Origin of the sequence: Oceanobacillus halophilus (genome assembly GCF_003628505.1) — a bacterium.
Classification (GTDB): domain Bacteria; phylum Bacillota; class Bacilli; order Bacillales; family Amphibacillaceae; genus Oceanobacillus; species Oceanobacillus halophilus.
The window spans coordinates 519,042-576,712 of record NZ_RBZP01000001.1 but is presented as its reverse complement, the minus strand read 5'-3'; the positions used below and the strand labels follow the sequence as shown (position 1 = coordinate 576,712).

Sequence of the window (57,671 nt, the reverse complement as noted above, 5' to 3'; positions counted from 1 at the left end):
GGTTTTAGCTTACCCGAATTAGATGTGCCAGAAGTAGAATTGGAAAACGAATTAGATGGAATATACATTCGAAAAGAAGAACCAGAACTGCCTGAACTCAGTGAATTAGAACTCATGAGACATTATACTGGTCTTTCTAACCGAAATTATGGGGTTGATTCGGGATTCTATCCATTAGGTTCTTGTACGATGAAATATAATCCGAAAATAAATGAAGATATTGCAAGATTGGACGGTTTTAGTCATATTCACCCATATCAAGATCCAAAAACAGTCCAAGGTGCGATGGAAATGATGTTTGAATTGCAAGAGGCATTAAAAGAAATAACAGGAATGTATGAAATTTCCCTACAATCTGCGGCAGGTGCGCATGGGGAATGGACAGCATTAATGATGATTCGCCGCTTTCATGAAGCAAATGGAGATTATAATAGAACAAAAGTAATCGTCCCAGATTCAGCTCATGGTACGAACCCAGCTTCTGCAGCGGTAGCTGGTTTTGATGCAGTAACTGTCAAATCAAATGAAAATGGTCTAGTAGATCTAGAAGATTTAAAACGAGTGGTTGGTGACGATACAGCAGCACTCATGTTAACTAATCCAAACACTCTCGGATTATTTGAAAAGGAAATCCTAGAAATGGCAGATATTGTCCACGAGGCTGGAGGTAAACTATATTATGACGGGGCAAATCTTAACGCGATTATGGGATATGCACGACCAGGGGATATGGGATTTGATGCAGTTCATTTAAATCTTCATAAGACATTCACTGGTCCCCATGGGGGCGGTGGTCCAGGTTCTGGTCCTGTTGGAGTTGCTAAAGAATTGGAGCCATTCTTACCTAAACCTGTATTAACCAAGAAAGATGATCAATATATCTTTGATGATAACCGACCACAATCTATCGGCAGGATAAAACCATATTACGGAAATTTTGCTATTAATCTTCGTGCTTACTCTTATATTCGTACAATGGGAGCAGAAGGACTGAAGAAAGTAAGTGAATATGCGGTTTTAAATGCCAATTATATGATGCGGAGATTGGAAACAGCTTACGATTTGCCGTATGAACAGCATTGTAAACATGAATTTGTGCTGTCAGGGAGAAAACAAAAGAAATTGGGAGTGCGCACATTAGACATTGCAAAACGTTTGCTAGACTTCGGATATCATCCACCAACCATTTACTTCCCGCTAAATGTGGAAGAGGCGATGATGGTGGAGCCAACCGAAACAGAATCTAAAGAAACGTTAGATGGGTTTATTGATACCATGCTTGGAATTGCTAAAGAAGCAGAGGAAGATCCTGAAATCGTTCAGGAAGCACCGCATAACACAATTGTTAAGCGGATGGACGAAACAACTGCAGCACGGAAACCTATTTTACGTTATTATCCTCAAAGTTAAAACAGGAAGACCCAAGGTTATTCACAACCTTGGGTCTTCTTATTAATGTCCAGACTTAATTTTACCTGTCCATTTTTTAAATCCACCTTTTAATTGGTAGATATCTTGATATCCTTTTTTATGAAGTAATTGTGCGGCTCTAGCAGATCTGGATCCACTTTGGCAATATAGATAAACAGGTTTATCTTTGCGCATTTCTATTAATCGTTGCTTCATTTGGGTTACTGGTATGTTCCTTGCACCAAGAATATGACCTTTTTCAAATTCTTGTGGCTCTCGAACATCAATTAATTGAGCCTTCCTATACCCTTTAACAAACTCTTCTTCTGTAAGGGTTTTTAGATATGCGCGCTGGCGATAATAACGAAAAATACCAACTGCGAGAAATATTACTAGAGCGATAATTAAAATTTCCATATTTGTCCCCCGTCTTTCACAATTATACATATAATATTATATGTTTAAATTAATATTTTTAAAAGTTTTTTCTCTGTTTGTTGCCGATAAAAAAGGGATATTCTTTGTGTCAAGCAAAGTCGAAATAGCAAATCTAAAAAAAGTTAATGTAGTAAAACTAGCTAGTAATACCTTGGTTTATCTATCGTTTTTAATTGTTTTCATAGATTCCTTCAGTTGACAAAAAGCTTTAAACCCCATATATAGTATTTGGTGTAAAAAATAACACTATATATTGTTTTACTATCATTTACATGGTATTGTAATAGTATCATAAATTTATACATTATGTATACTTTTATTATTGATTAAGGGAGCGATTAAATGTCAATTGTTGTCGAAGGAAAGAATGAAATCAACATAGAGGTACTTAACGAAGATATAAAAAAATTTGATGCAGTACATCCAATAACAGACGATATGAAACTTACACATAAAGGTGTTTCTCGTTTAGTCATGCTAGACCGTTATTCATTCAAAGATACAACAAAGAAAACGCTAAAAGTTGGAGATTTTGTCGTTTTAACTGTAAAAGCGGATCCTAAATTTCCTGCAAGAGGTTTAGGATTTATAAAATCCATTGATTGGAAGAAGAAAGAAGCAGAAGTGAAAGTTGATTCAGAATATGTATCAGTACTAGATGATGTAAAGGAAGCAGAGACAGGAGTTGTCAGACGTTCTCTTGATACTATTGATAAACCTTTGGAAGTTTATTATGAACAAATTGCAAAGCGGAATGCTGCTGGGTTATCTGCAGTAGAAAAAACAGAGGGGAAAAAGTTGGAATGGAATACTAATTTCTATGACGAATTATCGAATCTGAATTTCATTCCTGCTGGACGAGTACTTTATGGAGCTGGCGCAAATACAGAAGTAACCTACTTTAACTGCTATGTGATGCCATATGTAAAGGATTCACGTGAAGGTATCTCTGATCATCGTAAAAAAGTAATGGAGATTATGAGCAGAGGTGGAGGAGTAGGAACGAATGGTTCTACACTAAGACCGAGAAACGCTCTTGCTAGAGGGGTAAACGGTAAATCATCTGGTTCTGTATCGTGGTTAGATGATATTGCGAAACTTACTCACTTGGTAGAACAGGGTGGATCAAGGCGTGGAGCTCAAATGATTATGTTAGTAGATTCTCACCCTGACATTATCGAGTTTATTATTTCTAAAATGCAAAACCCAAGAATACTACGATATTTGATCGAAAACACAGAAGATGAACAAATTAGAAAACATGCTCAAGAAAAACTGAAATTCACTCCACTAACTGAAACGGAAGAAGATCTTTACCAAGGTATTCTTAATTACCGAAGTATCCCAGGACAAGGTGGATTTACAGATGCAGCTATTCGTGAAGCAGAGGAAAAATTAACAACAGGCGGGACATATGCTGTTCATAATCCAGAATTTCTAACTGGAGCTAATATTTCTGTATGTATAACGAAGGACTTCATGGAGGCTGTTGAAAATGATGATTATTACGAACTTCGTTTTCCGGATGTAGAAAACTACACAGAACAAGAAATGAAGGAATACAATGAACAATGGCATGAAGTTGGTGATGTTCGCAAATGGGAAGAAATGGGATACGGAATACGAGTTTATCGTCACATGAAAGCAAAAGAGCTTTGGAAATTGATAAACATCTGTGCGACATACTCTGCAGAACCAGGAATTTTCTTTATTGACAATGCGAACGACATGACCAATGCTAAAAGTTATGGACAGCAGGTAGTAGCAACAAATCCATGTGGGGAACAACCTCTTGCACCTTATTCTGTCTGTAACCTTGCTGCAGTAAATTTAGCGGAAATGGCAAACAAAGAGACAAGCACAGTAAATTTCGATAAACTAAAACAAACCGTACAGACTGGTGTGCGAATGCAAGATAATGTTATCGATGCAACCCCTTATTTCTTAGAAGAGAATGAAAAGCAAGCATTAGGAGAAAGACGAATAGGTTTAGGAGTTATGGGACTTCATGACCTGTTGATTTACTGCGAAACGAAATACGGATCTAAAGAAGGAAACCAATTAGTAGATCAAATCTTTCAAACAATCGCTATTACGGCATACCAAACATCTATTGAATTAGCTAAGGAAAAAGGAAGTTTTCCATTTTTAATTGGAGAGACAGAGGAAGAAACAAAACAGTTACGTGAAGCATTTATTAATACAGGTTACATGAAGAAAATGCCTGAAGAAATTCGTCAGGGCGTTTTGGAACATGGTATACGTAACTCCCATTTATTGACTGTTGCACCAACTGGAAGCACTGGTACAATGGTCGGAGTATCTACAGGACTGGAACCATATTATTCCTTCTCTTATTTCAGAAGTGGTCGATTAGGGAAGTTTATTGAAGTAAAAGCAGATATTGTACAAGAATACTTGGATAGCCATCCAGAAATAGATCCGGATAACTTGCCAGATTGGTTTGTAACATCCATGGACTTAGCACCTGAAGATCATGCTGATACACAGTGTGTAATTCAGCGTTGGGTTGACAGTTCCATCTCTAAAACAGTAAATGCCCCTAAAGGATATTCTGTTGAACAGGTGGAAAGCGTTTATGAACGATTATATAAAGGTGGAGCTAAAGGTGGAACAGTGTATGTGGATGGAAGCCGTGATACACAAGTTCTCACACTAAAAGCAGAAGAAAATACATTTGAACAAACGGAATTATTCCCAGAAGATGAAAAGCCAAAAGTGGTACTAGTTGATACAGTTCAAGAATTGGATAAAACTAGTGTAACTATTGGTTCGGAAGTTGGAAATACGTGCCCAGTTTGCCGTGAGGGTACAGTTGAAGATATTGGCGGTTGTAACACATGTACTAGCTGTGGCGCACAATTGAAATGCGGTCTGTAAAGATTGACGAAAAGAGCTAACTTCTAAGAAGTTAGCTCTTTTTACTAGGCTGTAGTTCCTCCGTATTAAACAACGCTTCCAGTTTGTATCAATTCTGATGCAAACAACACTCATGAAAAAAGGCTTTTGCTTTAAGTACTTTACTTGTTTAAGATAATAATTTCCTGTATGCTCATAATACAGAAACAATTTTGCGTAGACTAAAAATAAGACAGAAAAGAGGGAAACTCATGCCAACTCCGAGTATGGAAGATTATATAGAAATCATATATAACCTAATGGAAACCAAAGGATATGCACGTGTCTCTGCAATTGCTAAAGCCTTATCCGTGCACCCTTCTTCCGTGACGAAAATGATCCAAAAATTAGATAAAGATGATTACTTAGATTATGAGAAGTATCAAGGATTTGTTTTGACTAAGAAAGGAAAAAAAGTTGGAGAGCGTTTAGTCTACCGACATGAATTATTAGAAGAGTTTCTTGAGATAATTGGAGTGGAAAAAGAAAACATCTATAATGATGTTGAAGGTATAGAGCATCATTTAAGCTGGAATTCCATTGACCGAATTGGCGATTTGGTGAATTACTTTAAATCGAATGATACGAGAGTAGAAGATTTGAAGAAATTTCAGAATGAAAATAATGAAGCATGAATAAACGAACTTAAAATAAAAAAGTTCTAAAATGCTCAACTTATGCTTAAAGATAATGTATACCTACATTTAGGCATAAGGGGAGAGAAGATGAAAATAGATGCCGTATTTTCTGGTGGCGGTGTAAAAGCTTTTGCCTTTGCTGGGGTTTTAGAAAGTTTTAAGGATCATGACTTAGATATTGAAAGGGTTGCAGGAACATCTGCAGGCGCAATGGTGGCATCCTTTTTAGCAGCCGGTTATAAAACGGATGAAATTCTTCACTTAATACGTCATCTTGAATTGAAGGAATTCTTAGATCCTCCAACTTTGACTAATTATATTCCATTCAGTAAATGGTTATTTTTTTATTTTCAATTGGGAATCAATAAAGGAAAAAAACTAGAAAACTGGTTATACGAGCAGCTAGCAAATAAGGGTGTTTATACTTTCAATGACATTAAAGAAGGTTATCTTAAGGTTGTAGTAAGTGATTTATCTTTGGGAAAATTAATTGTCATTCCTGATGATTTAGAAAGAGTATATGGACTTAATCCTAAATTCTTTCCAGTTTCTAAGGCAGTAAGAATGAGTGCAGGCTTTCCATATTTTTTTATGCCCAAAAAACTACCAGGAAAAACAAATAAAAAAAGTATTATTGTGGATGGTGGACTACTTAGTAATTTTCCACTTTGGTTATTTTCTGATGGAGAAGAAAAAAGAGATACAAGGCCTGTTTTAGGTGTGAAATTTACCGGTTCGATAGAGAAACAAAACTATCCTAGGGAGATTAAGAATGCTTTTGATATGTTCACTGCATTGTTTGCGACCATGAAACAAGCGCATGATACCCGTTATATTTCTAAAGCAGCTAAAAATAACATCCTATTTATTCCAATTAATGATATTGATTCAGTTGATTTTCATATTAGCCAACAAGTCAAACAAGAGTTATATGAAATAGGGAGAAACTATTCCAATGATTTCTTAAGATACTGGCCAAGATAAACGTGATTAGAATGAAAAGACCGTGCTCAATTTTAAAATGAAGCACGGTCTTTTCGTTTGGATTTATTTCCCTCAATAACTTTTAAATGTGAAGCTGTACGCTTAGTTCTCTTTTTCTTAATTAGATTGGGCTGTTTCTTAGTAAGAGGTTTTGCATTCTTGCTAGGTATGTTTGGTGCATCTTTGTGATATTTCTCTTTGGATTGACGTACTGCTTTTTTATATTTTTTCATATCGTTAGAAGGAGCTCTATTTTTCAAGAAGACAAAATAGATTAAAGCAAATATCGCTAATCCAATACCAAGAGTTGTGAAAATGCTTCTAAAAAAGCTTCCAGGTTGTGTGAAAAGTTGGGATAATAAACCAACTACTCCTAACCCGATGATCACATAAAACAACCAAGACCATTTATTGCGAGCCACTAGAATCTCCTCCTTTTCTTATATATATCTGGAATCAAAGCAGATATCTACCTCTAGATGTTGTTTCCAGATTATGTATGGTATAACAATTTTTTCATCAATAATTCAATTTTTTCCTTTTTCTTATTATTTATTCATACTTTCTTAACCTTTTTATCTATGTCACTGATTTTATTTAAGGGATTTTTAATAATTATATATATCCCCTAATACTATTTTACTAAATTGCGGCAAATATAACTAGTGTTTATTACTATATTTCTTAATAGTCAAATAAATATTATACAAAAGACTATGTGATTGGTTTTATTGTATTTGGCAATAATATAGTTGAGGTGATATTATGGCAGAAAATAATCAACTGGAACAAAACAAACGAAATGAGGATTCAATGTCTTTATTGGCTAGGTCCTTATTAACGGGATTTATCGGAGGGCTTTTTTGGAGTACCATAGCAGTAATTCTGTTTTATTTTAATTTCTCCAAGGTATCTCCTAAATCGTTCATATTAAGGTCCTGGTTAAAGACAGATTGGACAAGTAGTTGGTTAGGGGATCTAGTATCAATTGTCCTCATTGGAGTGTTGTCTATGATTATAGCCTTGATTTATTATGGCACATTGAAAAAAGTAAAATCAATGTGGGTAGGAGTGTTATATGGTATTATCCTATGGGCAATTATATTCTATTTACTTCAGCCAATATTCAATAATGTACCAGGATTATTTGATTTAGACACAAATACTATAGTGACTACTCTTTGTTTATATATATTATATGGTATTTTTATTGGATATTCGATTTCTTACGATTACCATGAAACACAAGTGAAAGAAACTTAATGGTCACCCTTCTTAAACTGTTAATAAAATACCTGCATGTTACAAATGGTTATCAAAACAGCTCCATTTATGGTAAACTAAAAAATAGTTAAATTTTAACAGCCGTTCAACTATTGTAGCAGCGGGTTAAAGAAGGGATGGAATCATGGAGAAATTAGCTAATTTAAAAGGAAAACTTGAAGAGAATGATTTAGACGGCATTTTAATTACTAGTCCTTATAATAGAAGGTATATAACTGGTTTCACAGGTACGGCAGGTGCAGCGATCATTTCTAAAGATGATTCTCGTTTTATTACCGATTTTAGATACACCGAACAGGCCACTGCTCAAGCAGAAGGATTTAAAATAATTGAACATAGTAATACACTTGAAAACGAACTGAAAATACAGCTAAAGGATATGAATATTAAACGTTTAGGTTTTGAAAAGGACCATGTAACCTATGGTGTTTATCAAGCATATAAAGATTCATTTGATGTCGAATTAATCCCTGTTAGTGGAATAATTGAAGAAATACGCTTAATCAAATCTGATGAAGAACTAGGAATATTAAAACAAGCTGCTAAAATTGTGGATGATGCTTTTGAACATATACAATCTTTTATTAAACCTGGTGTAAAAGAAATTGATATCTCAAATGAACTTGAATTCTTTATGAGGAGACAAGGTGCCACTTCTTCCAGTTTTGATACGATTGTTGCTTCCGGATACCGCTCAGCACTGCCACACGGAGTTGCATCAGATAAAGAAATCCAATCTGGTGAACTAGTAACATTGGATTTTGGAGCTCTGTATAAAGGATATTGCTCGGATACAACAAGGACTGTTGCAGTTGGTGATATATCCGATCAGTTAAAAGATATCTATTATACTGTCTTAGAAGCCAATCAACGAGGGGTTAATGGAATAAAACCCGGGCTGACTGGGAAAGAAGCGGATGCTTTAACCAGAGATTATATCGAAGACAAAGGTTACGGCAAATATTTTGGTCATTCAACAGGGCATGGAATTGGACTAGAAGTGCACGAAGGACCAGGATTATCTAAACGTTCGGATGTAAAATTAAAACCAGGTATGGTTGTTACCGTGGAACCTGGTATTTATATTGCAGGTGTTGGTGGTTGCCGAATTGAGGATGACATTGTTATTACAGAGAATGGGAACGAACGCCTGACATTTGCATCAAAAGAACTTATACAATTATAGGGATACGAAACGGAGGACACTTTAATGATTTCTGTAAATGATTTTAAAACGGGTTTAACGATCGAAGTAGATAACGATATTTGGCAGGTGATGGAGTTTCAACATGTAAAACCTGGTAAGGGGGCTGCCTTTGTACGATCTAAACTCCGTAATCTTAGAAACGGTGCTATTCAGGAAAAAACATTCCGTGCAGGAGAGAAAGTAAGCAGAGCTCACATAGAAAATAATAAAATGCAATATTTATATGCTTCAGGGAATGCCCATGCTTTTATGGATATGAATACGTACGAACAGATTGAAATCCCTGGTGAACAAATTGAGTATCAATTGAAGTTTATGAAAGAAAATATGGAAGTTAACGTAATTAGTTATGAAGGTGAAATACTAGGTGTTGACTTACCTAATAATGTCGAACTTGAAGTAACAGAAACAGAACCAGGTATTAAAGGTGATACTGCTAGTGGTGGAACAAAACCAGCAACATTAGAAACGGGTCATGTGGTACAAGTACCGTTTTTTGTAAATAAAGGTGACGTTTTGGTTGTCAACACATCAGATGGCAAATATGTTTCTAGAGCGTAAATAACATAAAAATACTAAGATTAGTGGGTAAAATCATCGACGGATGATTTACCCACTATTTTTCTTTTTAGAGTATAGGCTGGGACAAAAACTAAAGTGTTTAACTCAGAAAACGAACAATGTGCTACATAGCGAAGTATATTTCCGGAGCGGTATTTATGCACCAATCCACCAATCGTGTTCGGGTTTTCCTTTGAGAAAATACTTTTGTCTCAGCCTCTTTTTTTATTATGTCAATAAATTTCGCAATTCCTGTAAATAATAATAATGAATTTATAGGAAAGGGATTGTTAAGATGGCTAAACAATTTACTGCCTACTTTAAATCTGAAGATGATCTCTTATCTGCACATGCAAGCCTGAGAACATTGCGGACATCGAATGTAACAATAGATTCCGTACCTAGGCAAAATACAGAAGAGGGCTTTGTCCCGTTTGTAGCATTAAATAATACAACTTCCAATATGGGGTATGCAACTGTTTATCGGGAAGGTGACGAACAGAATGAGCTCTATATGCTAGAAGGTTTAGTAGATGAAACTCAATTCGACAAAGCCATGAATATTATTCAACGGAATGATGGTATACAAAAGTAGGCAGATTTATTCTAATAGACCCACTTACCCTAGATATATTCTAGGGCTTTTTTTATTTGGTGACATAGCTAATGCATACATAAAAGATAAGCTTCATTTTATACAAATATATAAAATGGAATTTTTAATCGAAACTTCTATAGTCATAATTTTTACTAGAAAACATACATTTTACTATACAACACTCAAAAAGAGAGGGTCTGCTATGGAAGAAATTATGCGATTATTTCCCAATGAAATGAGACAAGCCATACTGACCAAAATTGGAGATAGATGGGGGTCTCTGCAAGAGATTCGCATACGACTGTTTCAGCCGGTAGAGCTAATTTTTGATAGAACAATGGAATGGTTACCGATGTTAAAACCAAGTAAAGAAGAAGGAATATTTATTATCAACCAACTAAGTGAATTCTCACTGTACCGGATGACCGATGAATTGCGAGAAGGTTATATAACGATAGAAGGGGGCCATCGAGTAGGTATTGCTGGAAGAGTCAACACGTCGGATGGATCAGTAAAAGCATTGCAATATATTACTTTTTTTAATATACGCATTGCCAAACAGAAAATAGGGGCTGCCCGAAATATCCTACCATATATGTACGATAAGAGTTATATGAACACACTAATTGTCGGACCTCCTCAGACAGGTAAAACTACTCTTATTCGAGATGCTACAAGAATCATTGCAACTGGTTGGAAAAATGTCCAGGCCCATAAAGTCGGGGTCATTGATGAAAGATCGGAAATTGCTGGATCCATTAATGGGATTCCTCAACATGATTTAGGATATCGAACAGATGTAATGGATGCTTGTCCAAAGGCTGATGGAATGATGATGATGGTCAGGTCCATGTCTCCAGAAGTATTGGTAGTAGATGAAATTGGCAGTGAGAAAGATATAGCTGCGTTGATGGAAGCTATTAATACAGGGGTAACAGTCATTTGTACCATTCATGGCAAGGACTTAAATGAACTAATTAGAAGACCATCCTTACAAATGGTTTTTAAGCAGAGGGTTTTTGAACGAATTATTGTTTTAGATCGAACAAGGGAGCCCTCACAGATAAGAAACGTTTATGATCAAAATCTAAAGCAAATGATACAGAAATCGGGGTATGTCCATATATGAAGTGGATTGGGGCGATTCTATTAATTGGCACAACTACTTGGTTAGGGTTTGACTGGAGTAACCGGTTGACGAAGCGTCCAAAGCAGATACGACAATTAAAAAACGCACTGCAAATACTGGAGGCGGAGATTGTGTATAGTCAATTACCCCTAAAGGATGCATTTTTAAGTATTGCTAGGCAAATTCCAGAACCTGCAAAATCATTCTTTGACGAACTGGGAAAAAGTTTACAGAATACGAACATTGATTTTTACCGGATATGGAAAGAACAAGTTGATAACCTTGTGCAGAATTCCAGTTTAAGTTCTACTGAAAGAGAAATACTTTATCAATTTGGCAGAACATTAGGTCAGCATGATTTATATCAGCAGCAAAAGCATATTCAGCTTACCCTTACTCATTTGGAAAGGGAATTAGAGGATGCAAGAGATGAACAATACAGATACAGCAAAATGGCTAAAAGTTTAGGTGTATTGGCTGGACTGTTTATTGTGTTACTGCTTATTTAGAAGGAAAGGAGATAGTCCATGTTTACAGATGCACAGGTTTTATTCCAAATAGCTGGAATTGGAATCATTGTAGCATTAATACATACCATCTTAAAACAAATGGGGAAAGAAGAAATTGCACAATTTGCAACACTGATCGGATTTATTATTGTACTTGTTATTGTTATTAATGGACTTTCTGATTTATTTAACCAAATTAAATCAGTATTTCTTTTCTAGGGGCAGGTAGCTATGGATATTTTACAAATTGTGCTTCTTGGGATTGTTGCCAGCATCTTATATATCATTTTAAAAGATACAAATAGTTCATTTGCATTTTTTCTAATTATCGTTACCAGTATTATTATCTTTTTAGCCATCATTCATCAAATTGGAATTATTTTCGAAATGATACAAGAACTTGGTAGGAATGCTAATGTTGAAGGTTTATATATGGAGACAATTCTTAAAATAATCGGAATTGCTTATATAGCAGAGCTTGGAGCAAGTCTGACGAAAGAAGCTGGACTAGGAGCCGTTGCCAAAAACATAGAGCTTGCAGGTAAAATTTTTATTATTTTACTTGCCGTACCTATCATTACAGCTGTAATCGAAGCAATTGTAAGTTTTTTACCATCCGTTTAGAAATATCTAATGAAGGGAGAAATCATTGTGAATGAATTCAATTAATAAAATAGGAATTACCTTGTTCACATTTATTTTTCTCTTTTGCGGACAAGCATCAGTATATGCAGAAACAGACCAGGTAGATATGACGGATACGATATTAGATGAAATCTCTCTGGATGGTGTACAAGATTATTGGAATCAAATTGTTCATGAATATGGTGGCTATGTTCCAGAATTAGAAAAGACAAGTATTTATGAATTTATCAAAAATCAGGATTCTTTTTCTATTAAGTCCGTATTAATGGGGTTTGTGGAGTACTTATTCCATGAGATTATAATGAATGGAAAATTGCTGGGTACCTTACTCATGCTAACATTATTTTCCATTTTATTACAAACCATGCATACGGCATTTGAAAAATCAGCTGTGAGTAAAATTGCTTATTTTGTGGTATATATTGTTCTTATATTTTTAGCGTTAAATAGTTTTTATTTGGCTGTATCATATGTGGAAGAAGCGATAAGTACGATGAGCAGCTTTATGATTGCCTTGCTTCCGTTAGTCCTGGGATTGATGGCAACTTTCGGCAATGTAGTTTCGGTATCCTTTTTTCATCCAATTATTATTTTTCTAATTAACCTTAGTGGTGTTCTAATATCAACGTTTATTTTACCATTATTATTTTTATCAGCGCTACTTAAGATTGTTAGTAATTTAAGTGAAAATTATAAAGTAACCCATCTGGCTAATTTATTCAAAAATGTCAGTATGGGGGTTCTAGGTATTTTCTTGACTATATTCTTAGGAGTTATCTCTGTCCAAGGAACAACTAGCGCCATTCAGGATGGCGTGGCAATGAAAACTACTAAATTTATTACTGGTAACTTTATTCCTGTAGTCGGTCGAACATTTACCGATGCAACGGATACAATCTTAAGCGCATCATTACTATTAAAGAATGCAGTTGGTGTTGTTGGGCTAATCATTGTTCTATTTATTGCATTGTTTCCTGCATTGAAGGTTGCGGCAATCGCGATCATCTATAAGATTGCAGCTGCTGTATTACAGCCAATTGGCGACGGGCCAGTTATCTCGACATTAAATACTATCAGTAACTATATATTATTTATTCTTGCATGTCTTCTAGCTGTCTCCATTATGTTTTTTCTTGCTATTGTCATCATAGTTGTTGCCAGCAATCTTACCATGCTATTACGTTAGGATGATGAAAATGGATGTCTTAGTGCAATGGGTCACGCAAATTATATTATTTATTATTCTTGCTACTGTTATAGATTTGTTAATACCAGCAACAGCTATGAAAAAATATATCAAATTAGTAGTTGGTCTTATTCTTATTCTCATCTTGTTAAAACCAATTTTTTATGTCTTAGAGATTGATATAGAAACTGCATTGAATCGTTCATTTCAACACGTAAATGAGAAGAGTGGGGAAAGTGAATCTGTAGAAAATTTAATCGAATTTCAAAAAAAAGAGATAGAAAGCACACAAGATGCATATATTTTAGAACAAATGGCTGTCCAATTAATAGATATTGCAGAAGATCCTCTTAAAGAAGAATTTCAAGCGACGATATCAGATATCGCATTTCAATTCAATCAAACAGATAAATGGACTTATGAGGATCTTGAAGAAGTCATTGTTTACGTAAAGGATTTTGAAGAAGGGGAGGGAGAAGATAGAGTAGTTGAAGATGTTGTAATTAATACAGATGAATCAGTAGAAGTGAAGGAAGAGGACAGACATGATGAACAGATTACACAGCTTTTAAAAGAAACATGGGAACTGCAAGATAAAGAAATAACCCTTTTCTGGGAGGGAGGGCCATCTTGAAGAGATTCATTGAAAAATTATTTAAACCAAAAAATTCAGAACAGGAAAATAGTATAACAAATAAAGCTGGGTATGTTATTATTCTGGGTTTGGTTGGTATACTCCTGATATTTATGAGTAATCTTTTTACATCATCTAAAGAGGAAACTGAATTAGATCAGCCAATGGAGCCACCTGATAAACAACATGATATACAGGCAGCTAATGCAGAAGAAAATGAGAAAACCTCCAATGTTAATGCACTTGAAAAAAACTATGAAGAAGATTTAGAGGAAATGCTTAATAAGATCCAAGGTGTTTCCGATGCAGAGGTGATGGTTAATCTAGCATCTACTAATGTCAAAATTTATGAAAGAAACATTATTAAAGGGCAGCAATCTACCGATGAAACTGACCAAAATGGTGGCACACGAAAAGTGGAAGACCAGACAGAAGAAACTCAGGTCGTTTTTGTAAGACAGGGAGATCAAGAAGTCCCGTTATTAGTCAAAACAGAAAGGCCGGATGTAAGTGGAGTATTTGTCGTAGCTAAGGGGGCAGATCATGCAACAGTAAAAAAATGGATTATAGAAGCAGTATCTCGAGTTTTGGATGTTCCAACACATAGAGTCTCTGTAATGCCAAAAAGTGATTAAAGGGAGGAAGTAATATGTTAAAGAAACAAACAGTTTGGTTGTTAACAATGTTAAGTTTGATGATTGTGTTAAGTGTGTATTATATGATTTCACCTGATAATGATGACTTAGCTTATATCGATAATGGACAAACTGATACAGAGGAAACGGCATCAACTGAACCACAAGGAACAGATGAGAATGCAGAAGATGCAGAAGTTGATGAGATGACAAATATTGGTGGAGATGAACTACTAGCATCGATTCGCATGGAAGTGGAAGATGAAAGAAGCATGTCAAAATCTCGTTTGGAAAGTATTGTAGCATCAGGTGAAGCTAGTGCAGAAGAAAAGGATGAAGCATTAAAAGAAATTGATGAGTTAGAAGAAGCATCCAAGAAAGAGAAAATATTAGAGGATTCAATTCTTTCATCAGCAGAGTACCAGGATGTACTTGTCCGATCAGAAGATGAAAAAGTACATGTACATGTTAAAGCTGAAGAATTGTCTGAGACGGAAGCGAACAATATTATGAGAATGGTATATGATGAATTTGGTGACATCACTGTTGATGTTGTCATTCAACCAGCTGACAGTTAAAAGTAAAAAGAGAAAAATCCAGACGCTAACAAAAGTGTCTGGATTTTTTTCTTTTATGTTACTTCATTTATAAGATTGATAGAAATTCCGGATTTATTTAATAAAGAGTAGTTTAGCTCTTGCTTACACCTATGAATGTTTTGTGTTACCATTCGATCCGGCGGAATACAAAGCTTTCTGCGAGCACCGCCTCAGCCTCTTCGGAAGAAAACCACCACAGTTTATAAGAAATGAGAAATAACATTATTCTGTAAAGTTCAAATATCAAATAGAAATTAGTAATTGTACAAGATCATTGATATAATCAAAATGAAATCGTTTTATAAATATCAACTATAATAGCATGTTGAATTTTAATCTTGAAGTGATAGTCTATTTTGAAGTAAAATGATAGAAGGTGTTATTAGTATCTAATAATAATTTCATTTTAAATCACAAAATTATTTTAGTTCACAAAATTCAAAAGGGGTGCCATCATGTTAAAAGTACAAGAAATTAGAGAACTTATTAAATTGATTGACCAATCAAGTATTAATGAATTTACCTATGAGACAGACGGAGCTACTGTTTCTATGAAAAAAACAGGAAGCGAATCTGTAGTACATAAGGAGGTAGTTCAAGCACCTTCAAAAGAAACTCCAATTGTTTCTACTCCTTCAGAACCAGTAATAACAGAAGATAAAGCTGAGGATAAAACGCCAGCAGTAACGGAAGTGAAGAAAGAATCTTCTACAGACTATGATCATGAAATAGTCTCCCCAATGGTTGGAACATTTTATTCATCACCATCTCCTGAAAGTGATCCATACGTATCAAAAGGAAGTACTGTGAAAAACGATTCGGTGGTTTGCATTGTTGAAGCAATGAAACTATTTAATGAAATAGAAGCGGAAGTGTCGGGTGAAATTGTGGAAGTTTTAGTAGAGAATGGTGAATTGGTAGAGTATGGGCAACCATTATTTAGAGTGAAGACAAAGTAAGGGGTTGGAATAATTGATAAAAAAACTGCTAATCGCTAATCGAGGAGAAATTGCAGTCAGAATCATACGTGCATGTAAGGAGATGGAGATTGAGACAGTAGCGATTTATTCGGAGGCAGATAGAGATGCTTTACATGTTCAATTAGCTGATGAAGCATACTGTATCGGTCCCAAATTGAGTAAAGACAGCTACTTAAATTTCACTAATATAATGAGTGTAGCTACATTAACAGAAGTCGATGCCATCCATCCAGGTTATGGATTTTTAGCTGAAAATGCAGACTTTGCAGAGATATGTAAGGCATGTAACATTGCTTTTGTTGGTCCAACACCAGAAGCTATTCAAAAAATGGGTATAAAAGATGTTGCAAGGGAAACGATGAAAAATGCAAACGTTCCGATAGTACCCGGTTCAGATGGGATTGTTGAGAGTGAAGAAGAGGCCAAACAGGTAGCAAAACAAATAGGCTTTCCAGTTATCATAAAGGCTACTGCAGGTGGTGGTGGAAAGGGAATTCGTGTTGCTAGAACAGAAGAGGATCTTGTTAAAGGAATTCGAGTTACCCAAAAAGAAGCGGAAACGGCATTTGGTAATCCTGGCGTATATATTGAAAAGTTCATTGAGGATTTCCGCCATGTTGAGATTCAAATATTAGCTGATGCACACGGAAATGTAGTACACTTAGGTGAAAGAGATTGTTCTATCCAAAGACGACTTCAAAAATTAATAGAAGAAACTCCTTCCCCAGCACTAACACAAGAGATAAGAAATAAAATGGGGGATGCTTCCGTAAAAGCAGCAAAAGCAGTTAACTATGTTGGTGCAGGTACCATAGAATATATCTTTGATCGAAAAACAAAAGAATTCTACTTCATGGAAATGAATACAAGAATTCAAGTGGAACATCCCGTAACAGAAATGGTAACAGGTGTTGACTTAATCAAAGAACAAATAAAGATAGCAAATAACGAAGAGCTATCTATCAGTCAAGAGGATATTCAATTTGAGGGACATGCTATCGAATGCAGGATAAATGCAGAAGATCCTTTCAAGAACTTCATGCCATCTGCAGGTAACATCAATATGTATTTAGCACCAGGTGGTTTTGGAGTACGCGTAGATTCAGCAGTGTATTCGGGTTATAAGATTCCACCTTATTATGACTCCATGATTGCTAAGCTTATTACTTATGCGCCAACACGAGAGGAAGCAATTAATAGAATGAAACGTGCTTTGGATGAATTTATCATTGAAGGTGTTCATACGACTGTTCCATTTCATCGATTAATAATGGACCATAAAGTATTTGTAGAGGGAGACTTTAATACAAACTTCTTGGAAGAAAACCCTATAATTAAGAAATGAAACTAGTTCGTATGGATAATACGATTTAGGAGTGATATTCATGAGTGAACAACCGTTGTTAAAAGTAAGCGATAATTCTGCTTTAGGGAAAGTTGAAATTGCTCCGGAAGTAATTGAAGTAATTGCAGGAATTGCGGCAACTGAGGTAGAGGAACTTTATGCTATGCGAGGGAATTTTGCATCAGGTGTAGTAGAAAGGCTTGGTAAGAAAACACACAGTAAAGGCGTAAGGGTGGAGCTAACTGATACTGGCGTTGCAATTGATTTATACGTCATTCTAAACTTTGGCGTATCCATTCCACTAGCTGCTCAAAAAATCCAAACAAACATTCGCGAGTCATTAAAATATATGACAGCTTTAGAAATGGATGAAGTTAATGTACATGTAGTCGGCATTAATATGGATGACAATGAAGAAGCAGAAGAAAACTAGAATGAAGGTCAAGGTCTATCCTTGGACCTTCATTTTTCTTTCACCCATAATTAACCGATATGTAGTGATCGTATTTGTTCGTACTTTCTAGCTTTACATACACAATCATGTTATTATTTTCAAGAGAAGAATTAAAAGGAGTTAAGGGCCGATGAATCGACATACAGCAAGAGAAAAAGCATTTCAAATTCTATTCCAAATGGATATTAATCAAGTAAGTCCAACAGAAGCAATGGAAACTTTTTTAGAAGATGAAAAAGTTGATTCATTTTTAATGTCGCTTGTGAATGGTGTTTTTGATAATAAAGAAGAGATTGATTCTACAATAACGGAACATTTAGAGAATTGGACGTTAAATCGAATCGCAACTGTTGAAAGAAATATCTTGCGCATTGCTACTTATGAAATAAAATTCATGTCTGATATACCAAATAATGTAACAATTAATGAGGCAGTTGAGTTAGGAAACAAATTTGGTGATGATAAATCTGGTAGATTTATTAATGGTGTCTTATCAAAAATAATTGCATAAAAAGGGGAATGAGAGATGTCAGCTGAAGTAATTAATGGGAGAGATTTAGCACAGGAAATCCGATTAGAACTAAAAGATGAAGTTAGTAAAATGATACAGGAGGAAGGAGTAACTCCACATTTGACAGTAGTATTGGTTGGAGATAACCCAGCTTCCAAATCCTATGTAAAAGGAAAAGAAAAGGCTGCAAAAGAAGTAGGTATTTCTTCTTCTTTAGTCGAATTGCCAGAAACAACATCAGAAGAAGAATTGCTAAATCTAATACATAAATTAAACGAAGATAAGACCGTAAATGGGATATTAGTGCAATTACCTTTACCCAACCATATCAGGGAACAGAAAGTAATCGAAATGATTAATCCGAACAAAGATGTAGATGGATTCCATCCGGTCAATATTGGGCGAATGATGTTAGGAGAGGATACTTTTCTACCATGTACTCCTTATGGTATCATCACTATGCTCAAATCAAGAAATATTTCTATTGAAGGGAAACATGCAGTTGTAATAGGCCGAAGTAATATCGTCGGGAAACCAGTTGGACAACTTCTGCTAAACGAAAATGCAACAGTTACTTATTGTCATTCACGTACTGCTAATCTAAAGGAGTTTACAACAAAAGCTGATATTCTAATTGTTGCAATTGGAAAACCAAATGTCGTCACAGCAGAAGACATAAAGGATGGAGCGGTAGTTATTGATGTTGGTATTAATAGACTTGAAACAGGGAAGTTAACTGGGGATGTAGATTTTGATAGTGCTGCAGATAAAGCATCTTTTATCACTCCGGTACCAAAAGGTGTAGGTCCGATGACGATAGCCATGTTATTGAAAAATACTATTAAGGCTGCAAAAGGGTTAGAGAAAGGTGAATAATAAATATTTAACTGTAGCTGCAGTTACTAAATATATTAAACGTAAATTAGATACAGATCCCCATCTAAAAGGCATTTTTCTTAAAGGCGAAATTTCAAACTTTAAGCATCATTCTCGTGGACATATGTATATGACAATTAAAGATGACCAAGCGAAAATACAAGCGGTCATGTTTGCTGGTAATAACCGATACTTAAAATTTCGACCAGAGAACGGAATGAATGTTCTTATAAAAGGTGAAATAAGTGTTTATGAAGCGCATGGACAATATCAGCTCTACATTAGTCAAATGGAGCCAGATGGTATAGGATCATTGTACTTAGCATTTGAACAATTAAAAGAGAGATTGCATAAAAAGGGATATTTCGATAAGAGTTACAAGAAGGAAATTCCCCTATACCCAAAGCATATTGGAGTGGTTACATCGCCAACAGGTGCGGCTGTTCGTGATATTATCACAACCATAAAACGAAGATATCCGATCGTAAAAGTAACCGTAATTCCGGTTTTAGTACAGGGACCAAATGCTGCTAAATCTATTACCAATGCTATAAATAAAGCCAATAATATGGATATCTTTGATACGCTGATTGTAGGTCGTGGTGGAGGTTCAATTGAAGAACTGTGGAGTTTTAATGAGGAAATCGTTGCTGATGCGATCTTTCATTCAAGGATTCCTACAATTTCAGCTGTAGGTCATGAAACAGATGTTACAATAAGTGATTACGTAGCAGATCTCAGAGCACCTACACCTACAGGAGCTGCTGAGTTAGCAGTTCAATCTCAGTTAGAATTGAAAGAACGTATTGTTCAATTGAAACGATCGCTAAATAGGGAATTACAGCGCGAATTGTTCAATCATAAGAGTCATCTAAATCGTTTAACCCAATCTTACGCTTTCCGTTATCCAGTGCTTCAAGTTAAACAAAAGGAGCAGGAGCTGGATAGCTTAATGGAACGGATGCAAAAGGGAATGGGGCAAACAAAGAAAGAAAACCAGACATCATTGGATAATTTATGGAAGAGACTAAATGCTCAACATCCTAAAAAACAGATGGACCAAGCAAAAAAATCCTTGAAGGAAACCATCAGACTTAAGAATTATTACATGGCTAATATCTTGGATAGTAAAACACAGCAATTAACCAATACCATCGATAAATTATCATTGTTAAACCCTTTAGAAATTATGAAACGTGGTTTTGCGCTACCGTTCACGTCTAAAGGTGAGATGATAAAATCCGCAAAACAAGTACATCAAGATGATAAGATTCACGTTCAACTACGGGATGGAAGTCTTAATTGTCAAGTAATAGAAGTGGAGGAGAGTATAGATGACCAAAAATGAAGAACTGACATTTGAAGAAGCAATGAAAAGTTTAGAGGAGATTGTAAATAAATTGGAAGAAGGGGATGTTCCCTTAGAAAAAGCAATTAGTTATTATCAAGAAGGAATGAATCTTTCTAAAATTTGTAGTGACAAATTAAATAATGTTCAAGAAAAAATGACACAAATAATGAATGAACAAGGGGAATTTGAGTCGTTTGAAATTCAGGAGGAAGAATAATCGTGCCATCTAATCTGAATGAATTTTTGAAGGATTTTCGAATGATAATTGAGGAAGAGCTCAGCCAAAACCTTCAAAAATTAACTATTCCAAAACAATTAAAAGATTCCATGTTATATTCCGTAGAAGCAGGTGGGAAAAGGTTAAGACCAATCCTGTTGCTGGCTAGTTATAAGGCATATGATGAAAATTATCAAAAGGCATTGTCTTCCAGTATAGCATTAGAAATGGTACATACTTACTCACTTATCCACGATGATTTGCCTGCAATGGATGATGATAACTATAGAAGGGGAAAACTGACGAATCATAAAGCTTTCGATGAAGCGACGGCGATTTTAGCAGGAGATGCATTGCTAACATATAGTTTCGAATTAATTGGTAAGGACACGTTGCTTACAAATGATGAAAAAGTGGAAATGATTACCAATCTTTCTGCTAGCAGTGGACCAAGCGGCATGGTTGCTGGTCAGTTCCTGGATATGGATGCTGAGAATCGAACAATTACATTAGAAGAACTAGAACAAATTCACATGTTAAAGACTGGAAAGTTACTGGAATTCGCCATTTATGCAGGGGCATATCTTGCTGGTGCTACTAAACAACAATTAGAAAATCTTAAAGAATATTCCTTTTACTTAGGATTAATTTTCCAAGTACAAGATGATATTCTGGACATCACAGGCGACGAGGAGAAATTAGGAAAACCTGTTGGTAGTGATGAAGGAAACGAAAAGGGGACTTATCCAAAATTATTAGGACTTGATGGTGCAATAAATAAAAAGAAAGAATATGTAAATAAAGCTGTAGCAGCATTAGAAAAAGCAGATGCACACAATTCCCATTTAATGGCCTTAACGGAACACTTTAGCAATCGTGATCATTAGAAGATTCTAGATGTTTTATGTGAAATCTGTTATAATGATATTATATATGGAATGGTGCAGTATTCTAGTCAGTCCTCCTATCCTGAAGGCGGGGCTAAAAATCCGCTGAAGGGCACATCGATGAAGTTCCTTGTGTTGGCTTGAGGCGCCCAGCCTTGGGTTGATGCTGGGAGTTAAGGATTTTGGGCGATCCACAAAGGCATGTGGGCGTTGACCCGATTTCCGTGGAGGCCCATCTCTGTGGTGATAACTAAGCTAGTTATTACGATGGAATGGGGTATGAACCTGCAATAGATGGTATGGGACACCTAATATGCAGCGTAGCCTGTCTTGAGTGATTCTGTGGGGATTAGATTAGTGGGTATTTAATTCAGGTGGCCAATGAATTTAATACTTATGTCTATGAAACCAGATTTGCAAAAGAGACTAGGGATAGGTTAAAGACTGTGGAGGAAATCTCCTAGACTGTTCGAATGACTTTTAAAAGGGATTATAGTGCGGACTAAGTGGTAATCCAGTCTAGCTATTGGCGACAAAGCTAAGATGGAATTAAAGGGGAACCACCTTTCATGGCGACATGGGGCATCCATCTGGGAAAACCTACTGGACCTAAGCCGCAGTTTTAACCTTTTAAAAGACCATTCCACTTACATATTTTGAATTAAGAGGTTACGTATGAAATCACATTTAAAACGTTCTATTAAATTTAGTTTTTCTATCGCCGTTATCACATTTGTGTTAGCGGCTATTTTTTCAGTAGTATCCTCCTCCATATTAAGTGGAGTAGTATGGATTACAGGGCTATTTATCGTTTTACTAATTATTTTAATTGGTGTTATCTTTGATACGTTAGGTATTGCAGCAACCGCTGCAGACGAAACTCCATTCCATGCAATGGCTGCTGAAAAAGTATCTGGTGCAAAGGAAGCTGTATATATTGTGCGAAATGCCGATCGCTTTGCTAGCTTTTGTAACGACGTTATTGGGGATATATCAGGGGTCGTAAGTGGTACTGCATCAGCAATTGTTGTTCTCCAGATTGCAGCTTTAATGAATCAAAGTGAAGGTTCGCCCGGACAGTTAGCTTTATCTACGCTTATGACAAGTGTTGTTGCAGCACTTACGGTGGGTGGAAAAGCAATAGGAAAGACCGTAGCTATGAATAGTTCTACGAGTATTATATTTTTTGCAGGAAAAGTACTTTCAATCCTTCAAAATAAGTTTAAAATAAAAATAATGAAAAAAAATTAATGCTAAAGGACAGGCTAAATGAGCAAAAAACGATTGGATGAATTATTAGTAGAAAGAGAATTAGCCGAGAATATCGATAAAGCCAAACGTTTAGTTATGGCTGGTCTCGTATTCTCCAAGCAAATTCGTATGGATAAACCAGGCATGAAGGTAAAAGAAGACACACCATTAACGGTAAAAGGAAAAGAAATACCTTATGTTGGTCGTGGTGGCTTAAAGCTGGAAAAAGCTCTTTCTTGTTTTTCAGTAACAGCAAATAATAAAATAGTAATTGATATCGGCTCCTCAACGGGTGGTTTTACAGATTGTGCTCTAAAAAATGGTGCTAAACTCAGTTATGCGATTGATGTCGGGTATAATCAATTAGACTGGAAATTAAGGAATGATAATCGAGTAATTGTCATGGAACGAACTAATTTTCGATATGTTACTTCCGATATGCTCCAGAACGGATTACCAAATCTTGCGACCATTGATGTATCTTTTATCTCATTAAAACAAATGTTACCAGTTCTCCACCGTTTGATATCGAAGAATAGTGATATTATCGCTTTAATTAAACCACAATTTGAAGCCAGACGGGATCAAGTTGGTGATAAAGGGATTGTTCGCGACAAAAAAGTCCATGAAGAGGTTCTAAATGATATTATTCAATTTGCAGAAAAAGAGCATTATGAATTGTTTGATTTAACTTATTCCCCTATAACTGGTGGAGAAGGAAATATAGAATTTCTTGCTCATTTTGGCTGGAAGAAAAATCAAGGTAAAACTGAATATGTAGATATTAAAAATATTGTACAAGAAGCCCATACGAAATTCGAAATACAGTAAAGGGCAAGGAGTTGTAAGATGAGTAAAATACAGCGTCACCTAAAAATACGTGAACTTATTACAGAGGAAGAAATTGAAACACAAGATGATTTAGTTGATCGTCTAGAATCATTAGGATTCAACATTACACAGGCTACCGTTTCTAGAGATATTAAGGAATTACAACTTGTTAAAGTACCTTCGACCCATGGAAAGTATAAATACAGCCTCCCAGCTGATCAGCGATATAATCCCCATGAAAAATTAAAACGGTTGATCGTAGATGTATTTGTGAAAATAGATGCTGCTAGCCATTTTATCGTATTAAGAACTCTTCCAGGAAATGCTCATGCTATAGGTGTTCTAATTGATAATTTAGATTGGGATGAGATAATGGGCACAATCTGTGGAGATGATACATGCTTGATCATTTGCCGGAAAGAAGAAGAAGCTGAAAAGATAAAAAATCGCTTCATTAATATGCTATGAAGTCTACCCGAGGTGATTTATCGTGTTAACAGAGTTATCAATTCGCGATTTTGCTATTATTAATGAACTAGCCATTACGTTTAACGATGGGTTAACTGTGCTTACAGGTGAAACCGGTGCTGGTAAATCGATTATCATTGATGCAATTCAATTATTGGCAGGTGGCAGAGGATCTAAAGAATTCGTTCGTCATGGAACGAAAAAATCTGAGATAGAAGGATTATTTACTATTGACAGCCATAATCACACGATTTACAAGGTTGCAAAGCAGTTTGGCGTCGACATACAAGATGGACAAGTTGTTCTTGAAAGAACGATTACGTCTTCAGGAAAAAGTATATGTAGAGTGAACAGTAAGTTAGTCACTTTAGCCATTTTAAGGGAGTTTGGGAAGACCTTAATTGATATACATAGTCAGCATGAAACTCAGGTATTAATGAACCCTGAAAATCACTTAGAATTTCTTGATATGTATGAACCGCATAAATTGGTTAAGGCAAAAGAAGAATATACATATCTATATGAAAGATTAACTACTCTAAAGAAAAGGTATAAACAGCTTAACGAGAATGAACAAGAGATGGCCCATCGTTTAGATTTGTTGGAGTTTCAAAAAAATGAAATTGAACAGGCGAACTTATCACCAGCTGAAGATGAACTATTGGAAGAGGAGAGAAAATCTCTAGCTAATTATGAGCGAATATATACATCTTTAACGGATGCCTATAACGCCCTTTACGGTGAAAATAAAGGACTCGAATGGTTAAATAAAGCAATGTTATCTATGGAAGAAAATACGGAAGTTGACTCATTTCTTGAAAAAAAATCAGAGGAACTAGCTAATCATTACTACAGTTTGGAAGATTTAACATACAACATAAGAAACCAAGTAGAAAGCCTCCAATATAATCCAGAACGATTAAACGAAATTGAAGATAGACTAAATGAAATTAATCGATTAAAAAAGAAATATGGTCCAACAGTTAATGATATATTGGAGTATGCCGCAAAGGTTGAAGAAGAAATCGAAGAAATTACAAATAAAGATACACATCTCACTTCATTAGTAGAGCAAATAGAAGAAATTGAAAAAGATGCTTTACTTGAAGCACAGCAGTTACACGACATTAGAAAAAATTCTGCCGAAAAGTTAACGAAAGCAGTAATTAGTGAATTTAAGGATTTATATTTAGAGAAAGCAAACTTTTCTATATCCTTTGAGTTGGAGAATAACGATAACCATGAACCTAAATTGCATAAGAATGGATTTGATCACGTTCAATTTTTAATCTCAACGAATCCTGGTGAGCCACTAAAGGTATTACATAAAGTTGCTTCTGGAGGAGAATTGTCAAGAGTAATGCTTGTCTTGAAAAAGATTTTTGCTAAACATCAAGGCGTGACCAGTGTCATATTTGATGAAGTAGATACCGGGGTTAGCGGTAGAGTAGCTCAGGCAATTGCAGAAAAAATTCATCAAATTTCTCATAACTCGCAAGTTCTTTGTATTACACATTTGCCACAGGTAGCTGCAATGGCAGATACACATAAATTCATTCAAAAAGAACAACGTGAAGACAGGACTGAATCAAAAGTTAAAGAATTGACTATAGATGAACAAATTGAGGAACTAAGTCGAATGATTACTGGTTCCAAGCTTACAGATACAGCAATTGAGCACGCAAAAGAATTATTAGATATGGCATCATCATTTAAAATGCATGTCAGTTGAATATTTTATAAAAAAAGTCAGAAACTAAGCTATCTGGCTTTTTTTTATGTTTTAAGTTAGTTTTTAACAATAAACCCCTTATATAACATATTAAAACATGGTTGAAATTAACATTCCGCGTAGGAATAGTAATTATTCATACAAACGATGATTTTTAACAGGAAAAGATAGACATCTTTTCTTATCTTTCTCCAGTTTAAAACCTCTTTAGAAAGGTCAAATTAGAAGTACAGATAGATAATGGTGTGGGTTAGTCACAAGGAGAGTGAACTATTTGAAAAAGCCGCAACTGAATACATTAAGACAGTGGATAGGTGCTATGCTCCTTATTGCAGTAATTGCAGTTCCTTTATTAACCCCAATTAATAATTATTTCTCGATTCCTAATCAAATTGTAACAACAAGTACAAATGCCCCCATTGAGGTGCCTCATTTAGGTGAACATGTAACTGTTGATACCACGAATGAATTTGTTCAGGCAATTGATACGTCGGTATTTCACGCAACTAAACCTGGTACTAGTGAATTAGTATATGAAGTAAGTGGGTTTCCAATAAAAAAAGTAAACCTTTCTGTACTCGAGGATCTTAAAGTGATTCCTGGAGGGCAATCTATTGGAGTTCAATTACAAACACTTGGTGTACTTGTAGTTGGTCATCATCTAGTACAAACCCCAGATGGTACCATTTCACCAGGTGAAACAGCTGAAATTAAAGTTGGAGACGTTATTGTAAAGATTAATGGAAAATCGATTAAGAAAATGAACGAAATTAAAGATTATGTTGTGAAAGCGGGAGAAAATAACGAAGATCTCAATATAACACTAAAGAGAGGCAACGAGATGATTGAAACTACTCTTGAACCTATACTCGATGATAAGGAAAAAGAGTATAAAATCGGATTATATATTAGAGATTCTGCCGCTGGAATTGGAACCATGACATTTCATGAGCCTGAGTCCAAGAGATATGGAGCATTAGGCCATGTGATTTCAGATATGGACACGAAGAAACCAGTAGAAATCAACGAAGGAACTATTGTTCGCTCATCTGTTACTTCTATAGAAAAAGGAAATAATGGAATTCCTGGTGAAAAGCAAGCAAAATTCTCGGTAGAAGAAAATAAAATAGGAAATATAACCAAAAATAGTCCTTTTGGAATCTTTGGGAAATTGGATAAATCTATAACGAATGGAAAATATGATAAACCAATGCCGATTGCATTATCACACGAAGTAAAAGAAGGTCCTGCTAAAATTTTAACAGTAGTCGAAGGAGAAGCAGTACAAGAATATGACGTTGAAATTATAAGCAGTGTACCTCAAAAATTCCCAGCCACAAAAGGAATGGTTATACAAATTACGGATGAAGAATTATTAGACAAAACAGGCGGAATTGTCCAAGGAATGAGTGGAAGTCCTATCATACAGGATGGAAAAGTAATTGGTGCAGTAACTCATGTCTTTGTTAATGACCCAACCAGTGGTTATGGTGTCCATATTGAATGGATGTTACAAGATGCAGGTATAGATGTTTATGAAAACCAAAAAGAAGCCAGTTAAAAAAGTGATTCGCGTGATAAAACATTGCACGCGAATCACTTTTTATTTTCGAGTATGAGCGAGCCGGAACGATATGTTTCGCACAATACTCAATTAAAGTATTTCGTAATCTATACATAATGCTTCTTATACTAATAATTTAATCATATATAAAATATTTGCTATAAATATTTTTCGACAAATACATCAGTATGGTTGTCTTATTCAGTCGAAAATTAAAGGAAATTAAAGAAAAGATAAGATATTATAAAAAAACTGAATCTTTTTAAATAAAAAAAAGGATATTTAGTCTTTTTGTAGAATATCTTTTAAAGAGGATATGTAATTGCAACAGAAGTATTAAAGGAGGAGCTTTATTTGAAGAAAATTACAGTTGGATTAGTCGATGACAACAAGGAATTAGTTCAAATGATGGAAGATTATTTCGAAGATCAAGATGATATTGATGTGATAGGTACTGCATTTAATGGCAGAGATTGTTTAACAATGTTAGACGAATTACAGCCGGATGTGTTGGTTTTGGATATCATCATGCCTCATATAGATGGATTAGCTGTCTTAAATACAATCAGAGAGAATGAAATTGATACAAACGTAATTATGCTTACTGCTTTCGGTCAGGAAGAAGTGATGAAAAAAGCTGTAGATTTAGGTGCTTCTTATTTTATACTTAAACCATTTGATTTAGATCACCTGGCAGATCAGATTAGGCAAGTACAGGGTACTCAAGTTATCCATTCAAGTGTGAAAAAGGTTAATAAGAAAGAGAAAAAGCAGGATTTAGAGGCAAGCATTACAAACATCATCCACGAAATTGGTGTGCCAGCACATATTAAGGGTTATATGTATCTAAGAGAAGCCATTACAATGGTTTAATAATGATATAGAACTTTTGGGTTCTATAACAAAGGTACTATATCCTGCTATTGCTAAGAAGTTTAATACCACATCATCAAGAGTAGAGCGTGCGATTAGGCATGCTATTGAGGTTGCTTGGAGCAGGGGGAATATAGAATCAATCTCACAATTATTTGGTTATACCATTAATATTTCAAAAGCAAAACCAACAAATTCCGAATTTATTGCAATGGTCGCAGATCGACTGCGTTTGGAACATAAAGCTAGTTAAAATAAAAATATTACTGTACATGATTCGTACAGTAATATTTTTTGTTACTTACAATAATCTGATTAATTAATAGCATACATAAATGAAATTTGGTTTAGCTAATGTAAATTCTAATCAAATTGCATGCATTATTTTCAATCAAAAAACGCATTATATAAAGAGCGAATGGCTTTGTCCATATCGATAGCTTGAACTCCAAACATCATGGACACCTCTGAAGAGCCTTGGTTGATCATTTCAATATTCACATTTGCTTTTGCAAATGCAGATGTTGCTTGTTGTGCAACTCCAATAGTATTAACAAGGCCTTCACCAACAACCATGATAACGGCTATTCCTCTCTGCAGACTTACAGTGTCAGGATGTAATTCCTCATTAATTCGCATAATAACGGTTTCTTCCGTTTCTGGAGTGAATTGTGATTCCCTAATAATTACTGACATGTCATCAATCCCAGATGGTGCATGCTCAAATGAGATTCCTTCGTCCTCTAAAATGTTTAATAACTTTCGTCCAAAACCAACTTCTCGGTTCATTAAGTATTTGCTAACATATAAACTGCAGAAACCTGTATCACTAGCAATACCTGATACACACTGGCCATTTAATTCTCTTTCTGCAAGGATTAAAGTACCTTTTGCTTCTGGGTTGTTCGTATTTTTTATACACACTGGTATTTTAGCTTTAATAGCTGGAATTAATGCTTCATCGTGAAATACCGAAAAGCCAGCATAGGACAATTCACGCATTTCTTTATAAGTTAGTACAGTGATTTCTTTTGGATTGTCCACAATAGTTGGATTGACTGAATAAACCGAATTAACATCGGTAAAGTTTTCGTATAAGCTTGCTTCGACTCCTGCAGCCACAATAGAACCTGTAATGTCTGATCCGCCTCTGGAAAAAGTTACTAACTTTCCATCATTTGAATAACCAAAAAATCCAGGTATAACTAAGATTCCATCTTTTTCTCGTAAACTATACAGTTTTGCAAAGCTTTCTGGTAAAATTTGCGCATTTCCGGGCTCGTCACTCAAAAGAATACCTGCTTCTTTTGGGTTTATGTAATGAGCAGTTAATCCTAGTTCTTTTAAATAAGCACTAATAATTTTTGCATTATTATCCTCACCTAGTGCTTTTATAGAATCCATTTTCAGATTATCATCAACATCTTGTACAAGTGTAGATTTTATTGTATGTTCAACCTCTGCTATTAACGAAGAAGGGAGGTCTAAACCCTCAATTATTTCCTTAAATCGTTCCATTACAATAGAGTAATACTCTTCATATGATTCATCTTGGATATAGGCATTACCCATATTAATAAGCATATCTGTCATTTTGAAATCATTATCATTTCGTTTACCAGGAGCTGAAACAACAATAAATTTACGCTCCGGATCACTATTAATAATTTCTCCAACTTTTTTAATTTGAGTTGCATTAGCAACTGAACTTCCACCGAATTTTGCTACTTTCATTCATTTATCCCCCTGATTTGGTTGATTAGTTTTTATAATAACATAAAAATTCTATTTATCTATTAAAAAAGAAAAAAAGATGGCAATATTTTTGTCCATCTTCTAAAACTTTTCTTTAGATTTAAGTTCTTTTTGCTTGTTATCGGGAATCGCTTGATACTTATTTTTTCTGTCTCTATAAACAATGAAACCACCGATAAAAGCAAAGCCTAAAATAAAAAGTACAAGCCCTGCAGAAAATTGAATACCAGAATTAATTAAGAAAGAATAATACTCCGCAAATAAAGCATCGCGCATTAATTTAATCCCAAACACTGCAACTAATCCAGGTATCAGCAGTAAAATGAAGGCAATAATTTTCATGTTAGTAACCTCTCCATACGTTTTCAATAATAGTATAACAAACAATGGTTATAAAAACGAAGGAGGAGCCTTGCAAACGAAGAAATCATCTTTATGTCGGATACAATAATCTTAACTAGGTAATTGTTTTTCTTATGAAAAATATAATAAAGATTAAAAATAGTATGGAAGTCCTTTGCTAATTTATGCAGAATACCGTATGATAAAAACATGCAAGATGTTGCAAGGAGGGGTGGGATGAAAAGAATCCTTATAGTGGGCGCAGGAAAAGGGGGAAGTATACTTTTTAAACTATTGCATGCCACAAAAAGCATGAAAGTTGTGGCTATGATTGATAAAAATAAATATGCTACAGGTTTTGAACTAGCAAAAAAGTTCCATGTGCCATCAGACTTCCATTGGGAAAAATGGATACATAAAGACATCGATATTATTATTGAAGCCACTGGGGATGAAAAAGTCCTGGAGAATCTCATTGAACAAAGTATGGGTAAAACTGTAGTAATTCCTGGAAGTGTAGCCTATATAATCTCAGAATTATTTAACGAGAAGGAATCCTTGTTGCAAAAGGTTAGACAACAGTCGAAAAATCAGGAATTAATTTTGAGTCATATTCGTGATGGAATGATTATTGTTGACAAGAATGGAATAGTACAGTTTGTTAACGATAGTGCCGTAGAAATTATTGGTTATCCCAAAATTAACTTTGAAGGAAAATCCATCGAAAAAGTAATTAATAAAACCAGACTTCCAAATGTTCTGTTATCAAAGGAAAAGGAAGTAAATAAAAAGTTTCAACTAGATAACGGAAAACAGGTTATCACGACAAGAATCCCTGTAATCAATGGAGAAAATGAATTAATTGGTGCATTTGCAGTTTTCAAAGACATTACAGAAGTTATCAAACTAGCAGAGGAAAATACAGACTTAAATGAAATTAAAACGATGTTAGAGGCTATTATTAAATCATCTAATGAAGCTATAAGTGTTGTGGATAAAAAGGGAAATGGTTTAATGATTAACCCTGCCTACTCCCGAATCACTGGTTTAACAGAGAAGGATGTTATAGGCAAACCAGCTACCACTGATATTTCTGAGGGTGAAAGCATGCATATGAAAGTGCTCGAAACAAAGAAAAGAGTCCGAGGGGTCCGTATGAAAGTAGGACCAAAGAAGAAAGACGTAGTAGTCAACGTTGCTCCGGTAATTGTAAAGGGGGAAGTCAAGGGAAGTGTTGGAGTCCTTCATGATGTAACAGAGATTAAATCTTTAACCTCAGAATTGAAACGTGCTCGACAAATCATTCGAAATCTGGAGGCAAAATATACCTTTGATGATATTATTGGAAGTTCTCCAGAAATGACTCTTGCATTAGAACAGGCCAAAGTTGGTGCGAAGACTCCAGCAACCGTATTACTTAGAGGTGATTCCGGGACAGGTAAGGAACTTTTTGCACATGCCATTCATAATGAGAGTGACAGAAGTAAAGGAAAATTTATCCGTGTTAATTGTGCTGCTATTGCTGAGAGTATATTAGAGAGTGAATTGTTTGGTTATGAAGAAGGAGCTTTTTCAGGAGCAAGAACTGGTGGAAAAAAGGGTTTGTTTGAAGAAGCGAATCATGGCAGTATCTTCTTAGACGAAATTGGTGAACTGTCATTAAGTATGCAGGCAAAACTATTAAGGGTGTTGCAGGAGCATGAAATTGTACGTGTAGGCGGGACAAAACCTATTCTAATTGATGCTCGAGTAATTGCAGCTACTAACATCAACCTCGAAAAAGCAATCATGAATAAAAAATTCAGAGAAGATTTGTATTATCGTCTAACTAGATTACCAATTTATATTCCTTCATTAAAAGAAAGAATTAGTGATTTACCAGAATTAATTATTCACATCATTCACAAGATTAATCAGGATTATGGAAGAAATGTACAAGGTATTGATGAAGGAGCATTGCAGAAGCTAAAGTATTATCATTGGCCAGGTAATGTAAGAGAATTGGAAAACGTTATTGGAAGAACGATGATTTATTTAGATATGAACGAGGAAATCATAAGAGAAGAACATATTCCTGAACTAGACAATCGTTCTTCTACAAGCACTAAACATCCAAAAGAATTATATTCAAATATTCCGCTTCAGGAAGCGATGGAACGTTATGAAAAAGAATATATTTTAAGACATTATAAGCAGAATAACTTCAATAAAACCAAAACTGCAAAGTCATTAAATATATCTATAAGAAATTTATATTATAAAATTGAAAAATATCAGTTAGAATAGAAATGCATGCAAAATCTTGCTAGTTTGCAAGAATTTGCAAACTAAAAACACAATAAATAAAGCGCTTTCAATGATTGGTGTTTTGGCACGAATTTTGCATACGTGATAATGGGAGAATATTATTTACAGCAAGATACAATGAATAGGGGGATTTAACATGAGTATTTTTGTAGAGATGGAGAAATATGATTATGAGCAAGTTGTTTTTTGTCAGGATAAAAATTCAGGTTTAAAGGCTATTATCGCTATTCATGATACAACATTAGGACCCGCATTAGGTGGTACTAGAATGTGGACATATAAGTCAGAAGAGGATGCCATAGAAGATGCTTTAAGGCTTGCAAAAGGAATGACATATAAGAATGCAGCAGCAGGACTTAATTTAGGTGGAGGAAAAACAGTTATTATAGGCGATCCTAAAAAAGACAAAAATCCAGAATTGTTCCGTGCGTTTGGACGCTATATTCAAAGTTTAAATGGACGATACATTACTGCTGAGGATGTTGGAACAACTGTAGAAGACATGGATTTAATTCATACAGAAACAGATTTTGTCACGGGCGTTTCACCTGCTTTCGGTTCATCTGGAAACCCTTCTCCTATTACTGCTTATGGTGTTTATATGGGGATGAAGGCTTCAGCAAAGGAAGCATTTGGAGATGATTCGTTGGAAGGGAAAGTTATAGCTGTCCAAGGGGTTGGTAGTGTAGCTTATTCATTGTGTGAGCACTTGCATAAAGAAGGGGCCAAGTTGATTGTTACGGATATTAATAAAGAAGCAGTAAAACGTGCAATAGATGCTTTTGATGCTACGGCAGTTGAACCAGAAGATATTTATGATACAGAGTGCGATATTTACTCACCTTGTGCACTAGGTGCTACGATTAATGATGAAACGATTAATCGAATTAGAGCAAAAGTAATTGCGGGATCAGCGAATAACCAGTTAAAATCAGCGATACATGGAGATACTATTCATGAAAAGGGAATCATATACGCTCCTGATTATATCATTAATGCTGCAGGTGTTATTAATGTAGCAGATGAATTAAATGGGTATAACCGGGAAAGGGTCATGAAAAAAGTAGAAATTATTTATGATAATTTACAACGAGTTTTTGATATTTCCAAACAGGAAAATATCCCTACTTATGTAGCGGCAGATCGGATGGCTGAAGAGAGAATAAAATCAGTTCAAGCCTCTAGAAGACAGTTTATTAGAAATGAACACCATATCTTAAGTAGGAAGAAATAAAAACTATGATACAAATCATCGTTCGCTAGATTGGAAACAAAATAATCTAAATAATAGTGAAGTACTTTCCAAATAAATATCTTAATTTGGAGAGTGCTTCCTGTGCATAAGGAGTGGATCATATGTCTGATGAGTACGATATAGTTATTTTAGGTGGTGGAACCGGTGGCTATGTTGCAGCAATCAGGGCAGCACAATTGGGGTTGAAAACAGCAATCGTTGAGAGAGAGAAAATAGGCGGTACTTGTCTGCACCGTGGATGTATACCATCGAAAGCACTTCTCAGAAGCGCAGAAGTATATCAACAAACTAAAAAAGCAGACGACTTTGGAATTATAACTGTTAATCCTGTGTTGAATTTTTCGAAGGTTCAAGAAAGAAAGAATTCTATTGTTGAAAAACTGTATCAAGGTGTCCAAGGATTGATGAGAAAAAATAAAATAGATATATATAACGGTTATGGACGTATTTTAGGACCTAGTATTTTTTCTCCTTTACCTGGAACGATATCCATCGAATACGAAAATGGAAATGAAAATACAATGATTGTTCCAAAGTATGTAGTGATAGCAACTGGATCAACTCCAAAAACACTTCCAGGGTTGGAAATAGATGGAATAAATGTGATGAATTCAGACCATGCTTTATTAATGGAAAAATTACCTCAATCCATCATCATTGTTGGAGCAGGGGTTATCGGAATTGAATGGGCATCCATGCTTAGTGACTTTGACGTAGATGTCATTTTGGTGGAATTTATGGATAGGATATTGCCAACTGAAGATGAGGAAATTGCTAAAGAAATGGAGAAGCAATTACAGAAAAAAGGTGTTCAAATCTATAAGAATGCTAAAATACTACCCGAAACAATAGAAAAAACGGAAATGGTTTCTATACAAGCTGAAATAAATAAAGAAAAGAAACGATTAAAGGCTGAAAAAATGCTTGTTTCCGTTGGCCGTAAAGCAAACATTGAAAATCTAGGAATCGAAAACACCGAAATTACTATAGAAAATGGCTACGTTAAAACAAATCCCCATTTTCAAACGAATGAATCTCATATTTATGCGATAGGTGACGTGGTAGGTGGGATGCAGCTTGCCCATGTAGCATCTCATGAGGGAATTGTTGCAGTAGAACATATAGCAAATGAACGTCCATCGTCTATCAATTATAATCATGTACCATCGTGCGTGTATTCGAATCCCGAGGTTGCTAGTGTAGGTTTAACTGAAAAACAAGCTAAAGAACACGGGTATGATACACGTATTGGGAGGTTTCCATTTACGGCCATTGGTAAAGCATTGGTATACGGCGAAACAGAGGGTTTTGTGAAAGTTATTACAGATAATAAAACGAAAGATATCTTGGGTATACACATGGTTGGTCCCCACGTTACTGATATGATTTCAGAGGCAGGATTAGCTATGGTTCTAGACGCAACGGCCTGGGAAATTGGTCAAACCATTCACCCGCACCCAACATTATCAGAAGTACTTGGTGAATCTGCTCTCGCAGTAGACGGGATTCAAATCCATGGATAAATGTAATTATTTCGTTGGATCCTAGTGGGATGAAGAAAAAATAGCTTAAAATGACAAAGGAGGGCTATTAATGACAAATCGACATAAAAAATTGGGCATAAGTGATGATGAAGTTTTAAATATCTATAAAACCATGTTATTGGCACGAAAGATTGATGAAAGAATGTGGTTATTAAATCGAGCTGGTAAAATTCCGTTTGTTATTTCTTGTCAAGGACAAGAAGCTGCTCAAGTAGGAGCTTCCTATGCACTAAATAGAAATACTGATTATGTAGCTCCGTATTATCGGGACTTAGGTGTGGTTCTCTCATTCGGAATGACGGCAAAAGAGGTCATGTTATCAGCTTTTGCAAAGGCGGAAGATCCAAATTCCGGTGGACGACAAATGCCTGGACATTTTGGTCAAAAGAAAAATAGAATTTTATCTGGTTCGTCCCCAGTCACTACTCAAGTTCCGCACGCAGTCGGAGTAGCTTTAGCAGCGAGAATAGAGAAAAAAGATTTGGTTAGTTTCGTTACGCTTGGTGAAGGTTCATCCAATCAAGGGGATTTTCATGAAGGGTTGAACTTTGCAGGGGTCCATAAACTGCCTGTTATAACGATGGTTGAAAACAATCAGTACGCTATTTCCGTTCCTTTTGATAAACAAGTTGCCAGTGAAAATGTCTCTATTCGTGCAAAAAGCTATGGAATGGTTGGGGTTACGATAGATGGAAACGATCCTCTTGCTATCTATGAAGCAGTACATGAGGCTAGAAATAGAGCGATAGAAGGAGAGGGCGGAACCCTAATTGAAGCAGTTTCTTATCGCTTAACTGCTCATTCGAGTGATGACGATGATAGATATAGGGAAAAACACGAAGTAGATGAAGCTAAAAAGTCAGATTCTCTTGTTACATTTGGAAATTATTTAAAAGAAGAAAATCTCCTATCTTCAAACTTGGAAATAGAGATAAATAACGAACTAGATTCTGTTGTTAATGAGGCAACAGATTACGCTGAGAATGCTCCTTACGCAGAACCAGAGGATGCTTTGAAATATGTTTATGAAGAATAAGGAGGGGAAATGACATGGCTGTTATGTCCTATATACAAGCTGTAACCACAGCTTTAAGAGAAGAAATGCTTCGTGATGAAAAAGTTTTCATCCTCGGAGAAGATGTTGGTAAAAAAGGTGGGGTTTTTCGTGCGACAGAAGGGCTCTTTGATGAATTTGGGGAGTATCGGGTATTAGACACTCCGTTAACTGAGTCAGCTATCGCTGGTGTTGGTATTGGTGCAGCAATGTATGGCATGCGTCCAGTAGCAGAGATGCAGTTTGCCGATTTCATCATGCCAGCAGTTAATCAGATTATATCAGAAGCTGCTAAGACTAGATATCGATCGAATAATGATTGGAATGTACCGATAACCATCCGAGCGCCGTATGGTGGTGGAGTGCATGGAGCCTTATATCATTCGCAATCTGTAGAATCTGTTTTTGCGAATCAACCAGGTTTAAAGATAGTTATGCCATCTACACCATATGATGTTAAAGGATTATTAAAAGCAGCAATACGAGACAATGATCCTGTTTTGTTTTTTGAACATAAACGTGCGTACCGATTGTTAAAAGAGGATGTTCCAGAAGAGGACTATGTCCTACCTATTGGAAAAGCGGATGTAAAGCGAGAAGGTTCAGATATTACAGTAATTACGTATGGTTTGTGTGTTCATTTTGCATTACAAGCTGCGGAAAAACTTGCTGAAGAAGGTATAGATGCACACATTTTAGATTTAAGAACAGTATACCCACTTGATAAAGCAGCAATTATAGAAGCAGCTAGTAAAACCGGAAAAGTGTTATTAATTACAGAAGATAATAAAGAAGGTAGCATAATAGGTGAAGTAGCAGCAATCATTGCTGAAAATTGTTTATTTGATTTGGATGCCCCTATTATGCGTTTAGCAGGACCTGATGTACCAGCAATGCCCTACGCACCAACAATGGAAAGGTATTTTATGGTTAATCCGGAAAAATGTGAGAAAGCAATGCGTGATTTAGCAGAGTTTTAAATAGGAGGGATGATAATGGGTACCGAAAATATTACTATGCCACAATTAGGTGAAAGTGTCACAGAAGGAACAATTAGTTCTTGGTTAGTAAAAGAAGGAGATAAAGTAACTAAGTACGATCCAATAGCAGAAGTCTTAACGGACAAAGTGAATGCTGAAGTACCTTCTTCTTTTTCCGGAATAATAAAGGAACTGGTTGCTAAAGAGGGAGAGACCATTTCAGTTGGCGAAATAATGTGTACGATGGAGACAGAGGAGAAAGGTATAGATCAAAAAGAAGCTACGATTGAACCCCCAAGAAATAACTCAGATTTTAATAAATCAGACGAAACATCGAAGAAACGCTATTCTCCCGCTGTGTTAAGACTGGCACAAGAAAATGATATCGAGTTAACTCAGATTAATGGCACAGGAAAAGGCGGTAGAATTACCAGGAAAGATGTTGAGAGAGTCATTTCATCCAAACCAAGTGTTTCCAAGGATGTTCCAAATCAACAATCATCTCCATCAATATCGAATCCTAAACCACATCGGACTGTTTCTGATGAGTCACCAGACACATCAATCAATACTGGAGACATGGAAATACCTGTTACCGGAGTCCGTAAAGCGATTGCAGAAAACATGGTTATTTCCAAGCAAGAAATTCCACATGCATGGATGACAGTTGAAGCAGATGTCACAGATTTAGTTTCCTATAGAAATCTGGTGAAAAATGAATTTATTCATTCTGAAGGATTTAATTTAACTTATTTTGCATTTTTTATAAAAGCTGTTGCACAAGCGTTAAAAAAATTCCCTGAACTAAACAGTACATGGCAACACGATAAAATCATTCAAAGAAAGGCGATAAATCTTTCTATAGCAGTGGCGGTAGAAGATAAATTATTTGTCCCTGTTATCAAAAATGCGGATGAAAAAACGATTAAGGGTATTGCACGAGAAGTATATGAACTCTCAGAAAAAGCAAAGAACCATAAGTTGACTACAGAAGATATGCAAGGAGGCACGTTTACTGTAAATAACACAGGGACATTTGGTTCTATTCATTCTATGGGAATAATTAATCATCCACAGGCAGCAATTCTTCAAGTTGAATCCATTGTGAAAAGGCCAGTGATAATTGATAATATGTTTGCTGCACGTGACATGGTTAACCTATCACTATCACTCGACCACAGAGTGCTAGATGGTTTGGTTTGTGGAAGATTCTTAGCTTACTTAAAAGAAAAGCTAGAAAATATGAACGAAACATCTATACAAATGTTCTAAAATAGATAGTAGGGAGATTATATTAATTGAAATTACCTATGAAAGTTGGTACTCTTACATCATAAGTTAATGTAAACACTTTAATTAAAAAGGGGTAGGAAATATATGGATTTTAATTTATTTATGCAAGATGTTGTAGATGCAGCACGAAAGGATATAACAGAAGCGGGTTATGCAGAGTTGAAAACACCAGAAGAAGTAGATACATCGTTAAACAAAAAAGGAACAACGTTAGTCATGATTAATTCTACATGTGGTTGTGCAGGTGGAGTTGCACGTCCTGCAGCAGCAAATGCTATTCACTATGATAAACGTCCAGACCAACTAGTAACGGTTTTTGCTGGGCATGACCGAGAAGCTACCGACAGAGCTCGTGAGTATTTTGAAGGTTTCCCACCATCATCTCCATCATTTGCTCTATTAAAAGATGGAAAAATTGTAACTATGGTAGAGCGTCATGACATTGAAGGACATAGCCCAATGGAAGTTACAACTAAACTTCAACAACTGTTTGATGAACATTGTGAAGAATTATAAGAATTAACTATTTTATTGAGGCTGTTTCTATCCTAAGAACAGCCTCTCTTTGTTCTTATAAATAGGAATTGATTTTTGATAAGTGTACTTATATTAAGCGAAAAAAAATAAAAGACTGAATCCTTATAAGGTCAGTCTTTCATCTATTAGAAGTTTATAAAATAAGCTAACCCCATAGTTATTGTTGATAGTAACATAGCAATAATCATGATATAAATGACTAACTTTTGTCTTTTTTCTCGTTTTGATCTTTTTCTAGGTTGAGTGTTATGTGATTTTGCTTTTGTAGCCAAGATATGTCCTCCTTTAAGCGATATGCTGACTAACTGTATTTTATCGCGAATTTAACTATAGGACAAGTAAAAATAAATTTAGTATGGACAACGGTGTTAAAATGATTGAAAATAGAATAGATAATAATAATTTTTATTATACAAGGGGGCACTACATAGTGAAACAGTATGAACAAGATTCAACTGCAAAAGAAAGATGGGAGAAATCAGTTTCAAAAGCAATAGAACGCTTTCCGGAAAGAAAACAAACCTTTACTACATCTTCAGGTATTGAAGTGGAAAGATTGTATGAATCGAAGGAAGCGGATACATCAGAAACTCTTGGTTATCCTGGTGAATACCCATATACACGTGGGATTCAACCAACTATGTACCGTAGCCGTTTCTGGACGATGCGCCAGTATGCCGGTTTTGGGTCTGCAAAAGAAACGAACAAACGATTTCGATATTTATTAGAACAAGGCCAAACAGGATTATCTGTTGCGTTCGATTTGCCGACTCAAATAGGATATGACTCAGATGATGCTATGTCTGAAGGAGAAGTAGGTAAGGTCGGAGTTGCGATTGATACATTACAGGATATGGAACATTTACTCGATGGAATACCACTAGATAAGGTGAGCACCTCAATGACCATTAATGCTCCTGCTTCTGTATTACTTTGTATGTATTTAGCGGTAGGTGAAAAACAGGGGGTTCCATTTGAGAAAATAACTGGGACTATTCAAAATGATATCTTAAAAGAATATATTGCTAGAGGGACCTATATTTTCCCTCCGAAGCCTTCCATGCGTCTGATCACAAATATTTTTGAATTTTGTAATCAGCATGTTCCGAAATTTAATACCATAAGTATCTCTGGTTATCATATAAGGGAAGCGGGTTCTAATGCTGTTCAGGAAGCTGCGTTCACCATTGCTAATGGGATGGCTTATGTTGATGCAGCCATTGAATCGGGGCTTGAAGTGGACGACTTTGCTCCTCGTCTTGCTTTTTTCTTTAATGCACATAATAATTTTTTTGAAGAGGTTGCTAAATTTCGTGCAGCTAGAAGAATATGGGCAAAGATTATGAGAGAACATTATGGTGCAAATAATCCAAAAAGCTGGAAGTTACGCTTTCACACACAAACTGGAGGTTCCACACTTACAGCTCAGCAACCAGACAATAATATTGTCCGGGTGACTTTACAAGCACTTGCTGCTGTTATGGGCGGAACACAAAGTCTACATACAAATTCTCGAGATGAAGCCTTATCACTTCCAACGGAAGATTCTGCTCGAATTGCGCTTCGAACGCAGCAAATTATTGCTCATGAAAGCGGAGTGGCTGATACGATTGATCCGTTAGCAGGGTCTTATTATGTAGAAAAACTGACAGATGAGATAGAGTCTCAGGTTAACAGATACTTAGAGAGAATAAAAGAAATAGGTGGTGCTGTTCAGGCTGTTGAAGAAGGATATATGCAGCGAGAAATCCAGCAAAATGCCTATGAAATCCAAAAAAATATTGAAAGCCAGGATGAAATTATTGTCGGGTTAAATAAATTCGAATTAGAGGAAGAAGTAGAGCCTGATTTACTAAGAGTAGATGAAACCTTAGAGAAAGAGCAAATTGATACCTTGCAGGCTATTCGAAATAAACGTGATAACGAAAAGGTTAAAGAAGCATTAACAGCATTAAAAGAAACAGCAAAAGATGAAAAAGCTAATTTAATGCCGTATATCCTTGACGCAGTAAGAGCCTATGCATCCGTAGGAGAAATTTGTAATGTTTTGCGTGAAGAATTTGGAGAATATACTGGAGTCTAAGAGGGGGACATAATAATGGGGAAAAAAATTCGTGTATTGGTTGCAAAACCAGGTCTCGATGGGCATGATCGAGGAGCTTTAGTTATTTCTCAGGCGTTACGGGATCATGGAATGGAAGTTATCTATACAGGTTTGCGTCAATCTCCATTGCAAATTGCGCAAGCTGCTATTCAAGAAGACGTGGATGTCATCGGACTATCATCTTTGTCTGGAGCACATAAGACACTATTTCCTAAAGTAATCGAAGAATTAGAAAAGAGAAATGCAAGCGATATACCTGTTGTAGGTGGGGGAGTAATACCAAGTGAAGATATCCCATATTTACTGGAAAAAGGGGTGAAAAAAATATTCACAAGTGGTTCTTCAACCGATTTGCTTGCGAATTACATTCAAGAATTAATTGATCCCAAAACAGAACCAATTACTCCGCCAAAAAAAGTTGCTCATATTGGCATCGCAGTAGAAAGCATTGATCATTCGATCCCTTTTTATACTGATTCATTAGGACTTCCACTAGAAGCTGTAGAAGAAGTTGAATCTGAAGGTGTTAAAGTAGCATTTATTAAAATTGGTGAAACAAGATTTGAATTATTAGAGCCACTAAATGAGGAATCTCCTATTAGAAAATTTCTTAATAAAAATGGAGAAGGTATTCACCACGTTGCTCTTGAAGTGGATGATATTCAATCAAGAATAGAGTACTTAAAAACTAGTGGCATCCAACTAATCAACGATAAAGCAAAACCAGGAGCACATAATAGTAAAGTAGCATTTATTCATCCAAAGGCAGCTGGTAGAGTGTTGTTCGAATTATGCGAGTACCCAGAAGAAGGGGGAGAAGCATAATGGATATTTACGATAAAATAAATGAGTTGTATGACAAACGTCGACAAGTAGAACTTGGGGGCGGAGACGAGCGTATTGAAAAACAGCATGCCAAAGGAAAAATGACTGCTAGAGAGCGTATAAGTTATTTGCTGGATGAAGGAACTTTTGTAGAATTAAATCCATTTATAGAAACACGGGCTTCTGATTTTGGAATGAGTAATAACTCTGCTAAGGGTGAAGGCGTTGTTACTGGTTATGGGAAAGTCAACGGAAAACCCATCTATCTATTCGCACAGGATTTTACAGTTTATGGTGGTGCGTTAGGAGAAATGCACGGGAAAAAAATAGCAGCTGTGATGGATTTAGCAGCTAAAAATGGTGTTCCGTTTATTGGCCTAAATGATTCAGGCGGAGCACGGATCCAAGAAGGCGTTTCTTCCTTGGATGGATATGGACAAGTCTTTTATCGTAATTCTATCTACTCCGGTGTTATTCCGCAGATCTCAGTTATTATGGGACCAAGTGCAGGTGGTGCAGTATATTCACCAGCGATTACAGATTTTGTTATTATGGTCGAGGAAACTTCTCAAATGTTTATAACTGGACCAAAAGTTATAGAGACAGTAACTGGTGAAAAAATTTCCTCTGAGGATTTAGGAGGAGCTAGTATTCATAATTCTAAAAGTGGTAATGCACACTTTAAAACACCTACAGAAGAAGAAGCTTTAGACTTAGTTAAGAAATTGGTAGATTATTTGCCTGCAAACTATAAAGAGCGTTCAGTTCAAAAGGCGTATATGGATGAAGATGAATTCAGACCTGACCTAACAGATATAGTACCATTTAATGCAGTACGCCCTTATGACGTAAAAAAAGTCATTGATCAAGTGGTCGATCAGAATAGCTTTTTTGAAGTTCATAAGGATTTTGCCAAAAATGTGGTTGTTGGTTTTGCCCGTATAAAAGGAGAAACCATTGGATTAGTATGTAATCAACCTAAGTATCTAGCAGGTGGATTGGATATTGACTCAAGTGATAAAGCATCTCGGTTCATTCGTTTCTGCGATGCATTTAATATCCCATTGATTACTTTTGAAGATGTAACTGGATTCTTTCCAGGAGTAAAACAAGAACATGGTGGTATCATTCGCCACGGAGCCAAGATATTATTTGCGTACTCAGAAGCAACGGTGCCAAAAATAACCGTGATTACTCGTAAAGCATTCGGTGGTGCTTATGTTGCCTTGAATAGTAAGTCAATCGGTGCAGATCTTGTATATGCATGGCCGAATGCAGAAATAGCAGTAATGGGGCCAGAAGGTGCTGCTAATATTATCTTTGCCAAAGAAATAGCAGAAAGTGACCACCCTGAAAAAGTAAGACAAGAGAAAATTGATACGTATCGTGAAAAATTTGCAAATCCTTATGTAGCAGCTGGACTAGGAATGATTGATGATGTTATTGATCCAAGAGAAACACGCATTAAATTAATTCAAGCCCTAGAAATGCTTTCCAATAAACAAGAGGAAAGACCTAATAAAAAACACGGAAATATTCCTTTATAATGGAAGGTGAAAAAGCGTTTACATTAAAAAGACAGTTATTTTAGTCTTTTTAATAGACGCTTTTTCATTTCATTTCCAGTTCAAAATGTAGTAACCTATTAAGCAGGAGGTTATGAAGATGACAACAGTAAATCAAGAACGATTAATAAATGAATTCTTTGAACTTGTTAAAGTAGATTCTGAAACGAAGAATGAAGAAAAAATAGCTGAGGTATTAACGAAAAAATTTACTGATTTAGGTGTAGAAGTTTATGAAGATAACTCGAAGGATACAACAGGACATGGTGCAGGCAATTTAATTTGTACATTAAAGGGAAATAAAGAAGGTATCGATCCGATTTATTTCACTTCTCATATGGATACAGTCGTTCCAGGAAAAAATATTAAGCCATCTATCAAGGATGGATACATTGTTTCTGATGGTACGACCATTCTAGGAGCAGATGATAAAGCAGGTCTTGCAGCTATCTTAGAATCTTTACGCCTAATGAAAGAAAACAATATGGAACATGGAGACATTCAATTCATTATCACGGTTGGGGAAGAATCCGGGCTAGTAGGAGCCAAAGCATTAGATAAATCTTTGCTAAAGGCAAAGTATGGCTATGCGCTTGATAGCAATGGAGAAGTTGGTGACATTATTGTAGCTGCTCCTACACAAGCTAAGGTGTTTGCAATTATAAAAGGCAAGACAGCACACGCTGGATTAGAACCAGAAAAGGGTATATCTGCTATCACACTAGCAGCTAAAGCGATTTCCAAAATGCCACTAGGTCGTATTGATGAAGAAACAACAGCAAATATTGGAAGATTTGAAGGTGGAAAACAAACCAATATTGTTGTCGATCATGTGGAGATTCTAGCTGAAGCCAGATCACTAGTCCCTGAAAAAATGGAAGCCCAAGTTGCAAAAATGAAAGAAGCTTTTGAGAAGACAGCAGAAGAATATGGTGGTTCCGCTGACGTAGAGATCAAGGTAATGTATCCTGGGTTTAATCAAAAAGCAGGAGATGAAGTTGTTGAAGTAGCTAGAGAAGCAGCTAAATCTATTGGCAGAGAAAGCAAACTCCTAAAAAGCGGTGGAGGCAGTGATGCAAATATTATTGCCGGATTAGGAATTCCAACCGTAAATCTCGCTGTTGGATATGAAGGAATTCATACCACAGACGAGAAAATTTCTGTTGACAACCTTGAGAAAATAACAGAATTAGTAGTAGCTATTGTCAATCAGGTTGCAAAGTAACTTAACATGACGAGAGAACACATCTATAAGTGACAGGTTCAGTATCGGGAGCTAAAACAATGAATATTACACTAAATAGGAGTACAGATCGCATAATGATTTGTACTCCTATATTTATTGATAGGACAACATTTGTCTGATTTTAGCTATTTCTAAATGTTATTTATATGTCACTTGTAGTTATTCCCGTGTTTAAAAGGGTATTTAAAGTTATTAGCGTCTTTCTCTTCCAAAACTGAACCCGTTACGTTTTTCTTTATGTCAAGATTTAATTCCACCTTGTAAAATAGAGAATATGATATAATGGAGTTAGTTAATAAAGAGTAAGGATGTTATTTTTATGGCATTGCCAAAGCAAAATAAAAGACGAATTATATTTCATATTGACATGAACTGCTTTTATGCATCAGTAGAAATGGCTTATAATCCAACATTAAAAGGCAAACCTTTAGCAATTGCAGGAAATCCTGAAGAACGAAGAGGGGTTATTGTTACAAGTAGTTATGAAGCCAGAGACAAAGGCGTTAAGACAACTATGAATGTTTGGCAAGCAAAAAAATTATGTCCGAACTTAACCGTTATGAAACCCAATTTTGATCGTTACCGTGCAGCTTCAAAAGAAATGTTTAAAATATTATCAGAAGTTACTCCATTTGTTCAGCCGGTATCTATTGATGAAGGATATATGGATGTTACAGAAACAAAAAATTATGGAACACCTTTAGAGCTTGCTGAGTATCTGCAAAAAAGGATTCTACAAGAACTTGATTTGCCTTGCAGTATTGGAATTGCACCAAATAAGTTCTTGGCAAAAATGGCATCAGATATGAAAAAACCACTAGGAATTACGATTCTTAGAAAAAGGGAATTAGATAGGACTCTTTGGCCGCTTTCGGTTGTAGAAATGTATGGTGTTGGAGAAAAGACTTCGGAAAAATTACATGCAGTAGGAGTTAAAACTATTGGTGATTTAGCCAAGGCGGATGTTTATCAATTAAAACAATTATTTGGCATTAATGGTGAGCGTCTTAGAAATCGCGCCAACGGAATAGATCCACGACCAGTAGACCCTGATGCAATCTATGAATTTAAAAGTATCGGAAACTCACAGACACTTGCAGAAGATACAACAGATATAAATAAAATAAGGAGACTGATGGAATATCTTGCTGATAATGTAGAAAGAAGAATGAAACGAAAAAATGCAGCAGGGAAAAGTATACAGTTAATGATCCGATATCATGATAGAAAGACCATTACACGCAGTAAAAAGCTTCAATATTATGTAGATAGTAAATCAGAAATTCTTCTTATTGCAAACGAATTATTACAACAGCACTGGAACGAGGAACCAATTCGATTAGTTGGTATTACTGTTCTAGATATCGAAGATAAACAATATATTGGGAAACAGTTGGATTTGTTCTCCTACGAGAAAGAAGCCAGTAAAGAAAAATTATATGGTGCCATAGATACGTTAACAGAAAAATATGGTAAGAATCCCTTTAAACAAATTTATCCTTCAGAGCAAGAACAACAGCCTAAAACCAGTTTTCAAAAGGACTTCTTGGACGATTATCGAAAATAAGTCCAATAGAATATATATAAAGATCTGATTAACTTTATGCTAATCAGATCTTTTTTTAAGGCTGTATACTATTACAATAAGTCTGCGCAATTCCTCTCAAGAGCATAAGTATTCTGCCGGAAAGAATGAAAGCACATTAAGTGGAAAAGCGAGAGCCAATTTAAAATGGTTTCTTATCATTTCATCATGGTTTTAGCAATGGACTCGGATAGTTTACCTCCGGGATAGCGGAATGGCATATCAAATTTAGTTGTCTGTTTTAGTACACTTTTCTGGTGGGAGAATGCTTCAAAGCTGTATTTTCCATGATACGATCCCATCCCACTATTCCCAACTCCTCCAAATGGTAAATGAGGGTTCGCCAAGTGATAGAGGGTATCATTAATCGAACCTCCACCAAATGGTACATATTCGATAACTTGTTGCTGCGTGTGATTATCTTCGCCAAAATAATAAAGTGCTAATGGTTTATCACTCATTTTTATCTTATAAAGAGCATCTTCGAGATTCGTGAAACTTAAGATTGGTAGAATAGGTCCAAAAATTTCCTCTTGCATCACTGAATCTTGCCATGATATTTTATCTAAAACTGTAGGCTCCATCATAAGTGTCTCTCTATTAGTTCCACCGCCATGCAAGATTTCTCCGTCCTCTAAAAATCCTAGTAGTCGATCAAAATGTTTTTCATTAATAATCTTGGTATAATCATTATTCTTTAATGGATCTTTACTATAAAAGGAACGAATATATTTTTTGACTGCCTTTAAAAACTTAAACTTGACTTTGTCATGAACATACACATAATCTGGGGCAACACAAGTCTGACCGGCATTTGTAAATTTACCCCAAACAATTCTTTTGGCCGCTAAGTTAATATTAGAATCTATATCTACAATAGCAGGGCTTTTTCCACCTAGTTCTAATGTTACAGGAGTTAAATGATTACTCGCTTCTCTCATAATAATCTTGCCAACTTTCGTACTTCCTGTAAAGAAAATAGTATCAAATTTTTGTTTTAGCAATTCAGTTGTTACCTCAATACCACCCTCTATAACGGTGAAAAAAGAACTGTCAAAAGTTTCACTAATCATTTTGGATAAAAGGGAAGAAGTCGCTTTGGAATGCTCTGATGGTTTTAAAACGATAGAGTTCCCAGCAGCGATTGCTCCAATTACAGGGGCAAGGGCTAATTGTAATGGATAGTTCCATGGTGAAATTACAAGAGCTACACCATATGGTTCTTTCATAATGTAACTTTTTGTCCCTTTATGAGTAATTGGACTTGCAACCTTTTCTGGTTCCATCCAATTCCCTAAGTTTTTTAAAGTAAAATCTATCTCATTGTAAAGAAAGCCGATTTCAGTAGTAAATGCTTCATGTCTAGATTTATTTAAATCTCTTTTTAATGCTCTGTAAATAGATGATTCATGTTTTTTTATCATATCCTTAAGATTTACCAGTTGTTTTTTACGAAACTCAAAGGATACGGTATTGCCATGAAGAAAATACGAACGTGAATTCGCAACAATTCTTTCCGTTGTTTCCATAAAAAGTTCTCCTCTTCTAAATTATTCTATTATTATATTCGTGAAGTCCGTCGCTACACTCGTATTTGGGAAAATCTTTTTTGCTTCCTCTAATAGTTTCTGGTTGTTATCTTTTTGGTACCGAGAAGAAATATGTGTTAGAATCAAGCGAATCACATTACTGTTATTGGCTAATGTTGCTGCTTGTGTGGTAGTAGAATGGAAATATTCATATGCCAGGTTAGCTTTTTCATGTTCGAATGTAGCTTCGTGAACCAGAACGTCAGAATCTGCAACAAATTCTTGATGTTCTTTTTGGTATCTTGTATCTCCTAGAATTGTCACTATCCTTCCTTTTTTTTCAGGGCCTATAAAATTCTCTCGATAAATGATTGTCCCATCTTCTAATGTAACCATAGAATTCTCTTTGATTTGCTTATAGATAGGTCCTGGCATTACATTCATTTCCACTAATTTTGAGACAAGTAATTCGCCTGGTTTATTCTTTTCTATAATTCGATATCCATAACTATCAATTCCATGATCAAGTTTCCTTGCATGAACTTCAAAGTGTTCTTCATCGACTATTTGTCCCTCTTCGACCTCAACAAAAGATAGGGGATAGGTTAAGTGAGATGCACTTAACTCAAGGCTTGTTTTTACATAGTCTTTGATTCCCTTTGGTCCATAGATGATGAGTTCTTCATTTCCACCTTGAAATGAACGGCTGCTTAGGAAACCAGGTAACCCAAAAATATGATCTCCGTGTAAATGAGTAATAAATATTTTATTTACTTTTCTAGGTTTTATTGAAGTATGTAAAATTTGATGTTGGGTAGCTTCTCCACAATCAAATAACCATATACTATTTATCTCCTGCAAAAGGGATAAAGCAATAGCAGTAACATTTCTTTCTTTAGATGGTATACCAGCTCCAGTCCCTAGAAAAAGTAGTTCCATTATTTCCAACCTCGCTTATATTGTTTAGGTATTTCAATTTCTTCTCGTAGTTCCTCAGCTGCTGCTTTTGCCCAATATGGATTTCTAAGTAGTGCACGACCGATAAAGACAAGATTTGCGCGATCGTTTTGCAATATTTCTTCAGCTTGCAGCCCTGATGTTATCAAGCCGACCGCTCCAGTGTTTATATCAGTATCATTTTTAATTCTTTCACAGCGGTTTAATTGATATCCTGGGTAGGTATTGATGGATGTCTCGATGACACCGCCCGAACTGCAGTCAATTAAATCAACACCTAAACTCTTTAATTGTTGTGTGAAATACAAAATGTCTTCAAATGTATTACCGCTTTTATCATACTCGTTTGTTGAGATTCGTACAAACAATGGGCCAGTCCACTCTAGTTTAACTGCTTCGATAACTTCTTTTAAGAATAGGAAACGACCTTCTCTCTCTCCACCATATTGATCACTTCGTTTATTGGTTAATGGAGATAAAAACTCATTAATTAAATACCCATGCGCAGCATGAATTTCAATGATATCAAACTGTGCTTCTCGTGCTCTTCTAGCGGCTTCTTTAAAAGCTTTAATCGTCTTTATAATGTCATCTTTAGTCATCTCTGTAGGCTGTTTGGATTTATCATTAAACGGAATAGGAGATGGGGCATAGATAGAAGTAGAGTTTAATCTTGCTTTTCTCCCAGCGTGTGCAAGTTGTATCCCAGATTTACTGCCGTACGAATGTATTTGGTTATTCAGTTGTTTAAATCCTTCAATGTGATTATTAGACCAAATCCCTAAATCTTGTAGGGAAATTCTACCTTCTGGCTGCACTGCTGTAGCCTCCGTTATAATTAACCCCACTTGTCCAAGGGCTCTTGAAGTATAATGAGTTAGATGAAATGGTGTTAACATTCCATCTTCATTTGAAGATGAATACATGCACATTGGTGACATAACAACTCTATTTTTTAATGTAACATTTTTAATATGATAGGGTGAAAATAACTTAGCCATAAAATCCTCCTAATAGTATGATCCATTATACTTAACCGCTATATCAGGTACATCTGTAAAAATACCATCACAATCATAATCGAAGCAGCGTTTCATGGATGGAACTTTATTAATAGTATATACACGTACGTTCATATTTTCCTGATGACATTTTTGCACGAACGCTTGATTCAATAATTTATATTTTATATGTAAAGCATTTGCTCCTAATTTCTTTGCATCATCTACCAGATTTTTATTCCGTTTAGAAGTAAGGAATGCGATACCTGTTAAATGATTCATCTCTTTCATTCTTGCTACACTGTTGGGATTAAAAGTAGAGAGTATAGTCCTCTCAAGTAAATGATAATTTTCTAGCATATCAAATACCATCTGTTCCAAATTCTTATAATCTATTTTATTATTTTTCAGTTCAATATTTAAGTATAATGGTTTATGTTTTATCCATTCTAATAGCTCTTCCAAAGTGAGTAACCTAGTGTTTGAATACTTCTTGCTAAACCAGCTGCCAGCATCTAGTTTTTTAATTTCTGAAAGTGTGAGTTCATTAACAAAACCAATTCCGTTTGTAGTTCGGTTTAGTTTTTCATCATGAATAATAATAGGAATATTGTCTTTGGTTAATTGAACGTCCGTTTCAATACCATTAGCTTTCATTTTATATGCTAAGTCGAAAGCTGGTAAAGTATTTTCAGGAGCATACTTACTTGCTCCCCGATGGGCAAATATGCTTGTGGCCATATCTTTTTTCACCTCACGTAAGTGAATCACCATATTTTCTAATCTTTCAATAGCATGATAAAATATAAAAAGGTGGTGTTTACATGAAATTAACAATAACTCCTGAAGCGAATGAAATGCTAAAGGAAATAAATAGTCAAGATAGATCTTACTTGCTTCTTTGGTATGATGTAGATGACTGTGGTTGTGGTGTGAATGGGATGCCTACTATTCGATTAACGGATGAAAAATCAGACTATCATCAGGATGTACTTAATGATTCATTTCCAACAATCATTTCAAAACAACAGGCTGTTTTCTTTAACCAGGATATAAAGTTGGATATTATAAATGGAACATTTCGATTATCTAGCCCTGATGAAATGTTAAATCCATTCATACCACAGCAAAGTATTTTGTAAAGGAATAATTATGAGATAGGTTGACACAACGGTATCAACCTATTTTTTTGTTTCCCAAAAAAAATGGGGGTGTGATTCGTTCTAGTCATTTATGCTTGTCATAGATAATTGGTTTCGTTAGGTGTTGCAGCTTATGATAGATTTCGGCGGGTAAAGTCTCAGATAGCTTTATGTTCGTGTTTTCATTAATTTGTTCAACGGTACTAGCACCAAAAACCGCACTGGCAACAACTGGGTGGTGTAGTACATATTTTAAAGCTAATTCATTTTTAGTGTATGTATCTCCACCACCTAATGTTTCCAGCTGTTCAGATAAGGTTAGTAACTCATTATGCGTATAATTTAGATAACCTTTTTTGCCTTTTTTTGTGATCTGAGCTTTAGCATGATTGCTTACTAATCCTTTTGCCAAGGGACCTCTTGCTAATACACTTATCTGATGTTTATGTAAGAGGTCCAATATTTCTTCCTCTGGTCGGCGATCTAACAAGCTATACTGCATCATGACAGCATCTATTGTTGAGTGTTTAACATACTCACGAATTACATTCGGTCGTATAGAAGAAATGCCATAAGCTCGGATAATACCTTCTTGTTTTAATTGTTCAAATGCTTCAATGGTTTCTGGTATAGGGTCATCAATGGTACCCCCATGTAACATATAAAAGTCAATATAATCGGTTTTTAATCTGCGCAAACTTTCTTTTACTTGATGTAATATATATTTTTTTGAAGGATCCCAGAACCAATCTTTTTCATATGGATTAAAATGGTTTCCTACTTTTGTAGTTAAAATAATATTTTTTCTTTTATTATGAATGATTTCACCAATCATCTCTTCATTCAGTCCGAAGTCGTATAAGTCAGCCGTATCTAAATGATTAATTCCTTTATCCAGAGCTGCATCAATGATTTTCGTAGCATTTTTCTTATCTGTTCCAAGAGACATACAACCAAGTGTAAGCTCCGAAATATTTATATCAGATTTTCCTAATCGATTTTTCTTCATCCTATCCCTCCAATAAGTCATTCATACGTATACCTATCTTAATATATTCAATGACAGGAAGAAATCAATATGATTCTTCTCACTGATTTAAGTGACATATTATGATAAAATAAAAGAAAATTTTAAAAGAGTTGAATTACTAAAGGAGTTTAATATGAAGAAGTTTGAAGAAAAGACAGTGAAAACAGAAGAAATATTTAATGGAAAAATTGTTCAGTTACAGATAGATGAAGTACAATTACCGAACGGGAAAACATCCAAACGTGAGATTATTAAGCATCCTGGTGCGGTGGCTGTTATTCCAATAACTAAAGATAATAAAATTGTCTTTGTTGAACAGTATCGCAAACCACTGGAAAAATCATTAGTAGAGATACCTGCTGGTAAACTTGAACGTGGAGAAAACCCGTTAGTTGCTGCGGTTCGTGAATTAGAAGAGGAAACAGGATATACAACCAACAGCTTGTCATTTGTGACTTCCTTTTATTCCTCCCCGGGCTTTGCAAATGAATTATTACATATTTACATTACAGATGATCTTGTGAAATTGGATGAACCTCAACCTGGTGATGACGATGAATTTGTTGAAATTGTTGAATTAACATTAGATGAGGCGAAACAATATGTAGAAGAAGAACGTATTCATGATGCTAAAACCAATTATGCAGTTCTATACCTACATGCATTAGAAGGAAGGTAATCGCTTGAACTCATTTTTTGCAGATATGCATATTCATATTGGACGTGATATGTATAATAAACCAGTTAAGATAACTGGAGCAAAAAGCTTAACATTAACAAATATATTAAAAGAATCCAGTAGAAATAAAGGGTTAGATTTAATCGGAGTCATTGATTGTCATGCGCCTGCAGTGCAGCAGGAAATTAAGAATCTTATTTTAGCAGGTCAAGCATACGAACTTGCTGAGGGTGGGATTCGATTTGAAGAGGTAACATTGCTTTTAGGTTCGGAAATAGAAATCTATGACGAAAACTGTAAAGGTCCAATTCATGTTCTCTGTTTTTTCCCTAAATTGGAGTATATAGCTTACTTTTCAGAATGGCTAACTTTAAAAATGAAGAATATTACCCTTAGTTCTCAAAGGTACTATGGGACTGCCAAGGAATTACAATATAAGGTGAAAGAATTAGAAGGCTTATTTATCCCAGCACATGTTTTTACACCTTTTAAAAGTTTGTTTGGAAAAGGAGTAAATAAGTCACTTCAAGAAGTTTTTGATCATGATTTAATAGATGGAATTGAATTAGGGCTTAGTTCGGATACCTATATGGCAGACCAGATAACGGAACTTCATGATTATTCATTTGTAACCAACTCCGATGCACATTCCTTAGCGAAAATAGCCCGTGAATACCAGGAAATAGCAATGAAAGAACCATCTTTTAAGGAGTTTTATTGGGCGCTCCATGAGGTTGAAGGAAGAGGAATAATACGAAATTATGGGATGGACCCAAGGTTGGGAAAATACCACACCACTGTTTGTAATGAATGTTTAAAGCATCTGTCTCCAGAAAAAAGAGTATGTTCAAACTGTGGTTCAAAAAAAATCATCAAGGGCGTGTTCGACAGAATTCAAGAATTGGCCGATGCAACACAGGTTGAAAGAAAAAGACCTCCATACTTATATCAGGTTCCACTTGAATATTTACCATCACTTGGACCTAAGACATTTCAAAAATTGTTACACCGATTTAAGACAGAGATGAATGTTATTCATCATGCTTCATTAAATGAATTATTGGAGGTTGTCCCAGAAAAACTAGCACGTTCTATCATTGCTATGAGAGAAGGGAAACTTATGGTAAAAGCAGGTGGTGGCGGAAAATATGGAAGTGTTACATACGAATAGAATTTCTATTTAAGTAGAAAAAAATATAGTTTTTGGTATTTTCAATCGGAATTCTTCATAGTTTTTAATATAAGTATCATCTTTGAATGGAGGATTCCGATGTATAATAACAACAGAACTGACATTATAAATCATGTAAAAGATCATGCTATTATTTACTTATTTATGACCATTTTATTTTTAACGGGAATTATATTTGGTGCTATAATAGTTAATAGTATGAATTTCGTGCAAAAACAGGAACTATTTTTCTATTTGGAACGTTTTTTTAATCAAATAGTGGATGGTCATGCTATTGATAACATCCTAATCTTAAAAGAAAGTTTTCTTTACCATGCTAAATACCTTAGTCTATTATTTTTACTAGGATTATCAGTAATAGGGCTTCCGATAGTTTGGATATTACTTTATGTTAAAGGATTGGTTGTTGGTTTTTCTGTCGGTTTTCTGGTTAATCAACTTGGTTTAAAAGGGCTTTTTCTTTCAGCATTATCAATAGCACCACAAAATCTTATTATCATCCCCATTTACATTATCGCTGGAACCCTATCAATGGTTTTCTCGTTAAGATTATTAAATAAATTATTTTCGAGAAGGCCCACAGGTCCTATTTTCCAGCCCTTTGGAAAATACATGTTAACATTTTCGATATTATTACTCGCATCCATGCTTGCATCAGGTATTGAAGCATATGTAGCTAACGGATCGATGTCTGCATTAATTCGATCGTTTTATCAATAATGTAAATTAGGTTATAATTATTATAAATAAAATCTAGTAATATTTTTGACAGTGGTTTTAACAGTGCATATAATAAAGAAGATGGTACGAGGGGAGCGACGTGTTATGGAACATCGGATTGAGCGAATTAAAAAACAGCTGCATTCACAAAGTTATAAACTAACACCGCAAAGAGAAGCAACCGTCCGTGTTTTACTGGAACGTGAAGAAGACCATCTCAGTGCAGAGGATGTTTATTTATTAGTTAAAGAAAAAGCACCAGAAATAGGTTTAGCAACTGTTTATCGTACGTTAGAGCTTTTATCAGAATTGAAAATCGTTGATAAAATAAATTTTGGTGATGGTGTCTCTCGCTATGATTTACGTAAAGAAGGAGCAAAACATTTTCATCACCATCTTGTATGTATAGAATGTGGATCAGTTGAAGAAATTGAAAATGACTTATTAGAAGATGTAGAGAGAATCGTACAAAAAGATTGGGGATTTCAAGTAAAGGATCACCGTTTAACCTTTCATGGTGTATGTAAACAATGTCAGACAGCTGCGGTTAAGGCAACCGAATAAAAGGAACCTAAAAACCCGCTTTTTTCATTTGAAAAAGGGTTTTTATTTTTAGGTTCTTTTCAGAAAGATTATGGCTTTTTGTAACATGCATTTATTTCATATTTTCTATAGACTGCGGATTAAACAAATCTGACGAAAACAAATACAAAAGGTTACATTTAATTAGCAGAATTTTAAATTTCTAAAGAACTACATGTATAATGTGATTTGATTTTGGCATATCTTTAAAGTAGGAAACTACTATTTTTAGAGGAGATATGCCATATGAAACAATTAGTATGGGATACGATAAAAGTTTTTGTGATTTTTTCTATTTGTACATGCTTATTTTATTTTGGTTTAAAAATGATGCATGCAGAATATGAAAATTACCACAAATATGATCAGCCTGAAGGGCCATCTGTAAAAGTATTTAACTCAGATGAAGATGTTTTAGAGAAAATAAATCTATTTTTTAGATTAGGGGAATAGAACATGCTAAATAATGCAATGGAAGATTATATGCATTTTTTACGAATTGAGAAAGGACTATCAGACAACACCTTGAAATCATATGAACGTGATTTAAAAGAGTATACTTATTATATTGCAAAAGAAGTTCAGAAATCATCCTGGGACATAGTTAGCCGTAACGATATTATAAGTTTTCTCTATATGCTGAAAGATAGTGGGAAATCTAGTGCCACCATATCAAGGCATATATCTTCTATACGTTCTTTTCATCAATTTTTGGTACGCGAGCAAATTGTTCATCAGGACGCCAGTCTACATGTTGAAAAACCAAAAAAAGAAAGAAAACTTCCAGATGTTTTATCTCAATCAGAGATAGAAGCACTTCTTTCTATACATACTAATTCACCCTTATCTATTCGAAATAAAGCAATGTTTGAATTGATGTATGCCACAGGACTTCGCGTAAGTGAACTGATTACCTTAAATGTGAGTGATTTACACTTGGAAATGGGATTCGTTCAGTGTTTCGGCAAGGGATCCAAAGAACGAATTGTACCTATTGGAGAAGTTGCTATTAAAGCAATCGATTTATATATACAGACCGCAAGAAATAAACTTGTAAAAAACAATACGACTAATATCTTATTTGTTAATCAGCATGGCAGGCCCTTATCTAGACAGGGATTTTGGAAAGTACTAAAAAAGATTGCACTAGATGCCGGAATTAACAAAAAGATTACCCCGCATACATTAAGGCATTCCTTTGCTACACACTTATTAGAGAATGGTGCAGATTTACGGATAGTACAGGAAATGCTAGGACATGAGGACATATCAACTACGCAGATTTATACTCATGTTACGAAAACTAGATTAAAAGATATGTATAAAACATATCATCCTAGAGCTTAGCTTGCACTTCATGTCCTAATTCACTAAGGTGTGCAGGACTGCCCAAACCGGAAGTCAATAGACCCTACATCTCAAATCTAATACCACAATCTAATACCACAATAATGAGCGATTCGAGTTGTGTTGAATATGTCGAATGGTAACAATTATAACTAATATTCAAGATATATGAAAATCTCCTATATTATATTACATATATCCTCTTAGGATAGGGAATATAATATTTGGGAGGTTTTTTATTATGGATAAATTTAAGCGGATTTTTTTAATAGTCATGGACTCTGTTGGTGTTGGTGAGGCCCCAGACGCAGAAAAATTTGATGATAAAGGAGCAGATACTTTAGGCCATATTGCTGAACGGATGAACGGTCTTCACATGCCTCA

59 protein-coding genes and 1 pseudogene (2 of these 60 cut by a window edge) are annotated in these 57,671 nt (G+C 35.3%); 50 read left to right on the top strand and 10 right to left on the bottom strand.

Annotated elements, in window-relative coordinates; genetic code table 11:
• Window positions 1-1,410, top strand: the 3' portion of a protein-coding gene (gene gcvPB / locus D8M06_RS02935) for an aminomethyl-transferring glycine dehydrogenase subunit GcvPB (RefSeq protein ID WP_121202848.1). Its footprint begins 54 nt before the window's first position; only the last 1,410 of its 1,464 coding nucleotides appear in the window; its start codon lies off the left edge, out of view; the stop codon is at window positions 1,408-1,410.
• A gap of 42 nt (window positions 1,411-1,452) precedes the next feature.
• Here the strand turns inward: gcvPB and D8M06_RS02930 are convergent, their stop codons facing one another.
• Window positions 1,453-1,827 carry a rhodanese-like domain-containing protein gene (locus D8M06_RS02930; protein WP_121202847.1) on the bottom strand — a complete coding sequence of 125 codons (375 nt, stop codon included), beginning with the start codon at window positions 1,825-1,827 and terminating at the stop codon, window positions 1,453-1,455.
• Window positions 1,828-2,190: 363 nt separating this feature from the next.
• Here D8M06_RS02930 and D8M06_RS02925 point away from each other — a divergent pair, with 363 nt between their 5' ends.
• From D8M06_RS02925 to D8M06_RS02915, 3 genes are all read left to right on the top strand, one after another.
• Window positions 2,191-4,749, top strand: a complete 2,559-nt coding sequence (locus D8M06_RS02925) for a vitamin B12-dependent ribonucleotide reductase (RefSeq protein WP_121202846.1) — start codon at window positions 2,191-2,193, stop codon at window positions 4,747-4,749.
• 230 nt (window positions 4,750-4,979) lie between these two features.
• Window positions 4,980-5,402, top strand: a complete 423-nt coding sequence (gene mntR / locus D8M06_RS02920; RefSeq protein WP_121202845.1) for a transcriptional regulator MntR — start codon at window positions 4,980-4,982, stop codon at window positions 5,400-5,402.
• A 90-nt stretch (window positions 5,403-5,492) separates the two neighbouring features.
• Window positions 5,493-6,389: a patatin-like phospholipase family protein gene (locus tag D8M06_RS02915; protein WP_121202844.1), complete on the top strand. Its 897-nt coding sequence runs from the start codon at window positions 5,493-5,495 to the stop codon at window positions 6,387-6,389.
• A gap of 32 nt (window positions 6,390-6,421) precedes the next feature.
• On the opposite strand, the gene D8M06_RS02910 is transcribed toward D8M06_RS02915, so the two are convergent.
• On the bottom strand, window positions 6,422-6,811 hold the full coding sequence (locus D8M06_RS02910) for an SA1362 family protein (protein ID WP_121202843.1): 390 nt from the start codon (window positions 6,809-6,811) through the stop codon (window positions 6,422-6,424).
• A 343-nt stretch (window positions 6,812-7,154) separates the two neighbouring features.
• On the opposite strand from D8M06_RS02910, the gene D8M06_RS02905 reads away from it, so the two are divergent.
• The 26 genes and pseudogenes from D8M06_RS02905 to spo0A all read left to right on the top strand — a co-directional run bounded on the left by D8M06_RS02905 (window position 7,155) and on the right by spo0A (window position 28,969).
• Window positions 7,155-7,652, top strand: coding sequence for a YqhR family membrane protein (locus tag D8M06_RS02905; RefSeq protein WP_121202842.1), 498 nt, complete (start codon window positions 7,155-7,157; stop codon window positions 7,650-7,652).
• 145 nt (window positions 7,653-7,797) lie between these two features.
• Window positions 7,798-8,859 carry a M24 family metallopeptidase gene (locus D8M06_RS02900; protein WP_121202841.1) on the top strand — a complete coding sequence of 354 codons (1,062 nt, stop codon included), beginning with the start codon at window positions 7,798-7,800 and terminating at the stop codon, window positions 8,857-8,859.
• 24 nt (window positions 8,860-8,883) lie between these two features.
• Window positions 8,884-9,441: an elongation factor P gene (gene efp, locus D8M06_RS02895; RefSeq protein ID WP_121202840.1), complete on the top strand. Its 558-nt coding sequence runs from the start codon at window positions 8,884-8,886 to the stop codon at window positions 9,439-9,441.
• A gap of 295 nt (window positions 9,442-9,736) precedes the next feature.
• Entirely contained in the window at window positions 9,737-10,036 is a 300-nt protein-coding gene (locus D8M06_RS02890) for a hypothetical protein (protein ID WP_121202839.1), read from the top strand.
• Between the two features lie 205 nt (window positions 10,037-10,241).
• Complete coding sequence (gene spoIIIAA / locus D8M06_RS02885; RefSeq protein ID WP_121202838.1) at window positions 10,242-11,168, top strand: stage III sporulation protein AA; 927 nt, start codon at window positions 10,242-10,244, stop codon at window positions 11,166-11,168.
• Window positions 11,165-11,677 carry a stage III sporulation protein SpoIIIAB gene (spoIIIAB, locus tag D8M06_RS02880; protein WP_121202837.1) on the top strand — a complete coding sequence of 171 codons (513 nt, stop codon included), beginning with the start codon at window positions 11,165-11,167 and terminating at the stop codon, window positions 11,675-11,677. The genes spoIIIAA and spoIIIAB overlap by 4 nt, the downstream gene beginning before the upstream one ends.
• Window positions 11,678-11,695: 18 nt before the next feature.
• Window positions 11,696-11,896 (top strand): stage III sporulation protein AC, encoded by a 201-nt coding sequence (gene spoIIIAC, locus D8M06_RS02875; protein WP_121202836.1) that lies wholly within the window; start codon window positions 11,696-11,698, stop codon window positions 11,894-11,896.
• A 12-nt stretch (window positions 11,897-11,908) separates the two neighbouring features.
• Window positions 11,909-12,301, top strand: a complete 393-nt coding sequence (gene spoIIIAD / locus D8M06_RS02870; protein WP_121202835.1) for a stage III sporulation protein AD — start codon at window positions 11,909-11,911, stop codon at window positions 12,299-12,301.
• Between the two features lie 31 nt (window positions 12,302-12,332).
• Window positions 12,333-13,508, top strand: a complete 1,176-nt coding sequence (gene spoIIIAE, locus D8M06_RS02865) for a stage III sporulation protein AE (protein ID WP_121202834.1) — start codon at window positions 12,333-12,335, stop codon at window positions 13,506-13,508.
• 10 nt (window positions 13,509-13,518) lie between these two features.
• Window positions 13,519-14,142: a stage III sporulation protein AF gene (spoIIIAF, locus tag D8M06_RS02860; protein ID WP_121202833.1), complete on the top strand. Its 624-nt coding sequence runs from the start codon at window positions 13,519-13,521 to the stop codon at window positions 14,140-14,142.
• Entirely contained in the window at window positions 14,139-14,777 is a 639-nt protein-coding gene (gene spoIIIAG, locus D8M06_RS02855) for a stage III sporulation protein AG (RefSeq protein ID WP_121202832.1), read from the top strand. The genes spoIIIAF and spoIIIAG overlap by 4 nt, the downstream gene beginning before the upstream one ends.
• Window positions 14,778-14,791: 14 nt before the next feature.
• On the top strand, window positions 14,792-15,355 hold the full coding sequence (locus tag D8M06_RS02850) for a SpoIIIAH-like family protein (RefSeq protein ID WP_121202831.1): 564 nt from the start codon (window positions 14,792-14,794) through the stop codon (window positions 15,353-15,355).
• Window positions 15,356-15,831: 476 nt separating this feature from the next.
• Entirely contained in the window at window positions 15,832-16,335 is a 504-nt protein-coding gene (gene accB, locus D8M06_RS02845) for an acetyl-CoA carboxylase biotin carboxyl carrier protein (protein ID WP_121202830.1), read from the top strand.
• Window positions 16,336-16,348: 13 nt separating this feature from the next.
• Complete coding sequence (accC, locus tag D8M06_RS02840) at window positions 16,349-17,701, top strand: acetyl-CoA carboxylase biotin carboxylase subunit (RefSeq protein ID WP_121202829.1); 1,353 nt, start codon at window positions 16,349-16,351, stop codon at window positions 17,699-17,701.
• A gap of 40 nt (window positions 17,702-17,741) precedes the next feature.
• Window positions 17,742-18,134, top strand: a complete 393-nt coding sequence (locus D8M06_RS02835; RefSeq protein ID WP_121202828.1) for an Asp23/Gls24 family envelope stress response protein — start codon at window positions 17,742-17,744, stop codon at window positions 18,132-18,134.
• A gap of 151 nt (window positions 18,135-18,285) precedes the next feature.
• Complete coding sequence (gene nusB, locus D8M06_RS02830) at window positions 18,286-18,666, top strand: transcription antitermination factor NusB (protein ID WP_121202827.1); 381 nt, start codon at window positions 18,286-18,288, stop codon at window positions 18,664-18,666.
• Window positions 18,667-18,681: 15 nt separating this feature from the next.
• Window positions 18,682-19,542 (top strand): bifunctional methylenetetrahydrofolate dehydrogenase/methenyltetrahydrofolate cyclohydrolase FolD, encoded by an 861-nt coding sequence (folD, locus tag D8M06_RS02825; RefSeq protein ID WP_121202826.1) that lies wholly within the window; start codon window positions 18,682-18,684, stop codon window positions 19,540-19,542.
• Window positions 19,535-20,890: an exodeoxyribonuclease VII large subunit gene (gene xseA, locus D8M06_RS02820; protein WP_121202825.1), complete on the top strand. Its 1,356-nt coding sequence runs from the start codon at window positions 19,535-19,537 to the stop codon at window positions 20,888-20,890. The genes folD and xseA overlap by 8 nt, the downstream gene beginning before the upstream one ends.
• Window positions 20,877-21,110 (top strand): exodeoxyribonuclease VII small subunit, encoded by a 234-nt coding sequence (locus D8M06_RS02815; protein WP_121202824.1) that lies wholly within the window; start codon window positions 20,877-20,879, stop codon window positions 21,108-21,110. Before xseA ends, D8M06_RS02815 begins: the two co-directional genes overlap by 14 nt.
• A gap of 2 nt (window positions 21,111-21,112) precedes the next feature.
• Complete coding sequence (locus D8M06_RS02810) at window positions 21,113-21,997, top strand: polyprenyl synthetase family protein (protein ID WP_121202823.1); 885 nt, start codon at window positions 21,113-21,115, stop codon at window positions 21,995-21,997.
• Between the two features lie 675 nt (window positions 21,998-22,672).
• Window positions 22,673-23,248 (top strand): hypothetical protein, encoded by a 576-nt coding sequence (locus D8M06_RS02800; RefSeq protein WP_121202822.1) that lies wholly within the window; start codon window positions 22,673-22,675, stop codon window positions 23,246-23,248.
• An 18-nt stretch (window positions 23,249-23,266) separates the two neighbouring features.
• On the top strand, window positions 23,267-24,079 hold the full coding sequence (locus D8M06_RS02795) for a TlyA family RNA methyltransferase (protein WP_121202821.1): 813 nt from the start codon (window positions 23,267-23,269) through the stop codon (window positions 24,077-24,079).
• Between the two features lie 18 nt (window positions 24,080-24,097).
• Window positions 24,098-24,547, top strand: coding sequence for a transcriptional regulator AhrC/ArgR (gene ahrC, locus D8M06_RS02790; RefSeq protein WP_121202820.1), 450 nt, complete (start codon window positions 24,098-24,100; stop codon window positions 24,545-24,547).
• Window positions 24,548-24,569: 22 nt separating this feature from the next.
• On the top strand, window positions 24,570-26,279 hold the full coding sequence (gene recN / locus D8M06_RS02785; protein WP_121202819.1) for a DNA repair protein RecN: 1,710 nt from the start codon (window positions 24,570-24,572) through the stop codon (window positions 26,277-26,279).
• Between the two features lie 274 nt (window positions 26,280-26,553).
• On the top strand, window positions 26,554-27,840 hold the full coding sequence (gene spoIVB, locus D8M06_RS02780) for a SpoIVB peptidase (RefSeq protein ID WP_277749461.1): 1,287 nt from the start codon (window positions 26,554-26,556) through the stop codon (window positions 27,838-27,840).
• Window positions 27,841-28,197: 357 nt separating this feature from the next.
• Window positions 28,198-28,969: pseudogene (spo0A, locus tag D8M06_RS02775) on the top strand (sporulation transcription factor Spo0A).
• Window positions 28,970-29,103: 134 nt separating this feature from the next.
• Here the strand turns inward: spo0A and D8M06_RS02770 are convergent.
• Window positions 29,104-30,450, bottom strand: coding sequence for an aspartate kinase (locus tag D8M06_RS02770; RefSeq protein WP_121202818.1), 1,347 nt, complete (start codon window positions 30,448-30,450; stop codon window positions 29,104-29,106).
• Window positions 30,451-30,552: 102 nt separating this feature from the next.
• Window positions 30,553-30,813 carry a DUF2627 domain-containing protein gene (locus D8M06_RS02765; protein WP_121202817.1) on the bottom strand — a complete coding sequence of 87 codons (261 nt, stop codon included), beginning with the start codon at window positions 30,811-30,813 and terminating at the stop codon, window positions 30,553-30,555.
• Between the two features lie 237 nt (window positions 30,814-31,050).
• Here D8M06_RS02765 and D8M06_RS02760 point away from each other — a divergent pair, with 237 nt between their 5' ends.
• From D8M06_RS02760 to D8M06_RS02730, 7 genes are all read left to right on the top strand, one after another.
• Window positions 31,051-33,099, top strand: a complete 2,049-nt coding sequence (locus D8M06_RS02760) for a sigma-54 interaction domain-containing protein (RefSeq protein ID WP_121202816.1) — start codon at window positions 31,051-31,053, stop codon at window positions 33,097-33,099.
• A gap of 157 nt (window positions 33,100-33,256) precedes the next feature.
• Window positions 33,257-34,354, top strand: a complete 1,098-nt coding sequence (locus tag D8M06_RS02755; RefSeq protein ID WP_121202815.1) for a Leu/Phe/Val dehydrogenase — start codon at window positions 33,257-33,259, stop codon at window positions 34,352-34,354.
• Window positions 34,355-34,476: 122 nt separating this feature from the next.
• Window positions 34,477-35,898, top strand: coding sequence for a dihydrolipoyl dehydrogenase (lpdA, locus tag D8M06_RS02750; RefSeq protein WP_121202814.1), 1,422 nt, complete (start codon window positions 34,477-34,479; stop codon window positions 35,896-35,898).
• A gap of 70 nt (window positions 35,899-35,968) precedes the next feature.
• On the top strand, window positions 35,969-36,955 hold the full coding sequence (locus D8M06_RS02745; RefSeq protein ID WP_121202813.1) for a thiamine pyrophosphate-dependent dehydrogenase E1 component subunit alpha: 987 nt from the start codon (window positions 35,969-35,971) through the stop codon (window positions 36,953-36,955).
• Between the two features lie 14 nt (window positions 36,956-36,969).
• Window positions 36,970-37,953: an alpha-ketoacid dehydrogenase subunit beta gene (locus tag D8M06_RS02740; RefSeq protein ID WP_121202812.1), complete on the top strand. Its 984-nt coding sequence runs from the start codon at window positions 36,970-36,972 to the stop codon at window positions 37,951-37,953.
• 15 nt (window positions 37,954-37,968) lie between these two features.
• Complete coding sequence (locus D8M06_RS02735) at window positions 37,969-39,225, top strand: dihydrolipoamide acetyltransferase family protein (RefSeq protein ID WP_121202811.1); 1,257 nt, start codon at window positions 37,969-37,971, stop codon at window positions 39,223-39,225.
• Between the two features lie 105 nt (window positions 39,226-39,330).
• Window positions 39,331-39,762 (top strand): BrxA/BrxB family bacilliredoxin, encoded by a 432-nt coding sequence (locus D8M06_RS02730; RefSeq protein WP_121202810.1) that lies wholly within the window; start codon window positions 39,331-39,333, stop codon window positions 39,760-39,762.
• A 146-nt stretch (window positions 39,763-39,908) separates the two neighbouring features.
• On the opposite strand, the gene prli42 is transcribed toward D8M06_RS02730, so the two are convergent.
• The gene (gene prli42, locus D8M06_RS19790) at window positions 39,909-40,055 is read right to left on the bottom strand and encodes a stressosome-associated protein Prli42 (protein ID WP_158591721.1); all 147 of its coding nucleotides are present in this window, start codon (window positions 40,053-40,055) and stop codon (window positions 39,909-39,911) included.
• A 158-nt stretch (window positions 40,056-40,213) separates the two neighbouring features.
• Here prli42 and D8M06_RS02725 point away from each other — a divergent pair, with 158 nt between their 5' ends.
• From D8M06_RS02725 to D8M06_RS02705, 5 genes are all read left to right on the top strand, one after another.
• On the top strand, window positions 40,214-41,866 hold the full coding sequence (locus D8M06_RS02725; RefSeq protein ID WP_241558789.1) for an acyl-CoA mutase large subunit family protein: 1,653 nt from the start codon (window positions 40,214-40,216) through the stop codon (window positions 41,864-41,866).
• 15 nt (window positions 41,867-41,881) lie between these two features.
• Window positions 41,882-42,712, top strand: a complete 831-nt coding sequence (gene mce / locus D8M06_RS02720; RefSeq protein ID WP_121202808.1) for a methylmalonyl-CoA epimerase — start codon at window positions 41,882-41,884, stop codon at window positions 42,710-42,712.
• A complete protein-coding gene (locus tag D8M06_RS02715) occupies window positions 42,712-44,259 on the top strand; it encodes an acyl-CoA carboxylase subunit beta (protein WP_121202807.1) in 1,548 nt (515 codons plus the stop codon). The genes mce and D8M06_RS02715 overlap by 1 nt, the downstream gene beginning before the upstream one ends.
• Window positions 44,260-44,377: 118 nt before the next feature.
• Entirely contained in the window at window positions 44,378-45,502 is a 1,125-nt protein-coding gene (locus D8M06_RS02710; RefSeq protein ID WP_121202806.1) for a M20/M25/M40 family metallo-hydrolase, read from the top strand.
• 340 nt (window positions 45,503-45,842) lie between these two features.
• Window positions 45,843-47,090 carry a DNA polymerase IV gene (locus D8M06_RS02705; RefSeq protein WP_121202805.1) on the top strand — a complete coding sequence of 416 codons (1,248 nt, stop codon included), beginning with the start codon at window positions 45,843-45,845 and terminating at the stop codon, window positions 47,088-47,090.
• 176 nt (window positions 47,091-47,266) lie between these two features.
• On the opposite strand, the gene D8M06_RS02700 is transcribed toward D8M06_RS02705, so the two are convergent.
• The 4 genes from D8M06_RS02700 to D8M06_RS02685 are packed head-to-tail and all read right to left on the bottom strand — an operon-like array spanning window position 47,267 to window position 51,336.
• Window positions 47,267-48,637 (bottom strand): aldehyde dehydrogenase, encoded by a 1,371-nt coding sequence (locus tag D8M06_RS02700; protein WP_121202804.1) that lies wholly within the window; start codon window positions 48,635-48,637, stop codon window positions 47,267-47,269.
• A 21-nt stretch (window positions 48,638-48,658) separates the two neighbouring features.
• On the bottom strand, window positions 48,659-49,576 hold the full coding sequence (gene rnz / locus D8M06_RS02695) for a ribonuclease Z (protein ID WP_121202803.1): 918 nt from the start codon (window positions 49,574-49,576) through the stop codon (window positions 48,659-48,661).
• A complete protein-coding gene (namA, locus tag D8M06_RS02690) occupies window positions 49,576-50,595 on the bottom strand; it encodes an NADPH dehydrogenase NamA (protein ID WP_121202802.1) in 1,020 nt (339 codons plus the stop codon). The genes rnz and namA overlap by 1 nt, the downstream gene beginning before the upstream one ends.
• Before the next feature lie 9 nt (window positions 50,596-50,604).
• Entirely contained in the window at window positions 50,605-51,336 is a 732-nt protein-coding gene (locus D8M06_RS02685; RefSeq protein ID WP_121203086.1) for a glycerophosphodiester phosphodiesterase family protein, read from the bottom strand.
• An 83-nt stretch (window positions 51,337-51,419) separates the two neighbouring features.
• Between D8M06_RS02685 and D8M06_RS02680 the strand changes: the two genes are divergently transcribed.
• A complete protein-coding gene (locus D8M06_RS02680; RefSeq protein ID WP_121202801.1) occupies window positions 51,420-51,737 on the top strand; it encodes an iron-sulfur cluster biosynthesis family protein in 318 nt (105 codons plus the stop codon).
• An 85-nt stretch (window positions 51,738-51,822) separates the two neighbouring features.
• Here the strand turns inward: D8M06_RS02680 and D8M06_RS02675 are convergent, their stop codons facing one another.
• Window positions 51,823-52,746 carry an aldo/keto reductase gene (locus tag D8M06_RS02675; protein ID WP_121202800.1) on the bottom strand — a complete coding sequence of 308 codons (924 nt, stop codon included), beginning with the start codon at window positions 52,744-52,746 and terminating at the stop codon, window positions 51,823-51,825.
• Window positions 52,747-52,900: 154 nt separating this feature from the next.
• Here D8M06_RS02675 and D8M06_RS02670 point away from each other — a divergent pair, with 154 nt between their 5' ends.
• The 7 genes from D8M06_RS02670 to deoB all read left to right on the top strand — a co-directional run.
• The gene (locus D8M06_RS02670; protein ID WP_121203085.1) at window positions 52,901-53,446 is read left to right on the top strand and encodes an NUDIX hydrolase; all 546 of its coding nucleotides are present in this window, start codon (window positions 52,901-52,903) and stop codon (window positions 53,444-53,446) included.
• Window positions 53,447-53,450: 4 nt separating this feature from the next.
• Window positions 53,451-54,617: an endonuclease Q family protein gene (locus D8M06_RS02665; RefSeq protein ID WP_121202799.1), complete on the top strand. Its 1,167-nt coding sequence runs from the start codon at window positions 53,451-53,453 to the stop codon at window positions 54,615-54,617.
• 99 nt (window positions 54,618-54,716) lie between these two features.
• Complete coding sequence (gene spoIIM, locus D8M06_RS02660) at window positions 54,717-55,358, top strand: stage II sporulation protein M (protein ID WP_121202798.1); 642 nt, start codon at window positions 54,717-54,719, stop codon at window positions 55,356-55,358.
• 105 nt (window positions 55,359-55,463) lie between these two features.
• Window positions 55,464-55,922 (top strand): ferric iron uptake transcriptional regulator, encoded by a 459-nt coding sequence (gene fur / locus D8M06_RS02655; RefSeq protein ID WP_121202797.1) that lies wholly within the window; start codon window positions 55,464-55,466, stop codon window positions 55,920-55,922.
• A 264-nt stretch (window positions 55,923-56,186) separates the two neighbouring features.
• Window positions 56,187-56,393: a YqzK family protein gene (locus D8M06_RS02650; RefSeq protein WP_121202796.1), complete on the top strand. Its 207-nt coding sequence runs from the start codon at window positions 56,187-56,189 to the stop codon at window positions 56,391-56,393.
• Window positions 56,394-56,396: 3 nt separating this feature from the next.
• Window positions 56,397-57,287 (top strand): site-specific tyrosine recombinase XerD, encoded by an 891-nt coding sequence (gene xerD / locus D8M06_RS02645; protein ID WP_121202795.1) that lies wholly within the window; start codon window positions 56,397-56,399, stop codon window positions 57,285-57,287.
• Window positions 57,288-57,528: 241 nt separating this feature from the next.
• Window positions 57,529-57,671: the 5' portion of a phosphopentomutase gene (gene deoB, locus D8M06_RS02640; RefSeq protein ID WP_121202794.1), read on the top strand. Its footprint extends 1,036 nt past the window's final position; 143 of the gene's 1,179 nt are visible here — the first part of the coding sequence; its start codon is at window positions 57,529-57,531; the stop codon falls past the right edge of the window.

Bases quoted from the DNA above. Each gene is read 5' to 3' on its own strand.
- spoIIIAD (WP_121202835.1), top strand. From the start codon at position 11,909: ATGGATATTTTACAAATTGTGCTTCTTGGGATTGTTGCCAGCATCTTA.
- mce (WP_121202808.1), top strand. From the start codon at position 41,882: ATGGGGAAAAAAATTCGTGTATTGGTTGCAAAACCAGGTCTCGATGGG.
- namA (WP_121202802.1), bottom strand. From the start codon at position 50,595: ATGGCTAAGTTATTTTCACCCTATCATATTAAAAATGTTACATTAAAA.
- ahrC (WP_121202820.1), top strand. From the start codon at position 24,098: ATGAGTAAAATACAGCGTCACCTAAAAATACGTGAACTTATTACAGAG.
- D8M06_RS02650 (WP_121202796.1), top strand. From the start codon at position 56,187: ATGAAACAATTAGTATGGGATACGATAAAAGTTTTTGTGATTTTTTCT.
- D8M06_RS02710 (WP_121202806.1), top strand. From the start codon at position 44,378: ATGACAACAGTAAATCAAGAACGATTAATAAATGAATTCTTTGAACTT.
- D8M06_RS02700 (WP_121202804.1), bottom strand. From the start codon at position 48,637: ATGGAAACAACGGAAAGAATTGTTGCGAATTCACGTTCGTATTTTCTT.
- D8M06_RS02795 (WP_121202821.1), top strand. From the start codon at position 23,267: ATGAGCAAAAAACGATTGGATGAATTATTAGTAGAAAGAGAATTAGCC.
- D8M06_RS02915 (WP_121202844.1), top strand. From the start codon at position 5,493: ATGAAAATAGATGCCGTATTTTCTGGTGGCGGTGTAAAAGCTTTTGCC.
- accB (WP_121202830.1), top strand. From the start codon at position 15,832: ATGTTAAAAGTACAAGAAATTAGAGAACTTATTAAATTGATTGACCAA.
- D8M06_RS02685 (WP_121203086.1), bottom strand. From the start codon at position 51,336: ATGGCCACAAGCATATTTGCCCATCGGGGAGCAAGTAAGTATGCTCCT.
- spoIIIAB (WP_121202837.1), top strand. From the start codon at position 11,165: ATGAAGTGGATTGGGGCGATTCTATTAATTGGCACAACTACTTGGTTA.
- D8M06_RS02705 (WP_121202805.1), top strand. From the start codon at position 45,843: ATGGCATTGCCAAAGCAAAATAAAAGACGAATTATATTTCATATTGAC.
- D8M06_RS02680 (WP_121202801.1), top strand. From the start codon at position 51,420: ATGAAATTAACAATAACTCCTGAAGCGAATGAAATGCTAAAGGAAATA.
- spoIIIAA (WP_121202838.1), top strand. From the start codon at position 10,242: ATGGAAGAAATTATGCGATTATTTCCCAATGAAATGAGACAAGCCATA.
- D8M06_RS02730 (WP_121202810.1), top strand. From the start codon at position 39,331: ATGGATTTTAATTTATTTATGCAAGATGTTGTAGATGCAGCACGAAAG.
- lpdA (WP_121202814.1), top strand. From the start codon at position 34,477: ATGTCTGATGAGTACGATATAGTTATTTTAGGTGGTGGAACCGGTGGC.
- D8M06_RS02770 (WP_121202818.1), bottom strand. From the start codon at position 30,450: ATGAAAGTAGCAAAATTCGGTGGAAGTTCAGTTGCTAATGCAACTCAA.
- mntR (WP_121202845.1), top strand. From the start codon at position 4,980: ATGCCAACTCCGAGTATGGAAGATTATATAGAAATCATATATAACCTA.
- spoIIIAE (WP_121202834.1), top strand. From the start codon at position 12,333: ATGAATTCAATTAATAAAATAGGAATTACCTTGTTCACATTTATTTTT.
- folD (WP_121202826.1), top strand. From the start codon at position 18,682: ATGTCAGCTGAAGTAATTAATGGGAGAGATTTAGCACAGGAAATCCGA.
- D8M06_RS02715 (WP_121202807.1), top strand. From the start codon at position 42,712: ATGGATATTTACGATAAAATAAATGAGTTGTATGACAAACGTCGACAA.
- xerD (WP_121202795.1), top strand. From the start codon at position 56,397: ATGCTAAATAATGCAATGGAAGATTATATGCATTTTTTACGAATTGAG.
- D8M06_RS02735 (WP_121202811.1), top strand. From the start codon at position 37,969: ATGGGTACCGAAAATATTACTATGCCACAATTAGGTGAAAGTGTCACA.
- fur (WP_121202797.1), top strand. From the start codon at position 55,464: ATGGAACATCGGATTGAGCGAATTAAAAAACAGCTGCATTCACAAAGT.
- D8M06_RS02815 (WP_121202824.1), top strand. From the start codon at position 20,877: ATGACCAAAAATGAAGAACTGACATTTGAAGAAGCAATGAAAAGTTTA.
- rnz (WP_121202803.1), bottom strand. From the start codon at position 49,576: ATGGAACTACTTTTTCTAGGGACTGGAGCTGGTATACCATCTAAAGAA.
- D8M06_RS02835 (WP_121202828.1), top strand. From the start codon at position 17,742: ATGAGTGAACAACCGTTGTTAAAAGTAAGCGATAATTCTGCTTTAGGG.
- spoIIIAF (WP_121202833.1), top strand. From the start codon at position 13,519: ATGGATGTCTTAGTGCAATGGGTCACGCAAATTATATTATTTATTATT.
- efp (WP_121202840.1), top strand. From the start codon at position 8,884: ATGATTTCTGTAAATGATTTTAAAACGGGTTTAACGATCGAAGTAGAT.
- D8M06_RS02905 (WP_121202842.1), top strand. From the start codon at position 7,155: ATGGCAGAAAATAATCAACTGGAACAAAACAAACGAAATGAGGATTCA.
- D8M06_RS02765 (WP_121202817.1), bottom strand. From the start codon at position 30,813: ATGAAAATTATTGCCTTCATTTTACTGCTGATACCTGGATTAGTTGCA.
- D8M06_RS02760 (WP_121202816.1), top strand. From the start codon at position 31,051: ATGAAAAGAATCCTTATAGTGGGCGCAGGAAAAGGGGGAAGTATACTT.
- D8M06_RS02800 (WP_121202822.1), top strand. From the start codon at position 22,673: ATGAAATCACATTTAAAACGTTCTATTAAATTTAGTTTTTCTATCGCC.
- D8M06_RS02850 (WP_121202831.1), top strand. From the start codon at position 14,792: ATGTTAAAGAAACAAACAGTTTGGTTGTTAACAATGTTAAGTTTGATG.
- spoIIIAC (WP_121202836.1), top strand. From the start codon at position 11,696: ATGTTTACAGATGCACAGGTTTTATTCCAAATAGCTGGAATTGGAATC.
- spoIIM (WP_121202798.1), top strand. From the start codon at position 54,717: ATGTATAATAACAACAGAACTGACATTATAAATCATGTAAAAGATCAT.
- D8M06_RS02930 (WP_121202847.1), bottom strand. From the start codon at position 1,827: ATGGAAATTTTAATTATCGCTCTAGTAATATTTCTCGCAGTTGGTATT.
- D8M06_RS02925 (WP_121202846.1), top strand. From the start codon at position 2,191: ATGTCAATTGTTGTCGAAGGAAAGAATGAAATCAACATAGAGGTACTT.
- D8M06_RS02745 (WP_121202813.1), top strand. From the start codon at position 35,969: ATGACAAATCGACATAAAAAATTGGGCATAAGTGATGATGAAGTTTTA.
- D8M06_RS02755 (WP_121202815.1), top strand. From the start codon at position 33,257: ATGAGTATTTTTGTAGAGATGGAGAAATATGATTATGAGCAAGTTGTT.
- D8M06_RS02890 (WP_121202839.1), top strand. From the start codon at position 9,737: ATGGCTAAACAATTTACTGCCTACTTTAAATCTGAAGATGATCTCTTA.
- D8M06_RS02740 (WP_121202812.1), top strand. From the start codon at position 36,970: ATGGCTGTTATGTCCTATATACAAGCTGTAACCACAGCTTTAAGAGAA.
- D8M06_RS02675 (WP_121202800.1), bottom strand. From the start codon at position 52,746: ATGAAGAAAAATCGATTAGGAAAATCTGATATAAATATTTCGGAGCTT.
- D8M06_RS02670 (WP_121203085.1), top strand. From the start codon at position 52,901: ATGAAGAAGTTTGAAGAAAAGACAGTGAAAACAGAAGAAATATTTAAT.
- D8M06_RS02900 (WP_121202841.1), top strand. From the start codon at position 7,798: ATGGAGAAATTAGCTAATTTAAAAGGAAAACTTGAAGAGAATGATTTA.
- nusB (WP_121202827.1), top strand. From the start codon at position 18,286: ATGAATCGACATACAGCAAGAGAAAAAGCATTTCAAATTCTATTCCAA.